The sequence below is a fragment of the Herbaspirillum chlorophenolicum genome (genome assembly GCF_001189955.1).
Lineage (GTDB): Bacteria > Pseudomonadota > Gammaproteobacteria > Burkholderiales > Burkholderiaceae_D > Herbaspirillum > Herbaspirillum chlorophenolicum.
The window spans coordinates 167,226-223,262 of the sequence record NZ_LFLT01000002.1; the positions used below are offsets into that span (position 1 = coordinate 167,226).

The window sequence follows — 56,037 nt, forward strand, 5'->3', positions numbered from 1 at the left end:
ATTGCTGGACATCATGATGGCCCAGGATTTCCAGGATTTGACGGGGCAGGTGATCAAGCGCGTCACCCAATTGGCGCATGACCTGGAGTCGCAATTGGTGCAGCTACTGGTGGATTACTCGCCCGGTGATGCGAAGAAGGAAGATACCGGCCTCTTGAACGGGCCCCAGATCGATCCGGCCGGCAAGGATGTGATTGCCAATCAGGGGCAGGTGGACGATCTGCTGGAAAGTCTCGGCTTCTGAGAAGTGCCGCCAGTCATTGCTGCAACGGCAATGACTGGCTTTATCTGGCTGGAAATGCGAGAGGCTCGCATTTAATGAGGTGACATTCCCGAGGGAAATCCGGCTACTTCGGCCAGAATGTTGTCATTTCAGTCGTTTTTTCTTTCCTTTTCGATACGCCTCGTTCTGTGACAGGCAGAGCCTTGTGCTTTTGCCTAGTCCGAAATGGGGGACCTTTTTGCCCCTATTCCCCTGATGATCCCCGTGCTTGCTCCCCAATAATTCTGGCTATTGTTCTCGAAATCCGTCTATCAATCGGGAACGGAGTTTATGCAGGGGGGATTCGGCAAATGGCCGACGACAGCGACATGGAGCGGACCGAACCCGCCACGAGTAAGCGCATTGAGCGTGCTCGTGAGCAGGGCGATGTGCCGCGTTCGCGCGAAATGGCGACGTGCATGGTGCTGCTGATCGGCGGTTGCTGTGTCTGGATGTTCAGTGGTCCGCTGGTGACCAGCCTGGATCGCATCATGGTCGCCACGTTCACCTTTGAGCGTGCCGCCGCTTACGACCCTGTCGTGCTGTTCAACATGCTCAGCGCGCACTTCATCGATATCGCCATTGCCATCATCCCGATCGCATTCCTGATGACCCTGGCCGCGATCGCTTCGCCGTTGATTCTCGGGGGGTGGCTGTTCAATACCGAGTCGCTGATTCCCAAATTCAGCAAGCTCAATCCGGCCAAGGGCTTCACCAACATGTTTTCCATCAATTCGCTGGCCGAATTGCTCAAGGCGGTGCTGAAGACCTTGTTGGTTGGTACGGTCGCCTGGCTGGCGATCAAGAGCCAGATCGATGCGGTGATGGGGCTGGGTGTCGAGTCGCTCAAGACCAGCAGCCAGCATTCGGCGCACTTGCTGTGGATCAGCTTCGTCATCATCGTGTCGTCGCTGATTTTCATCGCCATACTGGACGTGCCGTACCAGATCTGGAATTACGGCAAGAAGCTGCGCATGACGCGTGAAGAGGTCAAGAAGGAACACAAGGAAGCTGAAGGCGATCCACATATCAAGGGCAAGATCCGCGCGATGCAGCGCGCCATGGCCCGCCGGCGGATGATGGCCGAAGTGCCGACCGCCGATGTGGTGGTGACCAACCCGACCCACTATGCAGTCGCGCTGAAGTACGCCGAAGGCAAGATGGGCGCGCCCAAAGTGGTGGCCAAGGGCGCCGACGACATCGCCGCCAAGATCCGCGAATTGGCGCGCGAGCACAAAGTACCGCTGTTGGAAGCGCCGCCGCTGGCGCGTGCACTGCACACCCACACCGAAATCGGCGACGAAATTCCGGAAGCCCTTTATACCGCCGTGGCCGAAGTGCTGGCCTATGTCTTCCAACTGCGCACCTACGGCCAGTTTGGCGGCCACCGGCCCACTGAGCCAACCGAACTTCAAGTGCCCAAGGAACTCGATCCGGCCACGGCGACCAAGTCGCGGGCGGCGCAGCGTAGAACGATGCAATAACTATGGCGAAACTCAATACGATGAAACTGCCGGCCTGGGTGCCGGTGAAAAGCTCCCGGGCGATGGCCGCGCCGATCCTGATCGTCATGATGCTGGCGATGATGGTGCTGCCGCTGCCGGCCTTCATGCTGGATTTGCTGTTTAGTTTCAACATCTCGCTGTCGATCATTGTGCTGATGACAGCGCTGTATACCGTCAAGCCGCTGGACTTTATCGCCTTCCCGGCCGTGCTGCTGGTCTCCACGATGTTGCGTTTGTCGCTGAACGTCGCCTCGACCCGTGTAGTGCTGACGGAAGGCCATACCGGCCCGGATGCGGCCGGCAAGGTGATCGAAGCCTTCGGCCACTTCCTGATCGGAGGCAATTACACGGTTGGTATCGTCGTGTTCGTCATCCTGACCATCATCAACTTCATGGTGGTGACCAAGGGCGCCGGCCGTATCGCCGAAGTGGGGGCGCGTTTCACTCTGGATGCGATGCCCGGCAAGCAGATGGCGATCGACGCCGACCTCAACGCCGGCCTGATCGGCGAACCGGAAGCCCGCGCCCGCCGCAAGGAAGTGGCGCAGGAGTCCGAGTTCTACGGCGCGATGGACGGCGCCAGTAAATATGTCCGGGGCGATGCCGTGGCCGGCATCATCGTGACGGTGGTCAACATCGTCGGCGGCCTGGTGGTCGGTATGGTGCAGCACGACCTGGCGTTCGATGCCGCGTTGAAGAACTACACCTTGCTGGCCATCGGCGATGGCCTCGTGGCGCAGATTCCTTCCCTGATCATTTCGACCGCGGCCGGTGTGGTGGTTTCGCGCGTGGCCAACGACCAGGACGTGGGCGGGCAGCTGATCAACCAGCTGTTTGCCAAGCCCGAGGTGCTCTACATCACCGCCGTCATCATCGGCGGCATGGGCCTGATCCCAGGGATGCCGCACTTTGCTTTCATTCTGCTCGCCGCCGCCATGGCCGGCAGTGCCTACGTCATCGGCAACCGCAGGGAACTGGCCAAGACCGCAGCTATGCAACCGGAGTCGGTTACCACGGCGCCGGCCCAGGAAATGGAAGAGGCTACCTGGCAAGACGTCATGCCGGTCGATACGCTTGGCCTGGAGGTCGGCTATCGCCTGATTCCCTTGGTCGACAAGGTGCAAGGGGGCGAGCTGCTCAAGCGCATCAAGGGTATTCGCAAGAAATTCGCGCAGGAGGTCGGTTTCCTGTCGCCGCCTATCCATATCCGCGACAATCTGGAATTGAAGCCTTCGGCCTACCGCATTACCCTCAAGGGCGTCGATGTGGGCAAGGGCGAGGCGCATGCCGGGCAGTATCTGGCCATCAATCCCGGCATGGTCACCGGCCCGTTACCGGGTATGATGACCACCGATCCGGCTTTTGGCTTGCCGGCGGTATGGATCGACAACAGCCTGCGCGAACAGGCTTCCACGATGGGGTATACCGTAGTCGATGCCGGTACCGTGGTGGCGACCCACCTGAACCATTTGATTACCACGCATGCGGCCGAGCTGCTGGGGCGCCAGGAAGTGCAAAGCCTGCTGGATCACCTGGCCAAGGAAGCGCCCAAGCTGGTCGAAGACCTGGTGCCGAAGATGCTGCCGCTGGGCACGCTGCAGAAGGTGTTGCAGAACCTGCTGCTGGAAGGCGTGCACATCCGCGACATGCGTACCATCATCGAAACGCTGGCCGAGCATGCGGCGCGCGTCCAGGAGCCCAACGAGCTCACCGCGATCGTGCGTATCGCGCTGGGCCGTGCGATCGTGCAGCAGATTTTCCCGGGCGACAGCGAGCTGTCCGTCATGACCCTGGACGTCAAGCTCGAACGCCTGTTGCTGCAAGCCTTGCAGGCCGGCGGCGACAGTGGCGGCATCGAGCCTGGTTTGGCCGATTCGCTGGTCATGCAAACCGAACAGGCGGCGCAGCGCCAGGAGCAGATGGGGTTGACGCCGGTATTGCTGGTTCCTGCGCCGTTGCGGTCATTGCTGTCGCGCTTCCTGCGACGCGCCATGCCGCAGTTGCGGGTGCTGTCTCACTCTGAAATACCAGATTCAAAAACGATTAAAGTTACCAGCCTAGTTGGAGGGCAAGCATGAACGTCAAGAAATTTATCGCCAATTCGTCTCGCGAAGCATGGCGCCAAGTGCGTGAAGCGCTCGGTCCGGACGCCGTCATTCTCTCCAATCGCAACATTCCCGACGGGGTGGAAATCCTGGCGATGGCCAATGAGGACATGACCACGCTGGTCGCTCCCGGAGCCGCACGTGAAGCGGTCGCGCGCCCCCAGGCAGCGTCGCTGCAGCAGCAGACGAGCTTGCCGCCGGCGCCGCAACCCAAGCGTCCGGCCTTGCTGTCTTCTCCGGTTGCGCAGCAGCCGTCGCGGGCGCCACGCGCTGAATCATCTGGGCCGTTGCTGGATCAGCAGCCGCTGGGCCGGGCCGTATCCAAGGAGGCAGAACAGGCCGATGCACGCGTCTGGCGCAGCCGCAGCAGTCGCGCGGCGCAGGAGAGCGGGCAGGATCAGCCTCCGCGTTCCTCGCTACCTGAATTCGACGGCAAGGATTACGATGAAATCTTGTCGGAAGTGATGAGCGAGATCCGCTCCATGCGTGGTGTGCTGGAAACGCAGCTGGCGGAGATTTCCTGGGGCGGTACGCAAAAGCGCGAGCCGCTGAAGGCCCAGGTCATGAAGGAAATGCTCGCGGCCGGTTTCAGCGCCAGCCTGTCGCGCTTGATTACGGAAAACTTGCCCAGCAACTCCAAGTCGCAAGACATCATGTTCTGGGTCAAGTCGGTGCTGGCGCGCAACCTGAGTACACTGGCCAATGAAAGCGAGCTGCTGGAAAACGGCGGCGTGTTCGCCATGGTCGGGCCGACCGGCGTGGGCAAAACCACCACCACGGCCAAACTGGCGGCGCGCTGCGTGATGCGTCACGGTTCGGGCAAACTGGCGCTGATCACGACCGACGGTTACCGTATCGGCGGCTACGAACAACTGCGCATCTACGGCAAGATCCTGGGTGTGATGGTGCACTCGGTCAAGGACGAAACCGACCTGCGCATCGCGCTGGAAGAACTCAAGGGCAAGCATACCGTGCTGATCGATACCGCAGGCGTGGGCCAGCGCGACCAGATGGTGGCCGAGCAGGATGCGATGCTGGCCGGCGCCGGCGTCGACATCAAGCGCCTGCTGTGCCTGAACGCCACCGCCACCGGTGGTACCCTCAATGAAGTGGTGCACGCTTACTCGAGTTCGGGCCTTGCAGGTTGCATCGTCACCAAGCTGGACGAAGCGGCAACCATCGGCAATGTGCTTGACGTGGTGATCCGCCACAAGCTCAACCTGCACTATGTGGCCAATGGCCAGCGTGTGCCGGAAGACCTGCATGTCGCCAACAAGCTTTACCTGGCCGACCGCGCTTTCAAGCAAAAGCGCGAAACCGCGCCATTTGAATTCCAGGAGGGCGAGTTACCCGGGGTGATTGGACCGACAGCACTTTCCATGAATGACAAAGGCTTGCGCGAGGTGACCTTTGGCTAGTCACGACATTGACCAGGCAGCAGGGCTGCGCCGGATGCTGGAGCGTCCGGTGCCGCGCCTGTTTACCTTTTTGTCGGTACTGGGCGAGGAAGAGAAAAGCGCGATGCTGATCAACCTTGCGACATCGCTGAGCCAGGCTAACCATAACGTGTTGCTCATTGACGGCGGCGTTGCATCGTCGGGCTTGCTGACCCGTATCGGCTTGCGCCACGATGTTGCCACGTTGCAGGAAGTGGCCCATCAGGAGCGGCCGATGCATGAGGCAATGCGCCTGCTTCCGGAAGGTTTCTCGATGGCCCGCATCGCGCGCCGCGCGGTGCCGGCAGCCGGTCATCCGCAAGCAGGCCGGTTGACTGCACTTTTCGATACGCTGATTGAGCAAGCCGAAATTACGCTGGTCAACGGCGTATTGGCGGAGGATCATTCGTTCCCGGTATCGACCATGGAAATGGGCGAGATCGTCATCCAGGTGTCAACGACGGCATCGTCGATCAAGGCCGCCTACGTGCTCTTGAAGGGCCTCACCGACAAAGTCGGACGCCGTCCGTTCAGCCTCATCGTCAACGACGCCGGCGAAGCGGAAGCGCAGACCATCTATGCCAACATGGCGCAGGCGGCCAGCCGCTACCTGGCGGCGCAATTGAACTTCCTCGGATCGATCCCGGCTGACGACCATATCCGGCGAGCCTGCGGGCAAGGCAGGGCGGTGATGGATGTGTTCCCGTTCGCGGGTGCGACGATCGCCTTCCATCGCCTGGCCAAGCAGCTTGCTGGTCAGGATGCAGTTAAAAGCACTTACGGAATGGCAACCGACGGTGCAAGTATGGGAGTGTGACGTGCATGTATAACGTCAAGGGAAAAACAGGCAAGAACGATTTGCTGGAGCTGCATGCGCCGCTGGTCAAGAAGCTGGCGCATCAGCTCAAGGCGAAGTTGCCCCCTAGCGTCGAGGTAGACGACCTGATCCAGGCTGGCATGATAGGCCTGCTGGATGCGGTCAACCGTTATGAAGAAACGCATGGTGCGCAGTTCGAGACCTACGCGGTTCAGCGCATCCGCGGCGCCATGCTGGATGAGCTGCGCAACAGCGACTGGCTGCCGCGCAGCATCCGCCAGAACGCGCGCAAAGTGGAAGACGCGATGCAGTCGCTGCTGCAGCAGTTGGGGCGCCAGCCGCAAGAGGCGGAAGTCGCCCAGCGCATGAAGATCAGCCTGGCCGAATATCAGTCCATGCTGACCGATTGCGGCGGCCATCAACTGATTTACTACGAAGATTTCCATGATGACGACAGCGGCCATGAGCATTTCCTGGACCGCTACCAATCAACTGAAACCGACGATCCGCTGCGCAACCTGATCAATGGCGGTTTTCGTGAGGCCGTGGTCGATTCGATCCGCGCCTTGCCGGAGCGCGAGCAAATCCTGATGGGCCTGTATTACGAGCAGGAAATGAATCTCAAGGAAATTGGCGCGGTGATGGGCGTGTCCGAGTCGCGCGTATGCCAGCTGCATAGCCAGGCGATATCGCGCATGCGTTCCTATCTGCGTGAGCATTCCTGGTCTGGAGTGGCCTGAGCCCTGGGCCGATGCACCATTGGCGCGGCAATAAAAAAGCCCGGTATGTACCGGGCTTTTTGCATGTGGGCGTACTGGTTTCTGCCGAGGAAGCCTCGCCGGTTTCAAACTACGCCAAGGCGGCGGCCGACTGACTTGATGCTGCTTTGGCCATCCGGGCCATAGAAGTTGCCCGCATTGGATTTGCCTTGCAGGATGGTCAAGGCGCTTTGATTGACCGACAGTTTCTTGCCGATCAGGATGCCGTTGACGCGATTCAATTCCTTGGCGTCTTGCGCCAGATCGAACAGGGCAGCCCAGATTTCCTTGTCGTCATCCGAACTGTGTTCATTCATCCACTGTTGCATGCCGCCTTCATCGTCGGCGTAGCCAAGGCTGGCCAGGATCTGATGGCGATGGCCAGCCAGCGTGGTCATCTCGGCAACAATGGAAGCCTTTTCGCTGATCAGGTCGGTCATGCCTTCGGACGCAGTCTCGGAGAGCAGTGCTTGCTCCTGGCGCAGTTTTTCAACCAGCCGGGCCAGCGCCGTTTTTTCCTGTGTCAGACTTTGTGCCGGGTTGTTCATTGTTGGGTGATCCGTACCGATTCGGATTAAGCCTTGCGTGCGTTGATCAGTGTCTGGACAGTATCGAGCAGGCCGCTGGCGACTTTATCCGGGTCGACCTGGAAAGTGCCGTTGGCGATGGCAGCTTTAATTTCGGCGACTTTCTTCGCATCGAAGCTGCCGCTGCTGTTGTTTGCCTTGGTTTCCAGCGACTGATAGGTAGCCGACAGGCGCACGTTGTCCGACGCGGCGGCCGTCGAGGCTGCGCTGCTGCCGGTTTGCACGCCCGACCGCGGCTGGGCCTGGGTCTGCTCGGTGGTGCGTCCGGCGGTGGATTTCAGGGCGTCATTAACGTTCACGGCAGTATTCCTTGTAGGGTGAGGGTGCATTGCACCGCCTGTCGCTTAGATTATCGGCTATTTTTCTGCAAACTTTAACAGTTGGCACTGCAATTTGATTCCTGTCGCTATTTTTCTTTGCGTCCGTCCCAAGTGGGTTCCGACGGGAAATGAGTTGCCGTGTATTAATAGTTGATTTCCAGAATCCCGCCCGCCTTGGCGATGCCGCTGACAACCTGTCCGGCAGTCGTCCGTGCCTGCGCCATTTGCCCTTCGGATGCGTTGGTCAGGGCACGCGCCTCGGTTGAAATCTGGAAGCCGGGGCCGTTGGAAACGACGCGCACCGACTGGCCTTGTTGCACCACACGCTGGTTGCGCACGCTGTCCATGCGCAAAGGGGTGCCGGCGCGTACCGACATTGAGACTACCCGTCCCACAGCCTGGGATTCGTTGGTGATAATGCCGTTGGGCAATGCCGACAAGTCGCCACGCATGCGCGTGACGTCAGAGGCGCTGATGGTTTGCCCCTGGACCAGCGGTACGGCTGCCACCAAGTAGTCGGATATCACCTGGACATTGGCGCGCACATACACTGTCCATGGGGCGGGCGCCACGCACTTGATGCCGATGGTGGTCCGGCCCCACAGGCGTGCTCCGTTGGGCATGAAGGCTTGCGGCTCGATGCAGGCTGTCAGGTTGAGGCGGGCGTCTACCGGGTCGACATCGACCGTGACGCTGCCGGGCAAACCGGAAGTCTGCATCTTGAGGAATTGCTCGGCCACTTGTTGCAAGGCAGGCAAATCCTGGCGCTGGGGGGTATTCGGGTCGGTTTGGGCAAGCGCACCCTGGAGGCCGCATGCCAGCAGGGCGAGGGCGGCCACGGCATGGCGCAATACGCGGAAAGGGTGTTTCATTTTTTGCAACTCGCCCCTTGCGGGGCATTGGCGAATCTTGGCAGCAATGTTACTTCGCGCGCGCGAGGTCAAAAGCAGGAACAAGGGAGGCTTTTCTCTGCTTATCGCCCATTAAACTTTCAGGGGCAACCGTATGATCGAGCTTATGTAATTCCATCATCGGCGTAGTCCGCAATAACTTGAGCGGCGCCGGTATTCCAGGAGGGCCTGATGGTCTCAAAGCTCGACGACTTTTTTCGCTTCAACGAAATGGCGCTGAACCTGCGTGCGCAGCGCCAGCAGGTGCTGGCATCCAATATTGCCAACGCGGATACGCCGAACTACAAGGCGCGCGACGTCAATTTCGCCGATGCGCTCAAGAATGCCCTGGATAACAAATCGACCGCTTTGCCCCCGCTGCAGATGGCGCGTACTGCTGCTGCGCACGTCGCCGGCGAGGCCGCCAGTTCGGGCGAGGGCAGCATTGGCGGCTCGCCGCTGCTGTACCGCACCGCGACCCAGGGCAGCGTCGACGGCAACACCGTCGACATGGACGTCGAGCGCAATGAGTTCGTCGATAACGGGATTCGTTACGAAGCCGGCATCACCGCAGTCAACGGCCAGATCAAGGCCATGATTAACGCCATCCAACCGGGTTGATAAGCCATGTCCCTTTCAAATATCTTCAATGTTGCCGGCTCGGCCATGAGCGCGCAGTCGCAGCGCCTGAACACCGTTGCCAGCAACATCGCCAACGCCGACAGCGCGACCAGCCCGGATGGCACGCCTTACAAAGCCAAGCAAGTGGTGTTTCAGGCGATTCCGGTCGGCGGCGTTAAGGACAGTGGCGTGAAGGTGGCGGCAGTGGTCGAAGACCAGGCGCCGCCCAAGCTGGTCTACGATCCCAAGCATCCGATGGCCGACGCCAACGGTTATGTGGCGATGCCCAATGTCAATCCGGTCGAGGAAATGGTCAATATGATCTCCGCCTCGCGTTCTTACCAGACCAACGTGGAAACGATGAATACCGCCAAGTCCATGCTGGTTAAAACCCTCACCATCGGCCAATAGGAATCTAGCCCATGACCACCGTATCTTCCGATTTGCTGACGTCCATGAACGGTACGAGCAGCACGAGTTCCACCAGTAACTCAAGCAGCCTCAACGACAACAGTCCAGATGCGATTCAGAAGCGCTTTTTGTCGCTCTTGATTGCGCAGATGAAGAACCAAGATCCCAGCAACCCGATGGACAATTCGCAGATGACCACGCAGATGGCGCAACTGTCGACTGTCTCGGGCATTAGCCAGCTCAATAGCACGCTGTCGACCCTGATGGGTAACCTGAATTCCTCGCAAGCGCTGCAATCGGCAAATATGATCGGCCACAGTGTGCTGGCGGCGGGCAACAACATCCAATTGACCTCGGACACAACCAAGGCCGCAGACGGCACCGAAACCACAACGCAAAAGGCGGTGTTCGGCGTACAGCTGGATTCGACGGCATCTTCAGTCACCGTCACCGTCAAGGATTCCACCGGCGCCGTGGTGCGCACGATGGATCTGGGAACGCAGGCTGCCGGCACGCTGCCAGTGATTTGGGATGGCACCAATGACGCCGGCGGCAAAGCTGCGGACGGCAGCTACACCTTTACTGTGAACGCCGCCAATAACGGCGTCGGCGTGAATGCAACTGCGCTGGCATTTGGCACCGTTGCCAGCGTGACTACGGCCTCTGACGGCAGCATCAAGCTCAACGTCTCGAACATCGGCGCCATCAAGCCAACCGATGTCGTGCAAATCCTTTAATCGTTATTACCGATATCTTTTGAGTCAAGGGAGTATCAAATGAGTTTTCAACAAGGGTTGAGCGGACTGAACGGCGCGGCAAAGAGCCTGGATGTCATCGGTAATAACGTCGCTAACGCCAGCACCGTCGGCTTCAAGCAGGCGCAGGCGGAGTTTGCGGATATGTATGCCAATTCGATGAACCGTTCCGGCAATTCGCCGGTGGGCATCGGCGTAATGGTGGCTAACGTGGCTCAGTCGTTCACTCAAGGTAACATCTCCACGACTAACAACCCGCTGGACATCGCTATCAACGGCGACGGATTTTTCCAGATGGCAGCCAGCCCGGACAGCAAAGCGCCGATGTATGGCCGCAATGGCCAGTTTCAGTTGGACAAGAACGGCTACATCATCAATCCAAGCATGAATGGGGCTTACCTGATGGGGTATGCTGCAGGCGTGTCTGGCGGCGACCCGGTAGCGCTGAAGATCGATACCTCGGCGATGCCTGCTACGGCTACCACTAAAATCAGCACCAAGGTGAACCTGGATTCGCGCCAGAGTGTGCCGACCGTGACTCCTTTTGATCCGGCCCAGCCGAATTCGTACAACAACTCGACCGGCGTGACGCTGTACGACAGCCTCGGCAACCCGTACAGCGTGCAGACTTACTACGTGAAGAATGCAACCGCAGGTACCCCGCCGACCACTACCTGGAATATTTACGCGACTGTCGACGGCACTACTGTTGCTGCAGGCGGCCCCCCAGCCGTCCCGACCGTGATCGGCACCATGACCTTCGATTCGACCGGCGCGATGACCGCGACCACCGGCATGACGCTGGACATGACCAACTACACCAAGGCCGGCGGCACCTTCCCGGGAACCATCGCTTTGACGTATACCGGTTCGACCCAGACCGGCTCGGCTTTTGCCAATCTGGCGCAAAGCCAGGACGGCATGATGCCGGGTACGCTCTCGAGCTTCTCGATCGGCAAGGACGGCAGCATCATCGGTTCCTACAGCAATCAGCAGACCAAGACTTTGGGGCAGGTGGTCCTGGTGAATTTCGCCAACCCGAACGGCTTGCAGCCGATCGGCAATAACCTGTACCAAGCGACGGCAGATGCAGGTACGCCGATGGTCGGCGTACCCACGACCGGCAGTCTCGGTACGCTGCAAGCGCGCGCAGTGGAAGACTCCAACGTCGACCTTACTGCCGAACTGGTCAACATGATCGTGGCCCAGCGCGTCTATCAGGCCAACTCGCAAACCATCAAGGTGCAGGATACCGTCCTGCAGACCCTGGTCAGCATGCGTTGATCGGATGATGGATGCGCTCTTCGGGGCGCATATGCTTCAAAGCCGCCGGCATTGCCGGCGGCCGGTTTCAATCAGCGGTGGGGCCAGGCTTCACCGCGCAGAGGGGTTCTATGGATCGTCTGGTCTACACAGCGATGTCGGGCGCCAAGCACACGCTTGAGCAACAGGCCACCGCCAGCAACAACCTGGCCAATGCTACGACGACGGGTTTTCGCGCTCAGCTCAATACGTTCCGTTCGGCGCCGGTGGTGGGCGATGGCTTGCCTACGCGCGCCTTCGTGGTGGACTCCACGGCAGGTAACGATTTCTCGCAGGGGCCGATCCAGGATACCGGCCGGGCGCTTGACGTAGCGGTGCAGGGCAAGGGCTGGATCGCCGTGCAAACGGCGGACGGCGGCGAGGCCTATACCCGCAATGGCAGCTTCAAGACTACTGAGAACGGCGTTCTGCAGACCCAGTCCGGGCAGCCTGTGCTGGGCGATGGTGGTCCGATCACCATTCCACCGGATGTGACTGTGGCGATCGCCTCTGATGGCACCGTGTCCACGATCCCGACCGATGGCATTCCGAATGCGGTCAACATTTTGGGCCGCATCAAGCTCGTCAATCCTGACGATAAGAATTTGAAGCGCGGCGATGATGGCATGTTCCGTACCATCACCGGCGGCGCCGCCCAGCCTGATGCCAATGTGCGCCTGGCCAGCGGTGCGCTGGAAGGCAGCAACGTGAACGTGGTGGAGGCGATGGTCAACATGATCAACCTCTCGCGCCAGTTCGAAATGAACATGAAGATGATCCAGACCGCCGAAAGCGATTCGACCAAGGCGACCCAGATTCTGTCCTTGACCTGATTATTCTGATTGCCTTGGTGTAATCGCCGATTACCGGAGAAATAAATGATTCGTTCCCTTTGGATTTCAAAGACCGGCCTGGATGCGCAGCAGACGCAGCTGGACGTGATTTCGAACAACCTGGCCAACGTCAGCACCAACGGCTTCAAGCGTTCGCGCGCCGTGTTCGAAGACCTGCTGTACCAGACCGTGCGTCAGCCTGGCGCGCAGTCGTCGCAGCAGACCCAACTGCCGTCGGGCTTGCAGATCGGTACCGGCGTGCGTCCGGTGGCAACCGAGCGCATCTTCACGCAGGGCAACGTCAACCAGACCAGCAATGACAAGGACCTGGCGATCCAGGGTGCGGGTTTCTTCCAGATCCTGCTGCCGGATGGCACCACCGCCTACACTCGCGACGGTTCCTTCCAGACCGACAACCAGGGGCAACTGGTGACCTCCAGCGGCTACACATTGCAGCCGCCCATCACTATTCCCCAGAACACCACCAAGCTGTCGGTGGGCCGCGATGGCACCGTCTCCATCATGCAGGCGGGTTCTACTGCGAGCACGCAGATCGGCACCATCCAGGTGGCGACCTTCATCAACCCGGCCGGCCTGGAAAGCCGCGGCGAAAACCTGTATGTGGAAACTTCAGCGTCGGGCACGCCCAACCCCAATACACCGGGTACCAATGGCGCCGGTGCATTGTGGCAAGGTTATGTAGAGACTTCGAACGTCAACGTGGTGGAAGAACTGGTCAACATGATCCAGACCCAGCGCGCCTATGAAATCAACAGCAAGGCGATCACCACCTCGGATCAGATGCTGGCCAAGATTTCGCAGTTGTAATCGTCAAGCAGTTGAATGGGTAGTTAGCAGTTTGAAGAAGGATGAGGCAATTATGAATCGCTTGCTGAAGCTCGCCGCCGTTGTGGGTACGTTTGCCGTCGCCGGCTGCAACACCGTGCCTGAATCCATTGTCAAGGGGCCGATGACGGCGCGCCCCCAGCCAGCGTCGTATGCGCCAGCGACGTCCGGCGCGATCTTCCAGTCGGCGGTGTATCGCCCGTTGCTGGAAGACCGCCGTGCGCGCCTGGTCGGCGATACGCTGACCATTGTGATCAATGAAAAGACCAGCGCAGGCAAGACCGCCGGCAGTTCGGCCAGCAAGACCGGCACGGTCGCATCGCCGGCGCCGACCATTTTCGGTACCACCATCAAAGAGTTGTCGGCCAGCGGAACGTCGTCCAATACGTTTGAAGACAAGGGTGCAATCAGCTCCAGCAATACCTTTACCGGCACCATCGGCGTCACGGTCACTGAGGTTCTTCCCAATGGCAACTTGGTGGTAAGCGGGGAAAAGCAGGTCGCCCTTGACAAGGGGGTGGAATACGTACGTTTCTCGGGCACCGTGAGCCCGGACAACATCCAGACCGGCAATACCGTTTCCTCGACCGTGGTGTCCGATGCCAAGGTCGAATATCGCACCAATACCCGCGTCGACATGGCAGAGTTCATGTCTTCGCTTGGACGTTTCTTCTTTAGCGTGTCTCCTTTCTGATGTGGGGTTTTGTAATGTTTAAGGAAAGGTTTTCCGCTTTGAACCTGGTTCGCAAGGGGCTGCTGGCCGTTGCGGCGGGGCTGTGCGTCGTCGCAGCCATGCCGGCACATGCCGAGCGCCTGAAGGATCTCGCCAGCATCCAGGGCGTGCGGCAAAACCAATTGGTCGGCTACGGTCTCGTGGTCGGCCTTGATGGTAGCGGTGACCAAACCACCCAGACTCCGTTTACCGTGCAAAGCGTGATCAGCATGCTGCAGCAGCTGGGTGTGAACGTGCCGACTGGCACCAGCAGCAACATGCAGTTGAAGAACGTGGCGGCGGCAATGGTGACTGCGACCTTGCCGGCCTTTGCGCAGCCGGGCCAACTGATCGACGTCACGGTGTCTTCCATCGGCAACGCCAAGACCATCCGTGGCGGCACGCTGCTGATGGCGCCCTTGAAGGGTGCCGACGGCCAGATCTATGCAATCGCCCAGGGCAACATCGTGGTAGGCGGCGTTGGCGCTTCGGCGGCAGGCAGCAGCACCACCATCAACCAGCTTTCCGCAGGCCGTATTTCCGGTGGCGCCACCGTGGAACGCGCAGTGCCCAGTACGCTGGGCGGCGGCGAGGTGGTCATGCTGGAATTGAACGATAACGATTTCTCTACCGCCAGCCGCGTGGTGGACGCGCTCAACAAACGGTTTGGGTCGGATACCGCGGTGGCGCAGGACGGCCGCGTGATTCGCGTGCGTGCGCCGATTTCCAGCGGCGACCGCGTGGCCTTCCTGGGTGCGCTGGAGAACGTCGATGTGACGCCGGGCAAGCTGGCCGCCAAGGTGATCCTGAATGCGCGTACCGGCTCGGTGGTGATGAACCAGAGCGTGATGCTGGAGACTTGCGCCGTATCGCACGGCAACCTGTCGGTGGTGATCCAGGCCGACAATGCCGTCAGCCAGCCAAATGCACTGGCCGGCGGGCAGACCGCAGCTGTCCAGAATGCGCAGATCTCGATCAACAAGGAACCCGGCAAGGTCATGCTGCTCAAGGGCGGCGCTTCGCTGGCCGATGTGGTCAAGGCGCTTAACGCCATCGGTGCGACACCGCAGGATCTGCTGGCGATCTTGCAGGCCATGAAGGCGGCGGGTTCGTTGCGTGCCGAGCTTGAAGTGATTTAAACACGGCGTTTATGCAGTAAGAGGCAGTAAGGCTGACGTCGTTATCTGCCTTGCCAACAATAACTGATTGCCAATCAAGGTACTTCATGCTCAACAAGATCAACCCATCCAATCCGACCGAAAATCTGGCCGTCGATGCGAATGGGCTGAACAGCCTGCGCGAGACGGCACGGCAGAATGGTAATTCGCCGGAAGCGGTCAAGGGGGCGGCCAAGCAGTTCGAGGCATTGTTCTTGAACATGATGATGAAAAGCATGCGCGATGCCACGCCGCAGAATGGTCCGTTCGATAACGAGCAAACCAAGATGTTCACCTCCATGCTGGACCAGCAGATGAGCCAGAACCTGGCGCAGCGCGGTATCGGCCTGGCCGATGTGCTCACGCGCCAACTGTCCGCCTCATTGCCGAAGAAATTGCCGGACGCGCAGGACCTGGAGCAGCAGCAACAGCAGTTGGACGACGGTTTGCAGATGAACATCCCCTTGGTCAAGGACATGAGCGAAGCCGACCGCGCCAAGTTCATCCAGAGTTTTGCCAACCAGCAAGCTGCTGATGGCACCGACCAGAATGGACAGGGACGCAACAAGCGCCGCTCCAACAAGCCCGCGCATGTCGAGGCATTCCAGAACCGTTTGCAGGCAGATGCCGAAATAGCAAGCCGCATGACCGGCATTCCGGCCAAGTTCATGCTGGCCCAGGCGGCCCTGGAAACCGGCTGGGGCAAAAAGGAAATCACGTCCCGCGATGGACGTTCGGCGCACAACCTGTTCGGCATCAAGGCTACCGGCAACTGGACAGGTAAGGTTATCGAAGCGACTACGATCGAATATATCAACGGCAAGCCGCAAAAGCGTGTGGAAAAATTCCGTGCATATGATTCGTATGCCGACGCTTTCCGCGACTACGCGAATTTGCTGCGCAGTAATCCGCGTTACGAGAAGGTACTCGCCAGTGCACAAGACGCACACGGATTCGCCTATGGCTTGCAGCGCGCAGGTTACGCGACCGATCCGCACTATGCCGAGAAGCTCTCACGCATCATCCGCCAATCCTTGTCGGCATAAGAACCGGCCCACACGCTCATCGGGAGTCGTTCGATTGTCCGATGGCATCGTGAATCCAGGTTCTCGGCACGCGTACAACGCTGATCGGTGCCGGCCGGAAACAAAAACGGCCGGTCCGATCTAAAGTTTTTGTAAAGCGTGCCGTAGACTTGGTTATTCCGTTAAAGAAGATCCAGCATGGCAACCAATATCTTTAGCATCGGTCAGAGCGCGTTGCAGGCGGCGATGGCAGCCCAAGCCACGACCAGCCACAACATCTCGAATGCGACCACTCCCGGTTACAACCGCCAGGTTGTCGTCCAAAGCACGGCTGGCGGCATCAACTATGGCTATGGCTTTGTTGGGCAGGGGACCCAGGTTGCCGAGATCAAGCGCGTCTATAACGATTTCCTGGTCAAGCAACAACTGGCATCGCAGACAACAGCCAGCTCACTGGATTCCTACTATTCGCAGATCTCCCAGCTCGACAATCTGCTGGCCGATAAGGACGCCGGCTTGTCGCCTGCGCTGCAGGATTTTTTCAAGGCCGTCCAGAACCTGGCCTCCAATCCGAATACCGATGCGTCGCGGCAATCCGTGCTGTCGATGGCTTCCACCCTGGTGGCGCGCTTCCAGAGCCTGAACGATCAGATGGCGCAAAGCCGTACCAGCGTCAATAACCAGATCACCTCGACCGTCAGTACGGTCAACTCGTACGCTGTCCAGTTATCCGAGCTTAACCAGGCGATCGTCAAGGCGCAAGGCGCCAGCGGCGGCCAGGCGCCGAACGACCTGCTGGACCAGCGCGATCAGGTGATTGCCCAGATCAACAAGTACGTCAAGGTCAGCACCGTGCCGCAGGATAACGGTTCGCTTAGCGTGTTCATCGGTTCCGGCCAGCCGCTGGTGGTGGGCGACCTGGTGACTACGCTGGTGGCGACGCCTTCCCCGGATGACGTGTCGCGCCTGCAGATCGGTTATCCGGTGTCCGGCGGTAAAACCGCCATCATTCCCGACAGTTTCTTCTACGACGGCGGCAGCCTGGGCGGTTTGCTGAAATACCGTACGGAGACGCTCGATCCGGCACAGAATTCCCTGGGCCGTATTGCCACGATCCTTGGTTCGACGTTCAACGACCAGCAAAAGCTGGGTTTGGACCAGAATGGCGTGGCCGGCACCAACTTCTTCAACCTCGCCAGCCCGGCGGTGTCGGGCAAGTCGACCAATAGCCCGACTGCCGCGATGACGGCAACCATCACCAATGCTTCGGCGCTGACCACCAGCGACTACACCCTGTCGTATGACGGTACCAACTACACCGTCACCCGCCTGTCCGACAATACCCAGACCGTCATCAACCCGGCCGCCGTGCCGGCGCCGGTGGTGGATGGCGTGTCGTATTCCGGGGTGACGATGGCCGCCGGCGACAGCTTCAAGATCAAGCCTACCGTCGATGGCGCCGCACAGTTGTCGCTGGCGCTGACCAATACGCAGCTGATCGCGGCGGCAGCGCCCATCGTCACGGGCGGCAATGCTGCCAGCAGCGTGGGCCTGAGCACGACAGGCAATACCGGCAGCGGCATCGCATCCAACACGTCGCTGGATACGTCGGTCTTTACGCAAGGTTCGACGCTGGGTTTTGCCGTCAGCACTGGCGGCGGTGGGCAACTGCAGCTTACCGGCACTTGGGCGGGGGTGGCTCCCGCGCCGTCTATCACGGTCACGGCGCCCGATGGTACATCCAGCACAGTGGCGGCAGGTACGGCATTCAATTACGTCCCGGGCTCCACGCTGAGCAGTGGCGGCGTGAGTTTCACGCTGTCCGGCACACCGGTTGCCGGCGACAATTTCAATTTCGCTCCGGTGGCCGGAAATAAGGGAACGGCCTCCATCAGCGCGGGTTCGGTCGACTCGAATTATCTGGCATCGCCGCTGACGGCGCCGATGAAGATGACCTATTCGACGACAGCGCCGGTCGGTTTCGCGATTTCCCCTGCGGTACCGGCGGCTGGCGGCGTCATTACCCACAAGGACGGCACGACGACGGCTATCGCCGGCGGCGCGACTAGCTTGCCGTATGTCGCCGGGGATTCGTACACCTTCGGCGGTATGACGTTCGCCATCAGCGGGCAACCGGCCAATGGCGACCAATTCACCATCTCGCCCAATACCAACGGTACCTCCGACAACCGTAATGCGCTGCTGCTGGCAGGCTTGCAGACCAAGAACACCATTGGCAATACCACCTATCAGGGATCGTATTCGCAACTTGTGGCAACGATTGGCAACAAGACCAACGAAATCAATGTGACCAGCACCGCCGAAAAGGCGCGGTTGGCGGCGATTACAGCGGAACAGCAATCCGAGTCCGGCGTCAACCAGGATGAGGAGCTGGCCAACATGATCAAGAACCAGCAGCAGTACCAGGCTGCGGCCAAGATCATCCAGGCGGCCAGCGACATGCTCAACGTGTTGTTCACGCTGGGCAATTAATCGAAGATTTTGAGGGAAGACTGACATGCGTATTAGCACCCAGATGTTGTATCAGATGAGCAATAACGATCTGACAAACATGCAAGGCCAGCTCCTTAAGCTGAACCAACAGGTTTCGGCCGGCCAGAAGGTGCTGGTGCCATCGGACGACCCGGTGTCTTCCGCTCGTGCGCTGGACCTGAACCAGAGCCAGGCGCTGAACGACCAGTATAAAATCAACCGCCAGAACGCCAACAGTTCACTGGCGCAGGTTGCCAGTACGCTTTCCAGTTTCACCGACATGCTGACCAAGCTGAAGTCGGACGGGATCAAGGCCGGTAACCAGTCGTTCAGCAATGCCGAACGCGCCAACCTGGCTGCCGAGCTGAAGGGCAATTTCCAGGAAGTGCTGGGCTACGCCAATGCAACCGATGGCCAGGGCAATTATCTGTTCTCCGGTTTCAAGAGCACCACCCAGCCATTTACGCTGGATGGCAATGGCAATGCCGTGTACAACGGCGACCAGGGTTCGATGACCTTGCAGGTCGATTCGACCCGCCAGATGGAAATCAGCGCTTCCGGCCAATCCATTTTCCAGGGCAATGGCCAGGATATTTTCCAGACCATGAACAACCTGATCAGCGTGCTGTCGGTGCCGGTGACCGAGGCCGCCAACAATGCCGACGAAACGGCCGCCAACACTTTTGAGTATCCTGCAGGTACAGGCCAGTTCCCGATCCAGGCATATAAGACTGCGCAGGCGACGCTGGATGCAACCGATCCCAATGATCCCACCTATGCAGCCAAGTTTTCCGCGGCCGCGGCTGCCAAACTGAAGTCGGATGCCGCCGATGCGGCGCGTACTCCGGTGGTCGGCAGCCAAGCCGCTCTGACACGCCAATTGGCCCAGTTCGGCACGCAGTTCGATGCCATGATCAATAACGTCGGCACCGCTACCGCATCGGTCGGCGCACGCCAGAATGAGTTGGATAGCCTGGACGCCGCCGGCCTGGTCAAGAATGAGAACTACACTGCAACGATCAACAACCTGCTGGGCCGCAATACTTCCGACGTGTCTGAACTGATCAGCGACCTGACGCTGAAGCAGACTTACCTGGCGGCGGCACAAAAAGTGTTTGTGTCGACCAGCAGCCTGACGTTGCTGAACTACCTGAAGTAATAAGAAGGCCCTGGCGCCCTCTGGGCGTGTATGTAGCAAAAAAGGCGAACCGTGGTTCGCCTTTTTTGTTGGGGGAACGATTTGCTCAGGGTTTGAAGCCAGCGGCAATGGGCGACATGTTGCTCAGCAGGCGCACCATTTCTATGCCGTCGGAGAGGAAGTGCTGCAGCGGCGTCAGCATGTAAGGCAGGCCGAGGCCGATCAGGATGAAGCCGGACAGCATGGTGACTGAAAAGCCGATACCGAACAGGTTCAGTTGCGGCGCCGCGCGCGTCAGGATGCCCAGTGCAAAGTTGGTGATCAGCAGTGCGATCACTAGTGGCAGCGACAATTGAAGTCCCATGCTGAATATGCGCGTCCCCCACAGGGCAAGGCTGTGAAAGCCTTCCGCAGTGATGGGTTGGGCGGAGATGGGCAGGGTATGGAAACTTTCCGCCATGACCGAGAGCAGGATCAGGTGGCCGTTCAGGCTCAGGAACACCATGGTCGCCAACAGCGAGAACACCTGGCTGATTACCGAGGTACGGCCTTGGGTTTGCGGATCGAAGAAGGCTGCGAATGACAGGCCCATGGTGGCGCTGGTAAATTCACCCGCTGCTTCGACGGCAGCGAACACGATGCGCATGGCTAAGCCCATGGACAGGCCGATGATCAGTTGCTGGGCCAGGACCAGCAATCCGGCCATCGACATGGGGTCGAGTGCAGCCGGTATCGGTACGTCAGGTCCGATCACCAGCGCTATCGCGATTCCCAGCATCACCTTGACCAGCATCGGTACGTTGGCACTGCCGAAGGGCGGCGCAGTCGCCAGCAGGCCCAGGATACGGGTAGTCGGCCAGATGAACATGGCGATCCACGTATAGAGTTGCTGGCTGGTGAAGTTGATCATTTGAAGCGATGCCGCGGGCAGGCTGCGACGCCGCCCGCAAAGGAGGATGAACTCGCCGCAGTGGTTTTACTGAACCATGGCGGGGATGCCGGAAAACATGGTGCGCATATAGTCCAGGATGATGGTGAGCATCCACGGGCCGGCGATGATGAGCGCAAGGAATACGCCGACCAGTTTGGGAATGAACGACAGGGTCTGTTCATTGATCTGGGTGGCGGCCTGGAAGATGCTGACCAGCAAGCCGATGATCAGCGCCGTCAACAGCATCGGCGCTGCAATCAGCAGGGTAACCTCCATGGCCTGGCGGCCCATGTTCATGACGCTTTCAGGAGTCATCAGGCTCTCCTAATAAAAACTTTGGGCAAGGGAGCCGATCAACAATTGCCAGCCGTCGACCAGCACGAACAGCATCAGTTTGAACGGCAATGAAACGATGGCCGGCGACATCATCATCATCCCCATGGACATGAGGATACTGGCCACCACCATGTCGATGATGAGGAAGGGGATGAAGATCGCAAAGCCGATCTGGAACGCGGTCTTGAGTTCGCTGGTGACGAAGGCTGGAATCAGGAGGCGCAGCGGCACGTCTTCCGGACCTTGCAGCGCAGGGCCGCGCGAGAGCTTGACGTAAAGCGCCAGGTCGGACTGGCGGGTCTGCTTGAGCATGAACTCCTTGAGCGGCGCGGCGCCCTTGTCCAGGGCCTCCATCATCTGGATCTTGTTTTCCGAGAAGGGCTGGTAAGCCTCGGTGTAGATGCGGTCGAACACCGGCCCCATCACGAAGAAAGTCAGAAACAGCGACAGCCCCACTAGCACCTGGGTGGGTGGCGTCGATTGCGTGCCCAGGGCCTGGCGCAGCAACGACAACACGATCACGATGCGGGTGAAGCATGTCATCATCAGCAGCGCCGCCGGAATGAACGACAGCGATGTCAGCAGGAGCATCGTCTGGATCGGCAGCGTGTAATTCGTGCCGCCGCCAGGCGCTGGCGTGCTGCTCAATGCGGGGATGCCTTGCTGGGCCGATGCCGCCAACGGCAGGCACAGCAGGAGAAGGAGCCAAAAACGGCCGGAGCGCAGCAGCGATGCCGCGCCGGCTGTCCATGGGTGAAGCCGGAAAGCGTGTCCGAATCGCGTCCCTTGCGGGTTAGGTTGTGCTGCCATCATTGCCTGCGCGGCCACCGTTGGTGGCGTCGCTGTTACGTTTATCCATGGTTTGCCGGAGCCAGGACGAGAACGCCGGCCCATTTGTTTTGGCCGCCTGGGCCGCTGCGTGTTCCTGGCGCGGCATCGTGGCCAGCGCATTGACGCGGCCAGGTGCAACGCCGACGACGATCCACTGGTCGCCGACCTCAATCACCATCACACGCTCACGCGTGCCCACGCTGACGCCGCCGATTACCTTGGCAGCGGCATTGCCGGTCAGGTTCTGCGCCAGGCCAAAACGCTTGAACAGCCAGGCGATCCCGGCCATCAGCGCCAATACCGCAGTCAGGCCGAGCAGCATGGTGAGCACGCTGCCGCTGGAGGAGGGCAGCGACGATGCTACGGGCGTAGCTGTGCCGGCGTTGTCTGCCGCCCATGCCTGGTTGAGGTGGAGGATGCAGCCGGCGCCCAGAAGGAGCAGGGCGGACACAGGTTTGGAACCAGATGGCGTCCGCCGGGGGCTGCGTGAAGAGGATGCTGCGAAGAAGCGATTCATTGAGTGGCGGCCGTCGCGCTCAGCGGTTCAGCTTACGGATGCGTTCTGCCGGCGTGATGATGTCAGTCAGGCGGATACCGAATTTGTCGTTGACCACCACCACTTCGCCCTGGGCGATCAGGCAGCCGTTGACCAGCACGTCCATCGGCTCACCAGCCATGCCGTCCAGCTCGACCACCGAACCTTGCGCCAGTTGCAGCAGGTTCTTGATGGCGATCTTGGTACGGCCCAGTTCGACTGTCAGCTGAACCGGGATGTCGAGGATGAAATCGATGTCGTTAGGCGTGTTGGTCTGGATATCGGTCGAGCTCAGGTCTTTGAAGACGGTGGCTGCTGCCGGCTGGGCGGCGATGCCCTGCTCATCTTCCATCTGGCCTTTTTTCTGCTCTTCCTCGGCTTGCGTCTGTTCGGCCATGGCCGCGCCCCACGGATCATCCTCCGCCGCGGTTTGACCTTCTACGTTCTCATCAGCCATTGCTACTCTCCTTGAAAGCTTTCCGGTGGTTCATTTTGGGTGATGGAAAGCAGCTTTTCGACGCGCAGGGCGTATTGGCCATTGAACTGGCCGTAGCTGCATTCCATCACTGGCACGCCATCGACCTGTGCATTGACGGTCTGCGTGGTTTGCAGCGGGATCACATCGCCGACTTTCATGTTGAGCAGGTCGGTAAAGGTAACGCGGGCAGTGCCGAAATTGACGATCAGTTCGACTTCAGCGGTCTGGATCTGCTGCTTCATCAGACGGATCCAGCGCTTGTCGACTTCCAGCGCTTCACCTTGCATGCTGCTGGTGAGGCGGTCACGCACCGGTTCGATCATCGAGTAGGGCGTGCAGATGTGGATTTCTCCGCTGACCGGACCAAGCTCGATGGTGAAGGTGGTGGCCACAACCACTTCGTTGGGCGTGGCGATGTTGGCGAACTGGGTATTCATTTCCGAACGAATGAATTCGAATTCGATCGGATAGATCGGCTCCCAAGACTTGGAATAGGTCTCGAAGGTGATTTCCAGCACGCGCATGATGATGCGCTGCTCGGTGGGCGTGAATTCGCGTCCTTCGATACGGGTATGGAAACGGCCGTCGCCGCCGAACATGTTGTCCACCAGCATGAACACGAACTGCGGGTCGAATACCACCAGGCCGATCCCGCGGAAGGGCTTGATGTGGACCAGGTTCAGGTTGGTCGGCACCACCAGGTTGCGGATGAACTCGCTGTACTTGGACACCTTCACCGGACCGACCGAGATCTCGGCGGTTCGGTGGATGAAGTTGAACAGGCCGATGCGGAACAGGCGGGCGAAACGCTCGTTGATGATTTCGAGCGTGGGCATGCGTCCGCGGACGATGCGTTCCTGCGTTGCCAGGTTGTAGGTACGTACCGTACCAGGAGCTTCTTCGACGACTTTGTCTTCGTCTTCATCTCCCGTCACACCCTTCAATAGGGCATCGACTTCTTCCTGTGATAGAAAGTGCTCGGCCATGGTATTTGACTTCTCTTACGCTCTTACTGCTGTTGGATCACGAAGGACGTATAGAACACGTCGGTGATCGCGGGGCCCTTGCCGCTTCCGGAGAAGGGTTCGCCCAACTGGTCGATGATCTCGTCGGTCAATTTGCGCTTGCCTTCGCTGGTCAGGAGGTCAGATGCTTTCTTGCTCGACAACACCATCAGCAAGCGGCTGCGCACCTGCGGCATGTACAGTTTGAGCGCTTCGGCGGTCGCTGTTGGGCACTTGCAGGGTCATGGCCACTTGCAGGTAGTGGTCGCCGGTTTCCTGCTGCAAGTTGACGACGAATGGTTCGATGACCACAAAGGTCGGCGCTTTGGCTTCGACCTTCTCTTCGGCATGCTCTTCGCTCTTCTTGCTCTTGCCGCCCATCATGAAGAACGCCGCCCCGCCAATCACCAGCACCAGGACGACGCCGACGATGATGAACAACAATTTCTTGCTGGATTTCGCTGGAGCCGCTTCTACTTCCGCACTCTTGGCCGGGGCTTTACCTTTTGTTGCCATCTACTTTCCTTTCTGTTCGTCAGCGCGTGTTGCTTGATATGTGCTTATCGGCAAAGAATTCTTATTGTTGAGTCCGGCGCGGACGATAATTCGATTCCCCGGTACTGCCATATGCTTGCTGCCTGTTTTTCTTATGCTGTGCTTTGCTCAGCTCAGGCGAAGGTGTCGACCAAGCCCAGGCCGCTGCTGGTGACTGCGGCGTTGCCCGTGGCTGCCACCGCGATGTCGCCATCCTCGTCTTTGCCGCCGAAGCTGCCGGAAGAGGACGACTTGCGAGCCTGCTGGCCGCTGGCGCCTTGCTGTTGGTTGGGCATGCCGGTGTTGACCGTGGCCTGGCCCAGCTGGATGCCTGCCTGATCCATCATTTCACGCAGTTTGGGCATGGCGGCTTCCAGCGCCTGCTTGACTTCGGGTTGGGCGGTAATGAAGGTGGCGTCGGCATGCGAGTTGTTCACGCTGAGCACGACCTGCAGCGGACCGAGGTCAGGGGGATTGAGCGTCAGCGAAGCGCTTTGGATGCCACCGTTGACCATCCAGGTGACTTTCTGGCCGACCGCCTGGTCCCAGCCGGCGCTGCCGACGTTGGGCTGGATCTTGTCGGTATAGGCGGCGCCGAACACCGCTTGCGGCTGGTTGGCGGCAATGGTTTGTTGCATGGCCGGCATTGTTACCGGGGCAGGCGCTGCCTGCAGCGCATCCTGCTTCACCGCAGCCAGCTCCGGCGCGGCTTTGGCGGTTTGGGCCCGGGCTGCCAATGTGCTGGTGTCTTCCTTTGGCGCCGCCTTGGCATCGGCGGTCAAATCGATGGCGGGTTTGTCGCCTTTGGTGGGGCGTGCGGCAGCATCGGTATCGGCATTTTGCTGCACGAGTTCGGGTGTGGCTTCCTTCTTGGCGTTGTTGGCGCTGACGCTGCTTTGCAGTGCCGAGAAGTCGATTTTCTTTCCCTTGCCATCGAGTGCCTGCGGCTGTTCATCGCTATCGCTCTGCAGGGACAGCTTCGGCGTGCTGCGCTTGGCTTGCGCCAGCAGATCGGCATCGGTGTCTTCGCCCTTGTCGTTGGTGACCGGCTTGACCACGTTCTGTCCGAGGTTGGCCACCAGAGCCAGCAGTTCGGCAGAAGCTTGGGCGGTGCTGTCGTCGGCCTTGTCATCCTCTTTGCCGTCGTCTTGCTTCTTGTCGGCCGAAGCGGTAGAGGTGGAAGTAGACGGTGTGGTGCTGCTGGCAGCGGCCGAAGATTGTACGGGTTGGCTCGGCTGCGCTGGCGCTTCGGCTGCGCGCGGCTTGTCCTGCGATTTGTTTTCGGCGTTGCGGTTACTGACCTGGCTGTTGAGCACCTGGTTGAATGGGACATCGGCCGTGAAACTGTCGGCCGGATTGGACGAACGCGAACCAGTGGCGGCGCTTTGCGAGCCGGTGATCACATTCAACAGCGGCAGGGATGTATTCATGGGATAGGCCTGTCCAGTAACTTGCTGATCGTTGGTCGGTCGTTGGTTTATCGTTTGTAGAAGGTCATGCGCGACGCATGTTCATCCGTTGTCTTCTGGTCGCGGCGGTTTTCCTTCTGCAATTCCTTTTCCTTGGCGCGTACTGCCAGTGTGTCATAGGACATGCGCTTGCGTTCACAGGCTTGCCATGCCAGCCGCGCATCGGCCACTCTCTGCTGGGTGCTGTACACCACGTCCTGCTGACCGGTGATCGCAGTATCGATCTTTTCGATGAAGAGCTGGAAGTTACGGTAGCTCAATGCCGTCAGTCCGGTCGTCAGGGTTTCCTGGAACCGCGCAGCGTAGTCGTCGCGATATTGTTGCAAGATAACAAGTTTTTGCTGCGCTTCCTCGCTCACGCGGATCGCCCGGCCGAGACGCTTGGTTGCATCGTCGGTTTCTTTGGTCGCCAAGTCGATCAGCGTCTCAAGTGCGGAGGGGGTAGCCATGATAGCTACGATTATATTTTTGGGGGCAGGCGCTCAATCAACCGAATAGAGCGGTAAGTTGCCTCAAGCTCTCTGATACATCGGCACGCTCCTGAATTCCCTGCTGCAAAAACGCCTCAATTCTTGGCAATAATGCAATGGCTTCGTCCAGGACGGGGTCGCTGCCTGCCGCATAAGCGCCCACGCTGATGAGGTCGCGGTTGCGCTGGTAGCGGGAGTACAGTTGCTTCAGGTGGCGCGTGCGGCGCTGGTGATCTTCGTCGGTGATGCTATGCATGGCCCGGCTGATCGATTGTTCAATGTCGATGGCAGGGTAATGCCCGGCTTCGGCCAGTTGCCGGTTGAGCACAATGTGTCCGTCCAGGATCGCGCGCGCAGCGTCGGCAATCGGGTCCTGCTGGTCGTCGCCTTCGGTCAGCACGGTGTAGAAGGCAGTGATGGAGCCGCCGCCTTCTTCGCCGTTGCCGGCGCGCTCGACCAGGGCCGGCAGTTTGGCGAACACCGAAGGAGGGTAGCCCTTGGTGGCAGGCGGTTCACCGATGGCCAAGGCGATTTCGCGCTGGGCCATGGCGTAGCGCGTGAGCGAATCCATGATCAGCAGCACATCCTTGCCCTGGTCGCGGAAATATTCGGCAATCGCGGTGCAATAGGCGGCGCCTTGCAGGCGCATCAGCGGCGGGGTATCGGCCGGCGCGGCCACGACCACCGATCGCGCCAGGCCTTCAGGTCCAAGGATCTGCTCGATGAATTCCTTTACTTCGCGGCCGCGTTCGCCGATCAGCCCGACCACGATCACATCGGCGCTGGTGTAGCGCGCCATCATCCCCAGCAAGACGCTCTTGCCCACGCCCGAGCCTGCAAACAGGCCCATGCGCTGGCCCCGGCCGACAGTGAGCATCGTGTTGATGGCGCGTACGCCGGTATCGAGGATGTCGCGGATGGGGGCGCGGTTGAGCGGGTTGGCGGCGCGCACGGCCAGCGGCGCCGAGCGTTCGGTGTGCAGGGGGCCAAGGTTGTCGAGCGGGCGGCCGGCGCCGTCGAGTACGCGTCCGAGCAATTCGTCGCCGACCGGCAGGCGGCGGCTGTGCTCGTCGACGCGGCGCGGCGTAAAGCTGATGGGGCCGGTGCGCGGCGGCGGCTTGACCGGCTCGACGGGGAACACGCGGGTCCCCGGCACGATGCCTTCGACATCGCTTTGCGGCATCAGGAACAGGCGATCGTCCTGGAAGCCGACCACTTCGGCTTCGATCATGGTGCCGTTGGGCAAGGGGACGTTGCAGGGGCTGCCGACCGGCAGTTTCAGGCCGACCGCTTCCATCACCAGGCCGGCGACGCGCGTGATGCGCCCGGCGGTCTGGGTGGCTTCGGTCATGTCGATCAGGCTGCGGCAGTTATGCAGGTAGGCTTGCCACAGGCTGCTGTGGGAGGGCATCGGGGAGTTCATGTGGCGCTCCCTTGCAGGCGGTCGAATCGGGCCGGGCGGACGGACGGCATGGCGTCAGTCCAGCCAGTCAAGTTGCTTGGAGAGCGATTCTGCGAGGCGTTTCCAGCGCGTCTGCGTGGTGGCGTCGATCTGGTTGCTGCGGGTCTCGACGCGGCAGCCGCCGCGTTCGATCTGTGCATCTTCTTCGATCTTCCAATGGTGCTTGGCAAGCTCATCGCCCATGTGTTCACGCACCAGCGCGGCATCCTCGGGGTTGAGCGTGAGCGTGGCCGGCAATTGCAAAACCGGCAGCGAATGAATGGCTGCGCTGACGGTGGGAAGAACCAGTTCCGGACGCGCGTTGAGCGCGGTTTTCAGCATCGCCTTGGACAAGTCCAGTGCGAGATCGAGCAGCTCCGGCGCCATGGTTTCGCTGCATTGCGCGACTTCGGTGCCGAAGTTGACGGCGATCTGGCGGAAGTGCTGGATGGCTTCGTTGATTTCTTTCTGGCCTTGTTGCAGTCCGGCCATGTAGCCCTCGGCACGGCCCGCTTCCAGGCCGTGCTGGTGGCCTTCGGCGAAGCCCTCCTGGCGGGCAGCTTCGCGGATGGCGTCAAGCTGCTCGGCAGTCAATTGCGGCGGCGGAGGCGGCTCTTCGTCGAGCGGATCCTCGTAGGCCTGCGGCTCGGGCTCCGGCTCAGGTTCCGGCTCGTTGAAAGACGCCAGCTCCCATCGCTGGTAAGGCGTCATTTCTTCTTTGGGAATGATCTTCGCTCGCATGGCTCTACATTAACTCCAACCAGACAGCATCAGATGAAGGCATCTTCGCCCTTGGCGCCCAGCACGATCTGTCCTTCGTCGGCCAGGCGGCGCACGATCTGCAGGATCGCCTTTTGCTGCGCATCGACTTCGGACAGCCGGACCGGTCCCTTGGACTCCAGGTCTTCCCTCATCATTTCAGCAGCGCGCTGCGACATGTTGGCGAAAATCTTGTCGCGCAGGCCCTGCGAGGCGCCCTTGAGCGCGACGATGAGCGATTCGGACTGGACTTCGCGCAGCAGCAGCTGGATGCCGCGGCCGTCGATGTCGATGATGTTCTCGAAGACGAACATCTCGTCCATGATCTTCTGCGCCATGTCCTCGTCGTAGGAACGCAGGTTGTTCATGACCGAGGTTTCATTCTCGCCGGACATGAAGTTCAGGATCTCGGCCGCGGTGCGGATACCGCCCATCTGCTGTTTCTTCAGGCTTTCGTTGCCGGTCAGCAGCTTGGTCAGAACGTCGTTCAACTCCCGCAACGCCGCCGGCTGCACGCCGTCCAGGGTTGCAATACGAAGGATCACGTCGTTGCGCAGACGTTCCGTGAAATTGTTGATGATGCCGCAGGCATGGTCGCGCTCCAGGTGAACCAGGATGGTGGCGATGATCTGCGGGTGTTCGTTGCGGATGAGTTCGGCCACCGACTGCGCGTCCATCCACTTGAGGCTTTCGATGCCGCTGGCATCGCGCCCGCCCAGGATACGGTTGAGCAGGGAGGTTGCCTTGTCGTCGCCCAGCGCCTTGGTAAGCACGCTGCGGATGTATTCGTCCGAATCCAGGCCGAGCGAGGAGGCCTGGCCGGTTTCGGCCACGAACGCTTCCAGCACGACATTGATTTCTTCAAAGCTGACGTTTTTGAGGGCCGACATGGCAGCGCCGAGCTTTTGGACTTCGCGCGGGCCGAGATATTTCATGACCTCGGCGGCCTCGTCCTCGCCCAGTGCCAACATCAGGATGGCACCTTTTTGAACGCCGTCGTTACTCATTATTCACCCATGCCTTAATGATGCTTGCCACCAGTTTGGGATCGTTCTTGGCCCACTGCTTGGCGATTTCGAGGTTGGCCTTGTACTGGGCGCGCTCATCGATTTCGGCGTCGCTGCCGGACAGGCTGACGATGGCGTCCGGATCGTCCGGATCGAAGCCGGCGGCGACTGCGGCGGCCGCCGCAGCGGCTTCGGCCTCGGCCTTTTCCTTGGCCAGGCGTTCGCGCTCTTCGCGGCCGGACAGTTTCCAGATGATCGGGCGCAGCACGCCGAAGTAGAGGTACAGCAGCACGGCGGCCAGCAGCACGTACTTGCCGATCTCCTTGGCCAGCTCGATCATGTTCGGCTGCTTCCACAGCGGCAGCTCCGGCTCGAGATCGGTGCTGAACTGGGTATTGACCACGTTGAGCGAGTCGCCGCGATCCTTGCTGTAGCCCATCGCTTCCTTGACCAGGTCGCTGATCTGGTTGCGTTCGGCTTCGGTCAGCGGACGCATGACGATCTTGCCGGTGTTGTCGATGGTGCGCTTGTAGTTCACCACCACGGCTACCGTCAGGCGGCGTACGCCACCCATGGGCTGCTGCGTATAACGGACGGTCTTGTCGACTTCGTAGTTGACCGTTTCGTCCTTGCGCGAATTGCCGCTTGCCGTGGGGGCTGGGGCTGCGCCGTTAGGCGTTCCGGCTGCACCTGCCTGGCCCGGCGGTACCGGGTTGACGATCTGGGCGGTAGCCGGGGCAGGGGGCTGGTTGGTCAGCGCGCCTGGAACGCCGGAGGTGCCGGTGGACGAGTTGGACGCTTCGCTGCTTTGCTTGCTGCGAACTGCGGCAGTGTCTTGCGTCTGGTTGGGCTTGTAGGTTTCAGCGGCTTGCTCGGTGCGCGAGAAGTCGACATCCGCGGTCGCCTCGGCACGCACGTTGCCATTGCCGACGATAGGAGCGATGATCGATTCGACGCGTTTGACGATGTCTTGCTGCAGGTCCTGGACGTATTTCAGCTGGGTCGGATCCAGGGTATTGGTCTGGGTTTGCTTGGTGGTGTCGGAGAGCAGGTTGCCGTTTTGGTCGACGATGGTGACGGCCTTGGGCGAGAGCTCAGGCACGCTGCTGGCCACCAGGTGGACGATGGCGCTGACTTGCTGGCCATCCAGGAAGCGGCCGGGATAGAGGCTCAGTACGACGGATGCAGTCGGTTTTTGCTGGTCGCGCACGAATACCGAGGCTTTGGGCAGGGCCAGGTGCACACGGGCGGTTTGCACCGACGACAGCGATTGCACCGAGCGCGCCAGTTCGCCCTCAAGCGCGCGCTGGAAGTTGACTTGTTCAAGGAACTGGGAAATGCCGAGCTTCTGGTTTTCCATCAGCTCGAAGCCGACGTTGCCGCCCTTGGGCAAGCCTTGCGCCGCCAGTTTCAGGCGTGCGTCATGCACCATGTTCTCGGGAACGAGGATGGCCGTGCCGCCTTCCGAGTACTTGTAGGGCACGTTCATCTGCTGCAGAGAGGCTACGATGGAGCCGCCATCGCGGTCATTGAAGTTGGAGAACAGAACCCGGTACTCGACCTTTTGGCTCCACATCCAGATACCGATCATCAGGGCGATGGTGGCCGCTGCGGCGACAATCAGCAGCACTCGCCTGCCTTGTTGCGAGCGCGCATAACCCAGCACGCCATTCTGGTTGGCGGTCATCTGATCGGACGCGGCACTTCCCGCAGTACCGTTCTCGTCTGCAGGGGAGTTTGCGTCGTTGGTCATCGTACCATCGGCTGCTACCGCCATGATTTCCCCTCTGGCGCACCCTCGGTTGCCAGGTTGATAATGACTTTGTTCACTGCTTATTTGCCCTTGAATAGGATTTTTGCTTAGTGTGGATTGTCCGTTGAGCGAGGGAATTTGATCGGCCGAACAGAATGGCAAATTCCCCGCTTATTATTGCGAGTTGTAAATGCAATGATGTTAAGGTTCTGGTATAGAGGGCGGCATTGCGGGTAGCGTACCCAAAGCAATGACGAAGACTGAAACCGCGAGGTGGGATATGGCAGTTGAGAGTGTAATTGATACCAGCAGGATTGAGGCAATGGTCGCGCAACTGAAAGCGGCTGCGGCCCGTGCGCAGGGTGCCGTGGCGCCGGTGGAGCCTTCTTCCAAAGCCGAGAAAGCCGCGCCGCGCGTGGATTTCTCCGATGTGCTCAAAGGTGCGATCAATCAGGTTAACGATTCGCAGCAGCAGGCAGCCAAAATGTCTCAGGCGTTTGCGTTGGGGGACGATAACATCAACCTTTCCGATGTCATGATTGCATCGCAGAAGGCCAGTATTTCTTTCCAGACCAGTATCCAGGTTCGCAACAAGCTGGTTTCGGCTTACCGCGACATCATGACGATGCAGGTTTAACAGATTGTTGATATTGCAGCAGATGGTAATGCGCGGTTATTTTCTCGGAAAATGAGATTGTTGCTGTGATTGCAATAAAAAAAGCCCGCAGATGCGGGCTTTTTTTATTCGGCAGCACGTTTTGCTTAGAGCATGCCGGAGGCTTTCGCGTTTTGTTCGCGTTCCAGCTTGGTGATGAAACGTTGGACTGCGGCTTCAACCGCACGCGAGAGATTGATGAATTCACAACCGAAGCGGTTGACCGTCTTGCCGGTAGCCATCTTGAATTCCTTGCAGTCGCGAATCTGCAGTTTGACCGAAACGAGAGTATTGTCGGCCAACTCCAGCTGGCAGTCTTCGTAGATCACGCCAGTGGTGGTCGGCAGGATCTTTTTTTCATCCGTAATGCCTACGCCGCCCCCGCTGATATTGTTGAGCAGGGTGATGATGGTGATGAAGGAGCCATCCGGTTGTGTGATGCGGAAGGTGCAGCGCAGCGGTTTGGCGATCGGCGTGGCGATACGGAAGTATTCGCGGCGCTGCAGGCGCACCAAGCTGGCCGGAATACCGACTTTCAGGGCCGGCCGGTTTTGGTATTCGACCTTATAGGCTTTGTCGGCGGTAAACGTGATGCGGATGTTGTTGTACAGTGCCTCGAAGCCGATGCGGTTGCTGGTAACGATATTTTCGTTGAGCGACGCACTGGGGGCGGCATCGATGATCAGGGCATTGGCGGCTTCGTCGATTTCCAGTATCGAGGTGATGATGGACTCGTCACCACCTTTGATCAGCAGGCTCAGCAGCTGGTTTTTCTCCAGCATGTTGTTGAGGAGAGAAATGATCTCCCTCCGTGAATGAACCCGGTATGGGCTGTCGTCATCGATCTCGTCGTTGTTGGCCATCTGTGCGTCTTGTACGTCCGAATTCAGCGAATAGGATCGCTTTCCCCTGAGGTATTTTTAGTGTGGATTGACCCTGTATCATACATCACCGGTCCGCTTAATTGCATATTTTCAATACGATATAGCCAGGCCAGTAATTCAGCGACGGTACGATATAACGCGGGGGGGATCTGCTGGTCCAGTTCGACTTGCATCAGCAATGAAACCAGTTCTTTCGATTCGTGGACATAGACGCCGCTTTCGCGGGCACGGGCGATGATGGCCTCCGCCACCAATCCGCTGCCTTTGGCGACGACCGTAGGGGCCGCCTGGCTGGCGTTATAGGCGAGCGCAACCGCGTTCTGCAGGGGGATATTAGGCTTCTCCATCTTGCTTGACGATCAGCGAGTCCAGGGACGTACCGGCGGCCGACATGGCATCGGCGAACATGGCGCTGTTGTTGCGCAGCGCGGCGGCGGTTTTTTCATTGTCTGTCTTGACCTGCACGTGGATCTGCTGGCCGATCAACCGGATCGACGCGGATACGCCGCCTAGGTGCTCGAAGTTGAAGCGCACCAGGCTATGCCAGGCAGGAGGCGCGGCTTCATCATCCTGTTGCTGGGCGTTGCCGTCCTGCTGTTCCTGGCTGATTTCCCATTCCATGTGCTGGCCTGGCCAGACTTCGCCATGCCAGACGACACGCTGCTGCTCCAGCGCGTTGAGCTGCAGGTTGATGATTTGGCCCAACTGGCTTTGTGCCGGGTCGTTCTGGTTCAGCAGATTGATGTCGCCGGAATTCTGGCGGGCAACCAAGGCCTGTGGTTCCTTCATCAGTTCTTCTGCCGGCAGCTTCCCTTCAGCCCAGGCCGAGACATGGGATTCGTAAAATACGCCGCTGTAGGAGATGGCATCGTGCAGCGCCGCTGCGAGCTGGCTGGCCGGAGCCCCGGCCTGCGATACCAGTGCGGCAGGGGAAGACACGTGGTTGGCGACGCTGCCTTGCTGGGAGGCCTGCAGCAAGCTGTCGATCAGTTTGCCGGCATTGCTGAGGGTGGTAGTGCTGCTGGCAGGGGCGTTGGATTGCGCTTGCCGGCCGCCTTTGGCACCTGCATCTAGCGGAACCTCTTCATTTTCGGCGACTTGGCCAGCCCCTTCGCGGGTGACTGCCTGAAGCGATCGCAGATCTTTCTGCATGGCGCGTCCGGCAGTGCTAAGCGAAACCGCGGCACTTTCTTCGTCGGCATGCAGGCTGCCTTCCTTGATGGCGAAGGTAGGGCGGGGATCCTTGGAGACAAGCGTCAGTATCAGCGCGTCGCCCGTGCGCGAACTGGGTGGCAGCACCATGCGCGCTGCCGTATTGGCAATGCGAACCAGGTAGGTTCCGTCATTGAAATTGGAAAGGATGCGCCCGGCCATCTGCTGCCCGATGGCGATCTGCGCGAGGCGGCTGAAGGCTTCCTGCTTGGTATCTGCGACCGAAACGATTGCGGTCGTGGCTACGGCGGCGTTGACAGGCTGGACGGCGCTGGCGATATCGGCCCGCGGTAACATGATCAGTTACCTATGCCGTAGGTGTTGAGCAGTTTTTGTTCGGTCTGGTTGCTTTGAATAAGCGCCGACAAACGGCGCAGGCCCGGTTCCGTCAAGTTGCGGATATCTCGGTCATCCTCCAGGATTTTCCGGATGATATCGACTTTGCGGTTACGGTGCTGCTCAGAAAGGGAAACGTTATCCTCAAAGTTCTTGAGGGCCGCAATATGCTTGCCGCACTGGGTTTCCAGCGAGGTCAGCAGTTCCCAGTCGCCGGCATGCGCGGCAGACCGCATCTCGTCGGTCAATTTGGCGACCGACTCATAGATGGCGATGACGTGGTCACCGTTCATATTCACGCTTTCGCATAGCTGTTTTGGGGATGGCCGGCGTCATGCGCGACCGGCATTTTCGGTGCAGCATTTTCAGCCGCATTCGGCCCGATTTGTTCCCAGGCTGAACGGATGTCGTCGAGCAGTCCGTGGATCTCAGTCAGGATGGCCGGGTTGTTGCTTGCATTGGCTTCGAACAGGCGGCGGCTCATGTATTCGTACAACGCATCCAGGTTCAACGCCAGGTCGCCTCCGACATCCTTGTTGAGGCTGGCGCGCAGGCCATTGTCGATGATCAGGATAGCTTTGGTGATGGACTCGCCCTTGTTCTTGATATCGCCTTCTGCCATGTACTTCTTTGCCAGCGCAATGGCCACCAATGCGCCATCGAACAGCATGGTAATGAGCTTGTGCGGGCTGGCGGCAAGTACACCGGTTTCCATGCCGATATTTGCGTAGGCATTTGCTCCGCGTTTCATGCTTCCGAACATCATGTTCTCCTATGTTCGCTGTGTCAGCTTGCCTTGGGCAGGTTTGCCAGTTGCTGGGTCAGGTAACTTTGCGTCGACGCCATGCTGGCCAGGGTAATGTTGAGCTGGTTGAACTGGTTGGTGTAGGAATCCTTCAGGTTCGACAAGCGGGTTTGCACCGCTGTCTGGCGATCCTGATTGATTTTCAAACTGGCTTGCAGACCGTTGGTTTTGCTCGCGATGATACCGCTGTCGCTCAGGATGCCGTCCAAGAGGGATTGCAGCTTGGTGACAATACCATTTTTGGATGAGGTGGTGTTGGTCGTGTCCGGGTCTGTGGCGTTGAAGAGGTTGGCAATTCCGGCAAAATTATTGGTTGCCGCAGTTGACAGCTTTGTTGCGTCAAGAGCAAGTGTGCCGTCTTTTTGGAAGGAAATGCCAATATCGGACAGGGTGCTGATGCCGTTGCCGCCGTCCACCGAACTGAAGAGCGTGCTGCGCAACTGGGTCATGATGTTTTGCACCGACGATTCGCTGGCCAGCGGCGAGGATGTCGTGGATTCCCCCAGGGTGGTCGAAGGGGTTTGCTGGGTCATGCTGGTGATTGCCTTGGCCAGCGTGTTGTACGCAGAAACGAAGCTGTTGGCCGCCGTAGTGACGCCGGAAGTGTCGTTCGAAATATTCAGGGTGAAGTTATCGGCTGAAGTCGTGACCTTGGCCAGATTCAGTGTGACGCCGGAAATAACGTTTTCGACCTGGTTGCTGGCGCTGGTGACGGTCACGCCGTCAATCGACAGCTTGGCGTCTTGTGCTTTGAGCAATTGGCCCATGCCGCTCATGGTGAGGCCGGTGTAGTCGCCGGTGCCGGTCAGCGAGACGGCGCTGGTCGCCGCCGAGCCAGTCGGGGTCAGCACCAGGTGGTCGTTGCTGCCGTCGTTGCTGATGCTGGCCGTGACGTTGGCGCCGGCGGCATTGATCGAGGCCATCACTTCGCTCAGGCTGATCGAACCGTCGTTGTTGGCGTCATTGAGGGTGATGGCAGTGGTCGTGTCGCCGACCTTCAGGCTTAGGGTGCCGTTGGTGAGGCTGTATGGCTGGCCCGGCGTCACATTGGGCGAGGAGAGCGTGCCGCTTGGGTCGAACGAGAAGGCAGCGTAATTGTCGGTGCCGGTGATCTTGATGGTGTTGGCGGCGCCGCTGTTCTTGGCCGTGATGACCAAGTGGTCGTTGGTGCCGTCGCTGACGATGGTGGCACTGACGCCGGCGTCGCTGGCGTTGATGGCATCGCGCACGCCCTGCAGGGTGTTGGTGGTCGGCTTGATGATCGTGGTCGAGCCGGTACCCGTCTTGATCGCCAGCAGGCCCTTATCGAACGTAGTACCGGGAGCGAATCCGGCCGAACTCAGCTTTTGCGTCTGCGCCAGTTGGGAGACGGACACATTGTAGCTGCCCGAGGCTGCCTGGGATGCATCGCGCGGCGCCTGAATCTGGGCCATCGCACTCGGAGTCGAGCTGGACGGGTCGTAGGCAAAACGGGACAGAGTGTTGTTGGACGTGACCTTGATGGTATTGGCTGTGCCGCCGGTGTTTGATTCCAGCACCAAGTGATCGCCGTTGCCGTCGGTAACGATGGACGCGGTCACGCCTGCTTTGGAGGCATTGATTGCATCGCGTACGCCGCTCAGGGTTGCATTGGCCTGGAGCGTGACAAAGGTGGGCGAGTTCGTGCCGACCTTGATGGCGATCGAGTCGCCGGCATTGAATGTTGTACCGCTGGAAACTCCGTCGGATTGGATTTTCTGCGCGAGGATTTTGGTCGACGCGTCGGTATTGATGTCGGCGGTGAATGGATCGGTGGTGAGGCTGGTACCAGTGCCGGCATTGCTGACGCTGCTTTTTTGCGAGCTGAAGCTGGCGGCGGTCAGTGCTTTAATGGCGCTTTGATACGACGACAACGCACTCTTGAGGTTGCCGTAAGCGGAGATAAGAGTGTTGTAGCTGCTGGCTTGGGTCGTCAGCGGTGTCAGTTGGGACTGGCTTTCCGCTGACATCAGCTGGCTGACTAGCGTGGAAACATCAAGAGGACCCGCCGAGGTGGAGATGGTACCGGTGGAAGTCGCCATTGTTCACTCCTGAATCTATGCGTTGCGCACGGCATCATGCAGGCTACGGCGCAGTCAAGAGTGACGATTGTTGGCTCTCAAGTACGGCGTCGGTGCAATAAGTTGACGCTGTGCAAAATAAATACTCGAATCCGTTATGAACTGTGGTGCACGAAACAAACATGCGCAATGCGGACCACATTGGCGCACGGCTCTTTCATGTCACTGCAGTTCGTACCAGACTCAAACCTTGTGGTTGATCAGCAAGCCTTGCATCTTATCAATCGATTTTGCAATCGCAATCGCTTCTTCACTGGGAATCTGGCGAATGACGGTATCGGTAGCCGTATCGACAACCTTGATAATCGTTTTGCCGGTATCCTGATCTTTCGAGAAGTTCAAGGCCGATGCGTTGGCGGCAGCGAAATCATTCAACTTGCTAACAGCATCATTAACGTCGCTTTCAACTGCACGGCGGGCTTCCGGAGTCGCAGCCGGTGCAACGGTCGATACCACTGGATCTGGCTTTGCGGCAGTCTGCGGCAGCGCGTATGCGGTACCGGAGTCACCTGCAGCTGTTATATTAAGTGGGGCAATCGACATGGTGTTACTCCCTTCCTTAAAGGAACGTGCGGAGAATATTGTCTATCCTCCGCACGTCATCCTACCTAGCTCTCAAGCTTATTTCAACAGCGAGAGAACCGACTGTGGCGAGGAGTTCGCTTGCGACAGCATTGCGGTACCAGCTTGTTGCAGGATCTGCGCACGGCTCAAGTTCGACGTTTCCGCAGCGTAGTCGGTATCCATGATACGGCTGCGCGACGCGGTGATGTTCTCGCTCGACACTTGCAAGTTGCTGATGACCGCGGTGAAGCGGTTCTGCACAGCACCGAATTCCGCGCGCTTGGACGAAACCAGGTTGATGGCCTTGTCCAGGTTCTTGATCGCGTTTTGCGCATCGCTTTGCGCGCTCGGGGCGGCAACTGCTGCATCCAGGCTCAGCTTGGCGCTGTCGATGGAAGCTTGCAGGGTCACAGCCGAGGAGGCCAGTGCGTCAGCGGTCAGTGTCGAACCAGTGGCGAACAGGTTGTCCAGAGCAGCCTTGGCCGAGGTATAGGTGGCTTGGGCAGTGCTGACGCCGGTAGTGTCGCCCAGACCGATCAGGCCCTTGGCGCTGGTGCCGATCACGCTGGAGATGGTGCCGTTGTTCGACAGGTCGTCCAGAGTGATGGTGATCTGGTCGTTCAGCTTGTTGTCAACGACGTTGGCGCCGACTTGGAACGACAGGGTCAGCGAAGACGAAACGCTGTTGGAATCGGAACCGACACCAGCCGAAGCACCTTGGCCCACGCCGGTGAACAGGTTCTGGCCGTTGAAGGAGGTGCCGTTCAGTACGCGGAAGACTTCTTGCGACAGTTGCGTGTATTCGTCGTTCAGGGTCTTGCGGTCCTGAGCGCCGTTGGTGCCGTTGGCTGCTTGAACAGCCAGCTCGCGCATACGCTGCAGGTTGTCGGTCACGGTCGACAGAGCACCTTCAGCGGTTTGCGCCATCGAGATACCGTCGTTGGCGTTACGTTGTGCAACTGCCAAGCCCTTGATCTGGGCATTCATGCGGTCGGCAATTGCCAGGCCGGCGGCATCGTCCTTGGCGCTGTTGACGCGCAGGCCGGAGGACAGGCGTTGGATGGAGGTATTCAGCGACGCTTGCGACGCACTCAGATTGCGTTGCGTATTGAGCGACGGAATATTGGTATTGATGATTGATGCCATGCTAATTCTCCTAAGATTTGAGACCGATGATCCGAGTTTCAGTGCTTAACTTTGGTCTTCTACCCATGAGTCCCAGGCGTTTCAACCTCTGTTGTATGCGTTATCGGTTAGCCTTGGAAAAAGTTTAGGGCTATTCGCAAAAAATCTTTTCAGGGCTTTCCGAACCAAAACTGCGTGCTTAAAAAGTAACCAAGCAAATCCCTTTTCGGCGTCTTCGTCCAAAACTTTAGGCTTAATTGCGCAGCGGGAAGATTCGATTGCAAAAAATCTGAGCCAAGAGGAGGGGCGAGTGCTTTTTTGTTGCCTGATTTGCATTTTCAGGGTGTTTTGTGAGCACCCTGAAATGGACCAATCAAGGGGGTAAAGCCTCGTTTTTTAGGGGGGAGAGGGGCAAAAATATTGATCCAACTCTCGTTTTGCACGCCAGTGGTTTTTAGCGATTGCGCATGGAAGTAAGTTCGATTGCCATTTTGTCAATGACGGCTTCCCAGTTGCCTTCTTCCGGTTGGCGGAATAGTCGAGTGTTCGGATACCACACGCAGTCGTCACGATCGAGCAGCCAGCGCCAGTCTGGCGTATGCGGCAGCATTACCCAAGCGGGGCCGCCGAGTGCGCCCGCCAAGTGCACGACCGATGTGTCGACGCTGATGACGACATCGAGATTGGCGATCACCGCCGCCGTATCGGCAAAATCCGTGCATTCGTCGCCCAGGTTGAAGACAGGGAGGCCGGGTTGCAGGTTTTTCAGGTCCTCGGTGGGTTTGCCTTTTTGTAGCGAAAAATAGTCGATGCCAGGAAGATTGAACAGTGGCAGCAGCTTGGCCAGCGGGATGGAGCGGCGGCGGTCGTTGCCGTGCTCCGGGTTGCCGCCCCAGACAAAACCGACACGCAGATTTCCCGGCTTGGACAGTTTTTCGATCTTGTCTTGCCAGATTGCCTTGTTGTCCGTTTCGGCCGACAAATAGGAGGGAAGGACGGGAATGTCGTCAATGGTATCGGTGCCTAATGCATGAGGCAGGCTCATCAGCATGTAGGCGTAATCGCAGCGGGGTATCGGGTCGCTCTCGCGAACCAGCATGATGTCCGGTGAATAGCTCTGGAACAGGCGATACAGGGGATTTTTGACGTGTACAGCAACCTCTGCCCCCAGATCCAGGACCAGCTTGGCATAGCGCAGGAACTGGATGCTGTCGCCAAAGCCTTGTTCGTGCATCAGGAAGATGCGCTTGCCCTTGAGCGGGGAGAGGCCATCCCATTTGGGGATGATCTTGAACAACTTGTGGACCACGCGATAGACCTCAGCCCGTTCGCGTGTGACCAGGCGGCTTTCATGGTTTGCCCAGCCTTCTTTCAGGTTGCCTTGCAGCAGCTGGCTCAGCGCCAGGTTGTGCATGGCGGTCGAGTAATTCGGCTTGAGTTCCAGCGCCTTTCTGAAATAGGGGATGGCTTCTTCGCGGCGGCCATGGTCGTGCATGATGGCGCCGATGTTGTTGTAAGTCAGGGCGTGGCACGGATCGAGTTCGAGCGCCTTGTTGAACAAGGCCAGCGCCTCGTCGACGCGATCCTGTGCGTTTGCCAGGCTGACGGCCAATTTGGCATAACTGTTGGCATCGTTGGGTATCAGTTCGATGACGCGCCGGTAATGCTCATGCGCCTTGTCGATCTCATCGAGCTTCAGGTAGGTGTCAGCGATCTTGTAATGCGCATAGGTGTCCGTTGAGTCCAGCAGCAAGGAGGTCTTGTGCGACTCAATGGCTTCCTTGTACATGTTCATGGCATAGAAGGCCTCACCCAGCGCGGTATGGGCGGGGGCGAAGCTGATCTGCAGCTCGAGCGACTTCATGATCGTCGATACTGCTTCGTTCAAGCGTTTGGCGTCAATCAGGGCCCGTCCCAGGTGGCTTAGCGGGCCCGGCGCGCCGGGCTCGCGCGCTACTGCGTCTTCAAAATAGGCAATCGTCGCCTCGGGATCGTTCTTTTCATGCAGGGCGTTGGCCAGGCCGATGCGGGCATCGCGGTTGTCATGGTCGCAGGCGATGGCGCGTTCGAAAAGCTTGATCGCTTCATCGACGCGATCCTGCCTGAGGACGCAATTTGCCAGGCTGGTGGCGTATTCCGCGTTATTCGGATCTCCGTCCATGGCTTTCCTCAGCCATTTTTCGCCCAGCGCATAATCGTATTCCTGTACGGCAATCAATCCACGGGCATTGTGGGCGAAGATCAGATTGGGGGCGCGCTTGAGCACCGCATCGCACTTTTGCCGGGCTTCGGCAAGCTTGCGCGATTCAAGCAGATCAAGGCTGGCGCGAACGTCAAGCAGATCTTGCAACTGGTATTTCGATGGTGGGGGAGATGCTTTTGATTTGCCCTTGCGCGTAGACATCAAATTTCCTTGCTATATGGATCAGTACCGTTCGCGAAGACGAAGGGGGAATGCGACAGCTAGGCATGATATGTGGCTACGCGGCTGGATGAAAGTGCGAACAGAAAGCGAAACAGGGCGTTTTTGCTCAGACTCAAACTTCGTTTTGCCGCGCCGACGTGGCATGCAAAACGAAGTGGTAGCGCGATGGAGGGGGCGCAGGGGCGAGCAACTTACCAGCTACGCAGCAACCCTACTGCGAGCCCTTCGAGCGCGAAGTCTTGCTCATCCTGGTGAATGACGATGGGTTTGAAGTCTGGATTTTCTGGCAGCAGGGTAATCGTGGCGCCGGATTTCTGGTAGCGCTTGACGGTGACGTCGTCTGCCAGGCGGGCAACAACAATCTGGCCATTGCGCGCCTGATCGGCTTTTTTGACTGCCAACAAATCGCCATCGAGGATGCCTGCGTCGCGCATGGACATGCCGCGTACTTTCAGGAGGTAGTCGGGTTTGCCGGAAAACAGCGCTGGATCTACCTGGTAGGTTTTTTCCACATGCTCTTGCGCGAGAATGGGGGAGCCGGCTGCGACACGGCCGACCAGCGGTAGGCTCAATTGCATCAGGGCGGGGTGGGGGAGTGCCATCTGGCGGCTGCCTGGCAGGCCGGCGACTGCCCCCGATTCCCGCAGCCGGATGCCGCGCGAAGTGCCGGGGGAGATTTCAATGGCGCCCTTGCGGGCCAGTGCCTGCAAATGCTCTTCGGCAGCGTTGGCGGAGCGAAATCCCAGTTCAGAGGCAATCTCGGCGCGCGTCGGGGGGAAGCCGGTATTTTCAATGGCATTCTTGATCAGATTGAGGATCTGTTCCTGGCGCGCGGTAAGCTTGAGCATGTAAGGTGCCTTTCTGTGGGGAAATGCTGTTTTTATCAACAGTCTGTATTTTTATACAGTTACCATCTTTGTGTCAACGGCAACATGTGGCGATGCAACGGATATCGCCCCTTATATATAAACAGAATGAAAATCAGTGGGAGGATCCACCCATTGTCGGGCACCGCAAGCCAACTTGTCGCCGCCAAGCCTCGCCAAATCCTTGCCAGGATTGCTGTTTGGCCAGATATCTTGTATGATTGCCGGCTTTCCTCTTCCCACACTCGTCTTGACGCCGGGGTGGGCGTTTTGTCAATAGTCCAAAAGGAGTCTACATGCGTCATTATGAAATCGTATTTATCGTCCACCCGGACCAAAGCGAGCAAGTGCCTGCGATGATCGAGCGTTACAAGGGCATCGTCACCACCCGCGGCGGCAAGGTTCACCGTGTCGAAGATTGGGGCCGTCGTCAACTGGCCTACCAGATCCAGAAGCTGGCCAAGGCACACTACGTCTGCCTGAACATCGAAGTCGACAGCGAAACGCTGGCCGAAATCGAAACCGGCTTCAAGTTCAACGATGCTGTCCTGCGCCACCTGACCGTCAAGATGAAGAAGGCCGAAACCGGTCCTTCCCCGATCCTGAAGGCAGTGCAAAAGGAAGACGCAGCCAAGAGCCGCACCGAAGCACCGGCAGCCTGATTGCGCAGCGCGATTGCATTGTGATCCATAGCGGAGAGTGAACCAGCTTCAAGTCATCGCCAGCCTGGCCGAACGTGATGTATTGCGTTATACGCCGGCCGGTATTCCGATTGTCACTGCCAGGTTGCAGCACCAGTCGGAGCAGATGGAAGCGGGGATCAAGCGCCTGGTGGAGTTTGACATTGCGGCCATGGCCGTCGGAGAAATCTCCGGTCGACTCAACAAGGCGGCGCTGGGAGCCATGTTCCAATTCACTGGTTTTCTGGCCCGCAGGAATCGCAACAGCAAGAGCGTCGTGTTTCACATCGTTGATTTTGATCCCGTCGGCTAGGCCGACACCGATCTCACCCAATTTATAGATACAGGAGCCTGATCATGGCATTCGGTAAAAAGTTCGATAAAAGCAAACTGAAGCAAAAGCGCCAACAGCAAAACCCGCTGTTCAAGCGTAAGAAATTCTGCCGTTTCACCGCCGCTGGCGTTGAACAGGTCGATTACAAGGACGTGGACACCCTGAAGGACTTCGTTCAGGAAAACGGCAAGATCATGCCGGCACGCCTGACCGGCACCAAGGCCCACTACCAGCGTCAAGTTGACACCGCGATCAAGCGTGCTCGTTACCTGGCCCTGCTGCCGTACACCGATCTGCACAACGCGTAATCGCCGCCGAGAAATAGGAGAAAAACATGCAAGTCATTCTGTTGGAAAAAATCGTTAATCTCGGTGGTCTGGGTGATGTCGTGCGCGTCAAGGACGGTTTCGCACGTAACTTCCTGATCCCGCAACGCAAAGCCCGCCGCGCTACCGATGCAGCCATCGCTGAATTCGAAGCCAAGCGTGCCGACCTGGAAAAGGCCGCCGCTGAAAAGCTGGCAGCTGCGCAAGCCCAAGGCGAAAAGCTGAACGGCACCACCATCGAAATCTCGCAAAAAGCGGGCGTCGACGGCCGTCTGTTCGGTTCGGTCACCAACTTCGACATCGCTGAAGCGCTGGGCAAGCAAGGCTTCGCAGTGGAGAAGTCGCTGGTTCGCCTGCCTAACGGTCCGCTGAAGACCGTTGGCGAGCACCCGGTTGCAGTTGCCCTGCACACTGACGTGGTGGTCGATGTGACCATCGCAGTCAAGGGCGAGCAAGCGTAAGCATTGCATTCGCTGCAATTCAATTTGCAATAAGAAAGCCGGGTTCGCCTGGCTTTTTTATTGCCGTCCGCCATCAAGGTGGACGCATTGCCGGCCGTATCACCAGGTCGGGATGGTCAAGTCCGGCAAACGGAAATGACCATGAAGATGTGGGCCGCGATTTGCCTCCGGCCTGAAACGGCCAACCCCCATAGCAGGTTATAATGCGCGCCATGAAAGAATCATCCCGCGCCAAGAAAGACTCCTTTCCATCGTTCCGCGGCCCCAGAGACTCCTCTGATCCCGAGGTCGATTCGTTACGCGTACCGCCACACTCCATCGAATCCGAGCAATCGGTCCTCGGCGGCTTGCTGCTGGACAACGCGGCATGGGATCGTATCGCCGATTTTGTCAGTCCTGACGACTTCTACCGTTACGACCACCGCATCATCTTCGAACATATCGTCAAGCTGATCAACGGCAGCAAGCCGGCTGACGTCATTACCGTCTACGAAGCTTTGTCCACCAGCGGCAAGGCCGAAGAAGTGGGCGGCCTGGTCTACCTCAACGCATTGGCGCAGAACACGCCGTCGGCTGCCAATATCCGTCGCTACGCCGAAATCGTGCGCGACCGCGGCGTCCTGCGCAAACTCATTACGGTGGCCGACGAGATTTCCGGCGATGCGTTCAATCCGCAAGGCAAGGACGTCAAGCAGATGCTGGACGAGGCCGAATCCAAGATTTTTGCCATCGCTGAAGAGGGTTCGCGTGGTTCGCAAGGCTTCATGGAGATCCAGCCGCTGTTGACACAGGTGGTCGAGCGTATCGATGAGCTGTACAACCGTGACAACACCAGCGACATCACCGGGGTACCTACCGGATTTATCGACCTCGATAAGATGACCTCGGGCCTGCAGCCAGGTGACCTGATCATCGTCGCGGGGCGTCCCTCCATGGGTAAGACGGCATTCTCGATCAACATCGGCGAAAACGTCGCCATCGACAGTGGCCTGCCTGTGGCGGTGTTCTCGATGGAAATGGGCGGAACCCAGCTCGCCATGCGTATGCTGGGCTCGGTCGGCCGTCTGGACCAGCACCGTCTGCGTACCGGCCGCCTGCTGGATGAGGACTGGCCTCGCCTGACGCATGCCATCCAGAAAATGAACGATGCGCAGTTCTACATCGATGAAACACCGGCATTGAGCCCGATCGAATTGCGTGCGCGCTCGCGCCGCCTGGCGCGCCAATGCGGCAAGCTGGGCCTGATCATCATTGACTACCTGCAACTGATGTCCGGCAACGGCGGCAGCTCTTCCGAGAACCGCGCTTCTGAAATCTCGGAAATTTCGCGGAGCCTGAAGGGCTTGGCCAAGGAGCTCAACTGCCCGGTGATCGCGCTTTCGCAGCTGAACCGTTCGCTGGAGCAACGCCCCAACAAGCGCCCCGTGATGTCCGACTTGCGTGAATCCGGCGCTATCGAGCAGGATGCCGACGTGATTTTGTTCATTTACCGGGATGAGGTTTACAATCCGGACTCACCTGACAAGGGGACGGCGGAAATCATCATCGGCAAGCAGCGTAACGGGCCGATCGGCAGTATCCGCCTGTCATTCCTGGGCATGTATACCAAGTACGACAATTACATCGGTAATCTGGCCCAGCCTTACGGCGGCGATTGACGCATCATTTTTCGGCCGCGCGCAATGCCGGCGGCCATGAAGGGAACCACGGGCGGCTTTTTGCCGCTCGTGTCGTGTAAATAAGGCGCGGAGCCAGTCGGTTCGGCGCGCAAGACGGGCAGGGCGGGTTTTCGCGGGATGGGAGCGGAGCCCCGTATCGCCGGTCCGAAACAGCGCTTCATGCAAGCGCGAATCATTGACGAGAGAGTGAAACATGTTTGGACGATTGATGCCGACTGAAGGCAAATTCTTTGACCTTTTCAATCAGCATGCCGAATTGGGGGTTAAAGGCGCAAAGGAAATGGTCGCGCTGATGACCAATTTCGATGACCTCGAAATCCGCGTGCACGCGATTGAAACCGTCGAGAAGCAGGCCGATAAGGTGACCCATACAACCATCGACCTGCTGCACAAAACCTTCATCACACCGCTCGACCGCGACGACATCCACCAACTGATCACCCGCATGGACGACATCCTCGACCTGCTCGAAGATGCGGCCCAGACCATCTCCCTGTACGACATCAAATCCATTACTCCCGAGGCCAAGCGCCTGGCGGAGCTGTGCCTGGCTTGTACCGAGAAGGTGCAGGCCGCCGTGGGCCTGCTGCACAACATGGACAATTCGCGCCAGATCCTGGCGATCTGCCAGGAAATCGACCGCCTCGAATCGGATGCCGACCATGTGATGCGCGCGGCAATGTCCAAGCTGTTCCGCGACGAGCCCGATGTGCGCACGCTGATCAAGCTCAAGGCCATCTACGAAATCCTGGAAACCGTCACCGACCGCTGCGAAGACGTGGCCAACATCATTGAAGGCATCATCGTCGAAAACGCCTGATGCAGGTTGCCCGGCAGTTGCGGCAGCCGCCGCGCCTGCCGGTAACCTGGCCATGGCTGCGGGGCGGCCTCAAACAACGGTTTATCCATGCATACAGTTCAAATCAGCTTACATATCCTCGTACTACTGATCGTCTTGGCCTTACTGTTCGACTTCATGAACGGTTTCCACGATGCAGCCAATGCCATCGCCACCGTGGTGTCCACCGGTGTGCTGCGTCCGCAGACGGCAGTGGCCATGGCGGCGTTCTTCAACCTCGCCGCCGTCTTCGTGTTCCACCAGCTGCATGTGGCGGCCTCGGTGGGCAAGGGGACGATCGAGCCGGCCGTGGTTGACCATTACGTGGTCTTTGGCGCGCTCATCGGCGCCATTTTCTGGAACCTGGTCACGTGGTACTACGGTATCCCATCGTCGTCCTCGCACGCGCTGATCGGCGGCCTGGTCGGTTCGGCCGTGGCCAAGGCCGGCACCGGCGCGCTGATCTCCTCGGGCTTGCTCAAGACGATCCTGTTCATCGTGCTGTCGCCTTTGCTGGGCCTGCTGTTCGGTTCGATCATGATGCTCATGGTGTCATGGATATTCTTCCGCTCCACGCCGCGCAAGATCGATGGCTGGTTCCGTCGCCTGCAGCTATTGTCGGCCTCGATGTATAGCCTGGGCCACGGCGGCAATGACGCGCAGAAGACGATCGGCGTCATCTGGATGTTGCTCATTGCGGCGGGATATTCCAGTGCCGGCGCCGAAGCGCCGCCGATGTGGGTCATCATTTCCTGCTATTGCGCGATCAGCCTGGGGACGCTGTTCGGTGGCTGGCGCATCGTCAAGACCATGGGCCAGAAAATCACCAAGTTGAAGCCGGTGGGCGGTTTTTGCGCTGAAACCGGTGGTGCGATTACGCTGTTCATTGCCACGGCGCTTGGCATTCCGGTGTCGACCACCCATACCATCACCGGTGCCATCGTCGGCGTAGGCGCTTCGCAGAAGATGTCCGCAGTGCGCTGGGGCGTGGCCGGCAATATTGTCTGGGCATGGATTTTCACGATTCCTGCCTCGGCGTTCGTCGCTGCAATCGCATGGTGGGTCGGCGTCCGGATCCTCTGATCCTGCGCATGCCCTGATTCCTGCGATGCCAACAAAAAAGCCACCTTGCGGTGGCTTTTTTGTTGGGCATGAATATCCCGCTTACATCACAGTACATCGCTGGCATGGTCCGCCAGGCGCGAGCGTTCGCCACGCGCCAGGGTTACATGGCCGCTGTGCGACCAGCCCTTGAAGCGGTCGACCACATAGGTCAGGCCGCTGGAGCCTTCGGTCAGGTAGGGCGTATCGATCTGTGCGATGTTGCCAAGGCAGATGATCTTGGTGCCGGGGCCGGCACGGGTGACCAGCGTCTTCATTTGCTTGGGCGTCAGGTTCTGCGCTTCATCGATGATCAGGAACTTGTTGACGAAGGTGCGGCCGCGCATGAAGTTGAGCGACTTGATCTTGATGCGCGAGCGGATCAGGTCCTGGGTTGCGGCACGGCCCCATTCGCCGGCATCGCCATCGGATTTGTTGAGCACTTCGAGGTTGTCGTCGAAGGCGCCCATCCACGGCCCCATTTTTTCTTCTTCAGTGCCTGGCAGGAAACCGATATCTTCGCCCACCGGCACTGTCACGCGGGTGACGATGATCTCGTTGTAGAGCTTGGTTTCCAGCACCTGTGCCAGGCCTGCCGCCAGCGCCAGCAGGGTTTTGCCGGTACCGGCCTGGCCCAGCAGCGTGACGAAATCGCACTCGGGATTCATCAGCAGGTTCAGCGCGAAGTTCTGCTCGCGGTTGCGGGCAGTGATGCCCCACACGCTGTTCTTGACGTGGCCGTAGTCGCGCAGGGTCTGCAGCACGGCGGTCTTGCCGTTGATCTGCGAGACCTGCCCATAGAAGGCCGGTTCGCCGTTCTTCGGCTCGATGAACACGAACTGGTTGACCAGCAGCGACGGCACATACGGACCGGTCACGCGATAGTAGGTGAGGCTGCTGCCATGCTTGTTTTCCTGCCAGGACTCCATGCCCTTGCCATGCTTGGTCCAGAAGTCGTCCGGCAGTTGCTGGATGCCCGAGTACAGAAGGTCGGTGTCTTCCAGCACATGGTCGTTGAAATAGTCTTCGGCGGGCAAGCCGATCGCGCGCGCCTTGAGGCGCATGTTGATGTCCTTGGACACCAGCACCACCGGACGGTCCGGATATTGCTGGTCCAGCGCCCGTACCACGCCCAGGATCTGGTTGTCGGCCTTGCCTTCGGGCAGGCCTTCAGGCAGCGCGGCATTCTGCAGCTTGGTCTGGAAGAACAAGCGGCCCTTGGCATCCTTGTTGCCCAGCTTGGCCAGCGGGATGCCAAGGTCGATCGCATCTTCGGCAATATCGGAAACCAGCGCATCCAGCGAACGTGAGATCTGGCGCGCATTGCGGGCAACTTCCGACATGCCTTTCTTGTGGTTGTCCAGCTCTTCCAGCGTGATCATCGGCAAGTAGATGTCATGCTCTTCGAAGCGGAACAGCGAGGTCGGATCGTGCATCAGCACGTTGGTATCGAGCACGAACAGCTTGGACACGCCCAGCTTGTCGGCCGTGCGGCTGGTGGGGGATTTCGCGCGCGATTCCAGGTTTTTGGGCGCAGTTTTCGGTTTTTCCGCGATCGGACTCTTGCCGCCAATGCGCGCGCGCGGTTCTGTGATCTTTGCTTCAGGAGCGACGAGTGCTGCAACAGCTGGTTTTGGGGCAGGTGCTTCGACGAGAGTGATGTTCGGTTTGACAGTTTTATTGCGTTCAGCCTTGGGGTAGTCCGCGGGAGACAACAACGCAGCTGGCTTGCTCGGCATTTTGGGCAGGGGCATCAGAACCTCGGTAGTAAATGAAGAAAACACCGCTTTGTCAGAGCGAACAGGTATTGCGGTACGGCTAACAGCGAAGGGAACATCGACTGAGCAATGGCACCGCAGGATCTAATGAAGACCTTCTGATGGCCTGCCATGCCGGAAAACGGCATCGTGGCATGGGAAAAACCATGGGATAGGAGGGCTTGATTAGGGGCAGCGGCGATTTGAAAAGTAAAAAAGCCGTTTCGGCAGGCCTTCGGCCTAAACCAGAAACGGCTTTCAAAAAACGTTTTTCTATTTGAATTCAATGGCTTGTATCGATTGACCGCATATTCGTCGAACGCGGCAGCATCGCTTGCCAGGCGATCCTGACACGGCCTGTCGCCATCGTTCGGGCAGATTCGCACTGCACGATTCCGGTAGTGTCGACAGATGGCACTACAAGATTTCCGACGGTTTTTCAGGCAATGGTTTTGATGAAGGCCAGCACTTCATCCACGTGGGCTGGAACCTTGACTCCACGCCATTCTTTCACCACTTTGCCCGATCCGTCAATCACAAACGTGCTGCGTTCGACGCCGCGAACTTGCTTGCCATACATATTTTTCATCTTCATGACATCGAACATGGTGCACAGCGTTTCGTCAGGATCCGAGATCAGTTCAAAGGGCATGTCCAGCTTGCCTTTGAAATTTTCGTGCGACTTCAAGCTGTCGCGGCTGATGCCGAAAATGTCGGTGTTGTGCCGCTGGAATTCCGGGTGCAAATCCCTGAATTGCATCCCTTCGGTCGTACACCCGGGAGTGTTGTCCTTCGGGTAAAAGTAAAGCACCAGGTTGCGGCCCTTGTAATCGGCAAGGTGGAAGTCCTTGCCGCCGGTCATGCTGGCCGAAAAATCAGGCACGGTCTTGTTCAGGATGGTTGGTCTGTTGGTCAAAATGGCGCCCCGTCTATCGGTTATCGTGAGTGTGTCGGTATTGCGTATGCCTGCAATTGCGGAGGTGGCTGGCGTTACATCGCCTGCACGATCATGTCGCCCGAGCGACCTGGCAATTCGCCCCAGCTGATCGGCAGGATGGGCAGCACATCGTCTTTCACGCTTTCGTAATAATCGCCCATGGAAACCAGCTCATAGTCTTGCGCACGCCAGCCTGCCAGCAGTTGCTCGAAAATGGGGGCGAGTTTCTGCCCTTCAAGTTCCGCGTGCAGGGTGAAGACGTGGTCGCGTGGCTGTTTGGTCAGTTCCAGCAGCAGTTCGGCGGCATTGCCGGCGTCGATCAGTTTGCCGCGGATGGTACGGCCGAGGATCTCGTCAAGCGTCGGCAGCGTAGTAGGAAGTTGCACGCAGGACAAAGGTTTTCCAAAGGCCGACAGGCGATGCGGCCCGGCATCGGGATCGGCCAGCCGGCCGTCTTCGCGCAACTGCGAGCGACCGTCGGAAGAATAGGCGATGCCGAACTGGTCGAGCTGTACGAAAGCGTGATCGTTCATCTGCCAGCCGGCCGCGCCGTGGGTGACCGGCGCACGTCCGAAGATGTCGTGGTAGCGGCCGTAGGACTGCTGCATGGTTTCCTGCGTCCATTGCGCATCGGCGGTACGGGCGTTGTCTTGCCAGACGCGGTGGTCCCAGGTATGGATACCGCACTCAAAGCCGGCATCGTAGGCTTCGCGCATGAAGTCGGCGCAGGTCTTGCCGATATCCGGCGCAGGCAGCAGCGTGCCGTACATCAGCGTCTTCAGGCCGTAGTGTTCGACTACCGAGGTACGCGATACCTTGCTGAAGAAGCCGGGGCGGAAAATTTGCTTCAACGCCCAGCCGGTATGATCCGGGCCCAACGAGAACAGGAAGGTGGCGCCAGCGCCATGCCGGCGCAGTTGGGTAATCAGGTTGGGGACGCCCACGCGGGTGCCGCGGTAGGTATCGGCGTCAATCTTGAGTGTAAGTTTGGGCAATGTCTGCGAATCGGAAAGGTGGCGGGGGAGTAAAGGCAATCCCGGAAATTGCTGCAATGCGGCTCAGACTGGGAGACTAGCACCCCATGCCGCCCAGAACAATATACAGACGAAAAATGCTATCGCGAAAAAAGAAAACCGCGCCGTAGCGCGGTTTCTTCTGGCAAATCGAATGCTTGATGGTCAGTCGACCAGTGCACGCGCTTCGGCTACCTGGCTGCGATAAGCGTCGAAGATGTTGCGCAGGGTGTCGGCCATGGTGGTCTGCGGCTTCCAGTTCAGTTCGTCACAGGTATTGGTGATCTTGGGCACGCGGTTCTGTACGTCCTGGTAACCCTTGCCATAGTAGGCGGCGGAGGTTGTTTCGATCAGCTTCACCTGCTTGGCGGTGTCGGCGTACTCGGGGTACTCGGCCGCCAGCTTCAGCATCATGTCGGCCAGTTCCTTGATTGAGTAGTTGTTGACCGGGTTGCCGATGTTGTAGATCTTGCCCGTTGCCACGCCGCCTTCGTTGGCGATGATCTTCATCAGCGCGTCGATGCCGTCGTCGATATAGGTGAAGGCGCGCTTCTGCTGGCCGCCGTCGACCAGCGAGATGTTCTCGCCGCGCACGATGTGGCCGAAGAACTGGGTCACCACGCGCGAGCTGCCTTCCTTCGGGGTATGGATCGAATCCAGGCCGGCGCCGATCCAGTTGAACGGGCGGAACAGCGTGAAGTTGAGGTTGTCTTCCATGCCGTAGCCCCAGATCACGCGGTCCATCAGCTGCTTGGCGCAGGAATAGATCCAGCGCGGCTTGTTGATAGGGCCGCAGATCAGCTCGGACTCTTCCGGATCGAATTCCTCGTCGTGGCACATGCCATAGACTTCCGAGGTCGACGGAAACACCAGGTGCTTACCGTACTTGGCGGCCGAACGCACGATCGGCAGGTTGGCTTCGAAGTCCAGCTCGAACACGCGCAGCGGCTTGTTGACGTAGGTCGACGGCGTGGCGATAGCCACCAGCGGCAGGATTACGTCGCATTTCTTGACGTGGTACTCGACCCATTCCTTGTTGATCGTGATGTCGCCTTCGAAGAAGTGCATGCGCGACTTGTAGGCCTCGTTTTCCAGAATGTCTGTGATGCGGTCGGTCATCATGTCCATGCCGTAGACGTGCCAATCCGTGGTTTCCAGGATGCGCTTGGACAAGTGGTGGCCGATAAAGCCGTTGACGCCGAGAATGAGGACTTTTTTCATATTGAGAGCAGTGTGAATGGCCGGACTTCAGGAGGCCATGTATTTCAGGTAATTGTTGAGCGATGCATCCCGGTCATTGATCTGGATGCCCAGTATCTGGAGGAAGTTGCCGTCGCCGCAGCGCGCGTATAGCTTGCCTCCTTCAAAGAACTTGTCTTGCATGCCATGCGCCTTCTGCAGGGCAGGATGGGCGGATGGCGGAACCAGCCGGGTTTTGGTGACCGTAATTTTATCACCCGCGATTTCTTCGAAGGCGCCGGGATAGGGCGGGGCCACTGCACGCACCAGGTTATGCACCTCGCGCGCGGTGCGGCGCCACTCAATACGGCCATCTTCCGGCTTGCGTCCGCCGAAGTAGCTACCTTTGGTAAGGTCGTTGGGCAGGCGCGGGGTACGGTCCGACAGCATGGCCGGCAGCACGTTCCAGAGCGTTTGCTCGGCCGCCACGACGACCTTGCCGAAGACCTCATAGGCCGTGTCTTCCGGCAGGATCGGCACGGCGGTCTGCGCCACGATGGCGCCGGCGTCGGGCTTGGCCGTCATTTCATGCAGGGTGGCGCCGGTTTCGGTCTCGCCGTGCAACACCGCCCAGTTGATCGGCACGCGGCCGCGGTACTTGGGCAGCAGCGAACCGTGCATGTTGTAGGCGCCGCGCTTGGCCGCGGCCAGCAGCTCCACCGGCAGCATGTGGCGGTAGTAGAAGCTGAAGATGAAGTCCGGTTGCGCGGCCTGCACCTGCGCCAGCAATTGCGGCGACTTGGCGTCGGCCGGTGTGATGAACGGGATCCCATTGTCGCGGCACACGCCGGCCACCGAACCGAACCAGATGTTTTCGGTGGCGCTGTCTTCATGCGTGACCACCAGCGACACCTGCACGCCGCGTGCGAGCAGCACCTTCAGGCAGCGCACACCCACGTCATGGTAAGCGAATACGACGGCGTTCATGATGTCTGCCTGTCCTCTTCTGAGGATTGCTCAAGAATGGCCTGCACCACATAGCGCGGGCGCGCGCGCACCTGCATGTAGATGCGGCCGATGTATTCGCCCAACAGGCCGATGGAAAACAGGATCACGCCCATCAGGAAGAAGGTGATCGCAAACAGGGTAAACACGCCGCCCACTTCAGCGCCGATCAGCAGGCGCCGGACCACGATCAGGATGAACAGCGCCGCCGAGGCGAACGACAGGAAGATGCCCAGCAGCGAGAAGAACTGCAGCGGCACCAGCGAGAAGCCGGTGACCAGGTCGAAGTTCAGGCGGATCAGGCTGTAGAACGAATACTTGGATTCGCCGGCCGAGCGCTCTTCGTGCTCGACCGTAATCTCGGTCGGCTTGCGGGCGAAGGTGTAGGCCAGCGCCGGGACGAAAGTGTTGACTTCGCGGCATTGGTTGACCAGGTCGATCACGTTGCGGCCGTAGGCGCGCAGCATGTTGCCCTGGTCGGTCATCTTGATGCGGGTGATTTTCTCGCGCAGGCGGTTCATGGCCTTGGACGCGACGGTGCGCCAGGCCGAATCCTGGCGCTTGCGGCGGATCGAGCCGACGTAGTCGTAGCCTTCGCGCATCTTGGCGACCAGGTTGCCGATTTCCTCGGGCGGGTTCTGCAAGTCGGCGTCCAGCGTCACCACGATATCGCCGCGGGTGGCTTCAAAGCCGGCCATGATGGCCATATGCTGGCCGTAGTTGCCATTGAACAGCACCACGCGGGTGACATCGGGACGGATGCGGTATTGCTCGGCCAGGATACCGGCCGAGCGGTCGCGGCTGCCATCGTTGACGAAGAGGATTTCATAGCTGTAGCCCAAGGCGTCCAACGCCGGATAGAGGCGTTCGAACAGCTTGGCGAGGCCGGATTCCTCGTTGTAAACCGGGATGACGACGGACAGTTCTGGTTTCATCAATGCCTGATACTGAAATATGTCAAAGGCCCGAAGCCGCGGCGACCGCTCGGTGTCGCGACATTCAGGCCCGCTTGGAACTGAAATTGCTAATAGTGCCGAATTTAAACGGAAAATTGCCGCAAAATCAACGCAATACCGATTTTACCGTCGCGACTGCGCGCTCCACGTCATCTTTACTCATTGCATTGAACATCGGCAAGGAGACGATGCGCTGGCCCACGCGCTCAGCCACCGGGAACATGCCGTCCTTGAAACCGCGCTCGCGGTAAAGCTTCAGCAAGTGAATGGCCGGATAGTGATAGCCGATGCCGACTTGCTTTTCCATCATCTTTTCCATGAAGGCGGCGCGTGTGATGCGCTCGGGCAGCACCAGCTGGAACATGTGCCAGTTGGAATTCTCGAAGTCGGCCACCGGCAGCTGGGCGCCGTATTCGGCTTCGAAATCGGCGCCGAAGGTGGCGAAGTAATGCTTGGCCAGCGCCTTGCGGTGGGCGGTGATGGCATCGATATGGGCGAACTGGCCCAGGCCGATGGCGGCGGCGACGTCGGTCATGTTGAACTTGCCGCCCAGCACATCCACTTCCAGGCCATCGAAGCCGCTGCGGGTTACGCCCTGCAGGCGGTACTTCTCGGCCAGTTTGGCTTCATCGGCATTGTTGAGTACCAGGAAGCCGCCTTCGGAACTCGTGATGTTCTTGTTGGCTTGCAGGCTGAACGAGACGAAATCGCCGAAGGCGCCGATGCGCTTGCCGTTCCAGGTGGAACCCAGCGCCTGGGCGGCGTCTTCCACCACGCGCAGATTGTGTTTCCCGGCGATCGCGTACAGGCGATCCATGTCCACCGGCAGGCCCGACAGGTAGACCGGAATCACCGCCTTGGTGCGCGGGGTGATCGCGGCTTCCAGCTTGTCCAGGTCGATGTTGCGGGTGACCGGATCGATGTCGGCGAACACTGGCGTGGCGCCGGTTTCAATGATCACGTTGGCGGTCGCTACCCACGAGATCGGCGTGGTGATGACTTCGTCGCCCGGACCTACGCCGGCGATGCGCAGCGCGATTTCCATCGTGCAGGTGCCGGAGTTGAAGGTGCGTACGATGCGCCCGCCCAGGTAGTCGGACAGCGCCTTTTCAAAGGCCTGCACCTTGGGGCCGCTGGTGATCCAGCCGGAACGCAGCACGTCGGCGACGGCGGCGATGGTAGGTTCGTCGATGGTGGGTTTGGCGAACGGCAGGAAAGGCAGGCTCATGAGTGTGTTTCTCGGTCAGGCTATAACGTAAATGGGCGTCGGACGTGGCCG

At 59.1% G+C, this 56,037-nt stretch carries 57 protein-coding genes and 1 pseudogene (1 of these 58 cut by a window edge); 25 read left to right on the forward strand and 33 right to left on the reverse strand.

Going from position 1 to position 56,037, the window contains the following annotated elements; all coding sequences use genetic code 11:
* The 6 genes from cheZ to AKL28_RS02410 form a co-directional block, all read left to right on the forward strand.
* On the forward strand, positions 1 to 244 hold the end of the coding sequence (gene cheZ, locus AKL28_RS02385; RefSeq protein ID WP_269432162.1) for a protein phosphatase CheZ. 392 nt of this gene lie to the left of the window's left edge; only the last 244 of its 636 coding nucleotides appear in the window; the start codon falls outside the window, past its left edge; it ends in the stop codon at positions 242 to 244.
* Between the two features lie 329 nt (positions 245 to 573).
* Positions 574 to 1,746, forward strand: a complete 1,173-nt coding sequence (flhB, locus tag AKL28_RS02390) for a flagellar biosynthesis protein FlhB (RefSeq protein ID WP_050466453.1) — start codon at positions 574 to 576, stop codon at positions 1,744 to 1,746.
* 2 nt (positions 1,747 to 1,748) lie between these two features.
* Positions 1,749 to 3,845, forward strand: coding sequence for a flagellar biosynthesis protein FlhA (flhA, locus tag AKL28_RS02395; protein WP_050466454.1), 2,097 nt, complete (start codon positions 1,749 to 1,751; stop codon positions 3,843 to 3,845).
* On the forward strand, positions 3,842 to 5,290 hold the full coding sequence (gene flhF, locus AKL28_RS02400; RefSeq protein ID WP_050466455.1) for a flagellar biosynthesis protein FlhF: 1,449 nt from the start codon (positions 3,842 to 3,844) through the stop codon (positions 5,288 to 5,290). Before flhA ends, flhF begins: the two co-directional genes overlap by 4 nt.
* Before the next feature lie 34 nt (positions 5,291 to 5,324).
* Positions 5,325 to 6,125, forward strand: a complete 801-nt coding sequence (locus tag AKL28_RS02405; RefSeq protein ID WP_050466456.1) for a MinD/ParA family ATP-binding protein — start codon at positions 5,325 to 5,327, stop codon at positions 6,123 to 6,125.
* Between the two features lie 5 nt (positions 6,126 to 6,130).
* Complete coding sequence (locus tag AKL28_RS02410) at positions 6,131 to 6,865, forward strand: RNA polymerase sigma factor FliA (protein ID WP_050466457.1); 735 nt, start codon at positions 6,131 to 6,133, stop codon at positions 6,863 to 6,865.
* A gap of 104 nt (positions 6,866 to 6,969) precedes the next feature.
* Here the strand turns inward: AKL28_RS02410 and AKL28_RS02415 are convergent, their stop codons facing one another.
* From AKL28_RS02415 to flgA, 3 genes are all read right to left on the reverse strand, one after another.
* A complete protein-coding gene (locus tag AKL28_RS02415; RefSeq protein ID WP_050466458.1) occupies positions 6,970 to 7,431 on the reverse strand; it encodes a flagella synthesis protein FlgN in 462 nt (153 codons plus the stop codon).
* A 26-nt stretch (positions 7,432 to 7,457) separates the two neighbouring features.
* Entirely contained in the window at positions 7,458 to 7,769 is a 312-nt protein-coding gene (gene flgM / locus AKL28_RS02420) for a flagellar biosynthesis anti-sigma factor FlgM (RefSeq protein WP_050466459.1), read from the reverse strand.
* 164 nt (positions 7,770 to 7,933) lie between these two features.
* Positions 7,934 to 8,662, reverse strand: a complete 729-nt coding sequence (flgA, locus tag AKL28_RS02425) for a flagellar basal body P-ring formation chaperone FlgA (RefSeq protein WP_174525323.1) — start codon at positions 8,660 to 8,662, stop codon at positions 7,934 to 7,936.
* A gap of 210 nt (positions 8,663 to 8,872) precedes the next feature.
* Between flgA and flgB the strand changes: the two genes are divergently transcribed.
* The 11 genes from flgB to flgL all read left to right on the forward strand — a co-directional run bounded on the left by flgB (position 8,873) and on the right by flgL (position 19,994).
* Positions 8,873 to 9,301 (forward strand): flagellar basal body rod protein FlgB, encoded by a 429-nt coding sequence (gene flgB / locus AKL28_RS02430; protein ID WP_050466460.1) that lies wholly within the window; start codon positions 8,873 to 8,875, stop codon positions 9,299 to 9,301.
* Between the two features lie 6 nt (positions 9,302 to 9,307).
* A complete protein-coding gene (flgC, locus tag AKL28_RS02435; RefSeq protein ID WP_050466461.1) occupies positions 9,308 to 9,712 on the forward strand; it encodes a flagellar basal body rod protein FlgC in 405 nt (134 codons plus the stop codon).
* Between the two features lie 11 nt (positions 9,713 to 9,723).
* Positions 9,724 to 10,449 carry a flagellar hook assembly protein FlgD gene (locus tag AKL28_RS02440; protein WP_050466462.1) on the forward strand — a complete coding sequence of 242 codons (726 nt, stop codon included), beginning with the start codon at positions 9,724 to 9,726 and terminating at the stop codon, positions 10,447 to 10,449.
* A gap of 39 nt (positions 10,450 to 10,488) precedes the next feature.
* Positions 10,489 to 11,751: a flagellar hook protein FlgE gene (flgE, locus tag AKL28_RS02445; RefSeq protein WP_050466463.1), complete on the forward strand. Its 1,263-nt coding sequence runs from the start codon at positions 10,489 to 10,491 to the stop codon at positions 11,749 to 11,751.
* Positions 11,752 to 11,861: 110 nt separating this feature from the next.
* Complete coding sequence (flgF, locus tag AKL28_RS02450; protein WP_050466464.1) at positions 11,862 to 12,602, forward strand: flagellar basal-body rod protein FlgF; 741 nt, start codon at positions 11,862 to 11,864, stop codon at positions 12,600 to 12,602.
* A gap of 45 nt (positions 12,603 to 12,647) precedes the next feature.
* Positions 12,648 to 13,430 (forward strand): flagellar basal-body rod protein FlgG, encoded by a 783-nt coding sequence (flgG, locus tag AKL28_RS02455; protein WP_050466465.1) that lies wholly within the window; start codon positions 12,648 to 12,650, stop codon positions 13,428 to 13,430.
* Between the two features lie 52 nt (positions 13,431 to 13,482).
* Positions 13,483 to 14,142 (forward strand): flagellar basal body L-ring protein FlgH, encoded by a 660-nt coding sequence (locus tag AKL28_RS02460; protein ID WP_050466466.1) that lies wholly within the window; start codon positions 13,483 to 13,485, stop codon positions 14,140 to 14,142.
* A 98-nt stretch (positions 14,143 to 14,240) separates the two neighbouring features.
* A complete protein-coding gene (locus AKL28_RS02465) occupies positions 14,241 to 15,299 on the forward strand; it encodes a flagellar basal body P-ring protein FlgI (RefSeq protein WP_231602322.1) in 1,059 nt (352 codons plus the stop codon).
* Positions 15,300 to 15,385: 86 nt separating this feature from the next.
* Positions 15,386 to 16,363 carry a flagellar assembly peptidoglycan hydrolase FlgJ gene (flgJ, locus tag AKL28_RS02470; protein ID WP_050466468.1) on the forward strand — a complete coding sequence of 326 codons (978 nt, stop codon included), beginning with the start codon at positions 15,386 to 15,388 and terminating at the stop codon, positions 16,361 to 16,363.
* 177 nt (positions 16,364 to 16,540) lie between these two features.
* Entirely contained in the window at positions 16,541 to 18,835 is a 2,295-nt protein-coding gene (gene flgK, locus AKL28_RS02475; protein ID WP_050466469.1) for a flagellar hook-associated protein FlgK, read from the forward strand.
* Between the two features lie 25 nt (positions 18,836 to 18,860).
* Entirely contained in the window at positions 18,861 to 19,994 is a 1,134-nt protein-coding gene (gene flgL, locus AKL28_RS02480; protein WP_050466470.1) for a flagellar hook-associated protein FlgL, read from the forward strand.
* Between the two features lie 85 nt (positions 19,995 to 20,079).
* On the opposite strand, the gene fliR is transcribed toward flgL, so the two are convergent.
* From fliR to fliF, 13 genes and pseudogenes are all read right to left on the reverse strand, one after another.
* Positions 20,080 to 20,883 (reverse strand): flagellar biosynthetic protein FliR, encoded by an 804-nt coding sequence (gene fliR, locus AKL28_RS02485; RefSeq protein ID WP_050466471.1) that lies wholly within the window; start codon positions 20,881 to 20,883, stop codon positions 20,080 to 20,082.
* Between the two features lie 66 nt (positions 20,884 to 20,949).
* A complete protein-coding gene (gene fliQ, locus AKL28_RS02490) occupies positions 20,950 to 21,219 on the reverse strand; it encodes a flagellar biosynthesis protein FliQ (RefSeq protein WP_050466472.1) in 270 nt (89 codons plus the stop codon).
* Positions 21,220 to 21,228: 9 nt separating this feature from the next.
* Positions 21,229 to 22,050, reverse strand: coding sequence for a flagellar type III secretion system pore protein FliP (gene fliP, locus AKL28_RS02495; RefSeq protein WP_414735678.1), 822 nt, complete (start codon positions 22,048 to 22,050; stop codon positions 21,229 to 21,231).
* Entirely contained in the window at positions 22,034 to 22,588 is a 555-nt protein-coding gene (fliO, locus tag AKL28_RS02500) for a flagellar biosynthetic protein FliO (protein ID WP_156226216.1), read from the reverse strand. Before fliO ends, fliP begins: the two co-directional genes overlap by 17 nt.
* 19 nt (positions 22,589 to 22,607) lie before the next feature.
* A complete protein-coding gene (gene fliN, locus AKL28_RS02505) occupies positions 22,608 to 23,063 on the reverse strand; it encodes a flagellar motor switch protein FliN (protein ID WP_050466473.1) in 456 nt (151 codons plus the stop codon).
* Positions 23,064 to 23,065: 2 nt separating this feature from the next.
* Positions 23,066 to 24,070 carry a flagellar motor switch protein FliM gene (fliM, locus tag AKL28_RS02510; protein ID WP_050466474.1) on the reverse strand — a complete coding sequence of 335 codons (1,005 nt, stop codon included), beginning with the start codon at positions 24,068 to 24,070 and terminating at the stop codon, positions 23,066 to 23,068.
* A gap of 23 nt (positions 24,071 to 24,093) precedes the next feature.
* Positions 24,094 to 24,604 (reverse strand): annotated as a pseudogene (gene fliL, locus AKL28_RS02515) (flagellar basal body-associated protein FliL).
* A 152-nt stretch (positions 24,605 to 24,756) separates the two neighbouring features.
* Complete coding sequence (locus AKL28_RS02520) at positions 24,757 to 26,052, reverse strand: flagellar hook-length control protein FliK (RefSeq protein WP_050466475.1); 1,296 nt, start codon at positions 26,050 to 26,052, stop codon at positions 24,757 to 24,759.
* A gap of 47 nt (positions 26,053 to 26,099) precedes the next feature.
* The gene (gene fliJ, locus AKL28_RS02525) at positions 26,100 to 26,540 is read right to left on the reverse strand and encodes a flagellar export protein FliJ (protein WP_050466476.1); all 441 of its coding nucleotides are present in this window, start codon (positions 26,538 to 26,540) and stop codon (positions 26,100 to 26,102) included.
* Between the two features lie 37 nt (positions 26,541 to 26,577).
* Positions 26,578 to 27,984, reverse strand: coding sequence for a flagellar protein export ATPase FliI (gene fliI / locus AKL28_RS02530; RefSeq protein WP_050466477.1), 1,407 nt, complete (start codon positions 27,982 to 27,984; stop codon positions 26,578 to 26,580).
* 54 nt (positions 27,985 to 28,038) lie between these two features.
* Complete coding sequence (fliH, locus tag AKL28_RS02535) at positions 28,039 to 28,743, reverse strand: flagellar assembly protein FliH (RefSeq protein ID WP_050466478.1); 705 nt, start codon at positions 28,741 to 28,743, stop codon at positions 28,039 to 28,041.
* A gap of 29 nt (positions 28,744 to 28,772) precedes the next feature.
* Complete coding sequence (fliG, locus tag AKL28_RS02540; protein WP_050466479.1) at positions 28,773 to 29,768, reverse strand: flagellar motor switch protein FliG; 996 nt, start codon at positions 29,766 to 29,768, stop codon at positions 28,773 to 28,775.
* Complete coding sequence (fliF, locus tag AKL28_RS02545; RefSeq protein WP_414735680.1) at positions 29,761 to 31,455, reverse strand: flagellar basal-body MS-ring/collar protein FliF; 1,695 nt, start codon at positions 31,453 to 31,455, stop codon at positions 29,761 to 29,763. Before fliF ends, fliG begins: the two co-directional genes overlap by 8 nt.
* A 346-nt stretch (positions 31,456 to 31,801) precedes the next feature.
* On the opposite strand from fliF, the gene fliE reads away from it, so the two are divergent.
* Positions 31,802 to 32,158, forward strand: coding sequence for a flagellar hook-basal body complex protein FliE (gene fliE, locus AKL28_RS02550; RefSeq protein WP_050466579.1), 357 nt, complete (start codon positions 31,802 to 31,804; stop codon positions 32,156 to 32,158).
* A 125-nt stretch (positions 32,159 to 32,283) separates the two neighbouring features.
* On the opposite strand, the gene AKL28_RS02555 is transcribed toward fliE, so the two are convergent.
* From AKL28_RS02555 to lexA, 10 genes are all read right to left on the reverse strand, one after another.
* Positions 32,284 to 33,039, reverse strand: coding sequence for a flagellar brake protein (locus AKL28_RS02555; protein ID WP_050466481.1), 756 nt, complete (start codon positions 33,037 to 33,039; stop codon positions 32,284 to 32,286).
* A 23-nt stretch (positions 33,040 to 33,062) separates the two neighbouring features.
* Positions 33,063 to 33,407, reverse strand: coding sequence for an EscU/YscU/HrcU family type III secretion system export apparatus switch protein (locus AKL28_RS02560; RefSeq protein WP_050466482.1), 345 nt, complete (start codon positions 33,405 to 33,407; stop codon positions 33,063 to 33,065).
* The gene (gene fliK, locus AKL28_RS02565) at positions 33,394 to 34,569 is read right to left on the reverse strand and encodes a flagellar hook-length control protein FliK (protein WP_050466483.1); all 1,176 of its coding nucleotides are present in this window, start codon (positions 34,567 to 34,569) and stop codon (positions 33,394 to 33,396) included. Before fliK ends, AKL28_RS02560 begins: the two co-directional genes overlap by 14 nt.
* Before the next feature lie 2 nt (positions 34,570 to 34,571).
* Complete coding sequence (locus AKL28_RS02570; RefSeq protein WP_050466484.1) at positions 34,572 to 34,901, reverse strand: flagellar protein FliT; 330 nt, start codon at positions 34,899 to 34,901, stop codon at positions 34,572 to 34,574.
* Positions 34,902 to 34,903: 2 nt separating this feature from the next.
* A complete protein-coding gene (gene fliS / locus AKL28_RS02575; RefSeq protein ID WP_050466485.1) occupies positions 34,904 to 35,371 on the reverse strand; it encodes a flagellar export chaperone FliS in 468 nt (155 codons plus the stop codon).
* Between the two features lie 23 nt (positions 35,372 to 35,394).
* Complete coding sequence (gene fliD / locus AKL28_RS02580) at positions 35,395 to 37,473, reverse strand: flagellar filament capping protein FliD (RefSeq protein ID WP_050466486.1); 2,079 nt, start codon at positions 37,471 to 37,473, stop codon at positions 35,395 to 35,397.
* 222 nt (positions 37,474 to 37,695) lie between these two features.
* The gene (locus tag AKL28_RS02585; RefSeq protein WP_050466487.1) at positions 37,696 to 38,055 is read right to left on the reverse strand and encodes a flagellar protein FlaG; all 360 of its coding nucleotides are present in this window, start codon (positions 38,053 to 38,055) and stop codon (positions 37,696 to 37,698) included.
* Between the two features lie 78 nt (positions 38,056 to 38,133).
* A complete protein-coding gene (locus AKL28_RS02590) occupies positions 38,134 to 39,222 on the reverse strand; it encodes a flagellin N-terminal helical domain-containing protein (protein WP_050466488.1) in 1,089 nt (362 codons plus the stop codon).
* Positions 39,223 to 39,655: 433 nt separating this feature from the next.
* Positions 39,656 to 41,605, reverse strand: a complete 1,950-nt coding sequence (locus AKL28_RS02595) for a tetratricopeptide repeat protein (protein ID WP_050466489.1) — start codon at positions 41,603 to 41,605, stop codon at positions 39,656 to 39,658.
* A 212-nt stretch (positions 41,606 to 41,817) separates the two neighbouring features.
* Positions 41,818 to 42,474, reverse strand: a complete 657-nt coding sequence (gene lexA, locus AKL28_RS02600) for a transcriptional repressor LexA (RefSeq protein WP_050466490.1) — start codon at positions 42,472 to 42,474, stop codon at positions 41,818 to 41,820.
* Between the two features lie 314 nt (positions 42,475 to 42,788).
* Here lexA and rpsF point away from each other — a divergent pair, with 314 nt between their 5' ends.
* The 7 genes from rpsF (at position 42,789) to AKL28_RS02635 (ending at position 47,893) form a co-directional block, all read left to right on the forward strand.
* Positions 42,789 to 43,154 (forward strand): 30S ribosomal protein S6, encoded by a 366-nt coding sequence (rpsF, locus tag AKL28_RS02605; protein WP_006462645.1) that lies wholly within the window; start codon positions 42,789 to 42,791, stop codon positions 43,152 to 43,154.
* Positions 43,155 to 43,191: 37 nt separating this feature from the next.
* Positions 43,192 to 43,485 carry a primosomal replication protein N gene (gene priB / locus AKL28_RS02610; protein ID WP_050466491.1) on the forward strand — a complete coding sequence of 98 codons (294 nt, stop codon included), beginning with the start codon at positions 43,192 to 43,194 and terminating at the stop codon, positions 43,483 to 43,485.
* A gap of 44 nt (positions 43,486 to 43,529) precedes the next feature.
* Positions 43,530 to 43,814: a 30S ribosomal protein S18 gene (gene rpsR / locus AKL28_RS02615; RefSeq protein ID WP_007882558.1), complete on the forward strand. Its 285-nt coding sequence runs from the start codon at positions 43,530 to 43,532 to the stop codon at positions 43,812 to 43,814.
* Positions 43,815 to 43,840: 26 nt separating this feature from the next.
* Positions 43,841 to 44,293, forward strand: coding sequence for a 50S ribosomal protein L9 (gene rplI, locus AKL28_RS02620; RefSeq protein ID WP_050466492.1), 453 nt, complete (start codon positions 43,841 to 43,843; stop codon positions 44,291 to 44,293).
* Positions 44,294 to 44,496: 203 nt separating this feature from the next.
* Positions 44,497 to 45,951, forward strand: coding sequence for a replicative DNA helicase (locus tag AKL28_RS02625; RefSeq protein WP_050466493.1), 1,455 nt, complete (start codon positions 44,497 to 44,499; stop codon positions 45,949 to 45,951).
* A gap of 214 nt (positions 45,952 to 46,165) precedes the next feature.
* Entirely contained in the window at positions 46,166 to 46,792 is a 627-nt protein-coding gene (locus tag AKL28_RS02630) for a DUF47 domain-containing protein (protein ID WP_050466494.1), read from the forward strand.
* Positions 46,793 to 46,879: 87 nt separating this feature from the next.
* Positions 46,880 to 47,893 carry an inorganic phosphate transporter gene (locus tag AKL28_RS02635; RefSeq protein ID WP_050466495.1) on the forward strand — a complete coding sequence of 338 codons (1,014 nt, stop codon included), beginning with the start codon at positions 46,880 to 46,882 and terminating at the stop codon, positions 47,891 to 47,893.
* 86 nt (positions 47,894 to 47,979) lie between these two features.
* On the opposite strand, the gene AKL28_RS02640 is transcribed toward AKL28_RS02635, so the two are convergent.
* The 7 genes from AKL28_RS02640 to AKL28_RS02670 form a co-directional block, all read right to left on the reverse strand.
* Complete coding sequence (locus tag AKL28_RS02640) at positions 47,980 to 49,665, reverse strand: PhoH family protein (protein ID WP_174525324.1); 1,686 nt, start codon at positions 49,663 to 49,665, stop codon at positions 47,980 to 47,982.
* Between the two features lie 442 nt (positions 49,666 to 50,107).
* Entirely contained in the window at positions 50,108 to 50,584 is a 477-nt protein-coding gene (locus AKL28_RS02645; RefSeq protein ID WP_082221334.1) for a peroxiredoxin, read from the reverse strand.
* 74 nt (positions 50,585 to 50,658) lie between these two features.
* Positions 50,659 to 51,600: a polysaccharide deacetylase family protein gene (locus AKL28_RS02650; RefSeq protein ID WP_050466497.1), complete on the reverse strand. Its 942-nt coding sequence runs from the start codon at positions 51,598 to 51,600 to the stop codon at positions 50,659 to 50,661.
* A 183-nt stretch (positions 51,601 to 51,783) separates the two neighbouring features.
* Entirely contained in the window at positions 51,784 to 52,839 is a 1,056-nt protein-coding gene (locus AKL28_RS02655; protein ID WP_050466498.1) for a bifunctional UDP-4-keto-pentose/UDP-xylose synthase, read from the reverse strand.
* A gap of 27 nt (positions 52,840 to 52,866) precedes the next feature.
* Positions 52,867 to 53,784, reverse strand: coding sequence for a formyltransferase (locus tag AKL28_RS02660; RefSeq protein WP_050466499.1), 918 nt, complete (start codon positions 53,782 to 53,784; stop codon positions 52,867 to 52,869).
* Positions 53,781 to 54,737: a glycosyltransferase gene (locus AKL28_RS02665; protein ID WP_050466500.1), complete on the reverse strand. Its 957-nt coding sequence runs from the start codon at positions 54,735 to 54,737 to the stop codon at positions 53,781 to 53,783. The genes AKL28_RS02660 and AKL28_RS02665 overlap by 4 nt, the downstream gene beginning before the upstream one ends.
* A gap of 127 nt (positions 54,738 to 54,864) precedes the next feature.
* Positions 54,865 to 55,986: a DegT/DnrJ/EryC1/StrS family aminotransferase gene (locus AKL28_RS02670; protein WP_050466501.1), complete on the reverse strand. Its 1,122-nt coding sequence runs from the start codon at positions 55,984 to 55,986 to the stop codon at positions 54,865 to 54,867.
* Between the last annotated feature and the right edge of the window lie 51 nt (positions 55,987 to 56,037).

Coding starts and splice junctions, on each gene's coding strand:
- flgG (WP_050466465.1), top strand. CDS start 12,648: ATGATTCGTTCCCTTTGGATTTCAAAGACCGGCCTGGATGCGCAGCAG.
- fliO (WP_156226216.1), bottom strand. CDS start 22,588: ATGAATCGCTTCTTCGCAGCATCCTCTTCACGCAGCCCCCGGCGGACG.
- lexA (WP_050466490.1), bottom strand. CDS start 42,474: ATGCTCAAGCTTACCGCGCGCCAGGAACAGATCCTCAATCTGATCAAG.
- AKL28_RS02465 (WP_231602322.1), top strand. CDS start 14,241: ATGCCGGCACATGCCGAGCGCCTGAAGGATCTCGCCAGCATCCAGGGC.
- flhA (WP_050466454.1), top strand. CDS start 1,749: ATGGCGAAACTCAATACGATGAAACTGCCGGCCTGGGTGCCGGTGAAA.
- AKL28_RS02630 (WP_050466494.1), top strand. CDS start 46,166: ATGTTTGGACGATTGATGCCGACTGAAGGCAAATTCTTTGACCTTTTC.
- fliP (WP_414735678.1), bottom strand. CDS start 22,050: ATGGCAGCACAACCTAACCCGCAAGGGACGCGATTCGGACACGCTTTC.
- flgA (WP_174525323.1), bottom strand. CDS start 8,662: ATGAAACACCCTTTCCGCGTATTGCGCCATGCCGTGGCCGCCCTCGCC.
- fliH (WP_050466478.1), bottom strand. CDS start 28,743: ATGCGAGCGAAGATCATTCCCAAAGAAGAAATGACGCCTTACCAGCGA.
- flhF (WP_050466455.1), top strand. CDS start 3,842: ATGAACGTCAAGAAATTTATCGCCAATTCGTCTCGCGAAGCATGGCGC.
- flhB (WP_050466453.1), top strand. CDS start 574: ATGGCCGACGACAGCGACATGGAGCGGACCGAACCCGCCACGAGTAAG.
- fliF (WP_414735680.1), bottom strand. CDS start 31,455: ATGACCGCCAACCAGAATGGCGTGCTGGGTTATGCGCGCTCGCAACAA.
- AKL28_RS02410 (WP_050466457.1), top strand. CDS start 6,131: ATGTATAACGTCAAGGGAAAAACAGGCAAGAACGATTTGCTGGAGCTG.
- AKL28_RS02415 (WP_050466458.1), bottom strand. CDS start 7,431: ATGAACAACCCGGCACAAAGTCTGACACAGGAAAAAACGGCGCTGGCC.
- rpsR (WP_007882558.1), top strand. CDS start 43,530: ATGGCATTCGGTAAAAAGTTCGATAAAAGCAAACTGAAGCAAAAGCGC.
- fliJ (WP_050466476.1), bottom strand. CDS start 26,540: ATGGCTACCCCCTCCGCACTTGAGACGCTGATCGACTTGGCGACCAAA.
- fliI (WP_050466477.1), bottom strand. CDS start 27,984: ATGAACTCCCCGATGCCCTCCCACAGCAGCCTGTGGCAAGCCTACCTG.
- fliG (WP_050466479.1), bottom strand. CDS start 29,768: ATGAGTAACGACGGCGTTCAAAAAGGTGCCATCCTGATGTTGGCACTG.
- AKL28_RS02560 (WP_050466482.1), bottom strand. CDS start 33,407: ATGGAGAAGCCTAATATCCCCCTGCAGAACGCGGTTGCGCTCGCCTAT.
- AKL28_RS02555 (WP_050466481.1), bottom strand. CDS start 33,039: ATGGCCAACAACGACGAGATCGATGACGACAGCCCATACCGGGTTCAT.
- AKL28_RS02585 (WP_050466487.1), bottom strand. CDS start 38,055: ATGTCGATTGCCCCACTTAATATAACAGCTGCAGGTGACTCCGGTACC.
- fliE (WP_050466579.1), top strand. CDS start 31,802: ATGGCAGTTGAGAGTGTAATTGATACCAGCAGGATTGAGGCAATGGTC.
- flgB (WP_050466460.1), top strand. CDS start 8,873: ATGGTCTCAAAGCTCGACGACTTTTTTCGCTTCAACGAAATGGCGCTG.
- flgF (WP_050466464.1), top strand. CDS start 11,862: ATGGATCGTCTGGTCTACACAGCGATGTCGGGCGCCAAGCACACGCTT.
- fliM (WP_050466474.1), bottom strand. CDS start 24,070: ATGGCCGAGCACTTTCTATCACAGGAAGAAGTCGATGCCCTATTGAAG.
- AKL28_RS02595 (WP_050466489.1), bottom strand. CDS start 41,605: ATGTCTACGCGCAAGGGCAAATCAAAAGCATCTCCCCCACCATCGAAA.
- fliK (WP_050466483.1), bottom strand. CDS start 34,569: ATGTTACCGCGGGCCGATATCGCCAGCGCCGTCCAGCCTGTCAACGCC.
- AKL28_RS02640 (WP_174525324.1), bottom strand. CDS start 49,665: ATGCCCCTGCCCAAAATGCCGAGCAAGCCAGCTGCGTTGTTGTCTCCC.
- AKL28_RS02665 (WP_050466500.1), bottom strand. CDS start 54,737: ATGAAACCAGAACTGTCCGTCGTCATCCCGGTTTACAACGAGGAATCC.
- AKL28_RS02570 (WP_050466484.1), bottom strand. CDS start 34,901: ATGAACGGTGACCACGTCATCGCCATCTATGAGTCGGTCGCCAAATTG.
- rplI (WP_050466492.1), top strand. CDS start 43,841: ATGCAAGTCATTCTGTTGGAAAAAATCGTTAATCTCGGTGGTCTGGGT.
- AKL28_RS02440 (WP_050466462.1), top strand. CDS start 9,724: ATGACCACCGTATCTTCCGATTTGCTGACGTCCATGAACGGTACGAGC.
- AKL28_RS02460 (WP_050466466.1), top strand. CDS start 13,483: ATGAATCGCTTGCTGAAGCTCGCCGCCGTTGTGGGTACGTTTGCCGTC.
- flgK (WP_050466469.1), top strand. CDS start 16,541: ATGGCAACCAATATCTTTAGCATCGGTCAGAGCGCGTTGCAGGCGGCG.
- AKL28_RS02660 (WP_050466499.1), bottom strand. CDS start 53,784: ATGAACGCCGTCGTATTCGCTTACCATGACGTGGGTGTGCGCTGCCTG.
- fliN (WP_050466473.1), bottom strand. CDS start 23,063: ATGGCTGATGAGAACGTAGAAGGTCAAACCGCGGCGGAGGATGATCCG.
- fliQ (WP_050466472.1), bottom strand. CDS start 21,219: ATGACTCCTGAAAGCGTCATGAACATGGGCCGCCAGGCCATGGAGGTT.
- AKL28_RS02625 (WP_050466493.1), top strand. CDS start 44,497: ATGCGCGCCATGAAAGAATCATCCCGCGCCAAGAAAGACTCCTTTCCA.
- fliD (WP_050466486.1), bottom strand. CDS start 37,473: ATGGCGACTTCCACCGGTACCATCTCCACCTCGGCGGGTCCTCTTGAT.
- AKL28_RS02670 (WP_050466501.1), bottom strand. CDS start 55,986: ATGAGCCTGCCTTTCCTGCCGTTCGCCAAACCCACCATCGACGAACCT.
- flgE (WP_050466463.1), top strand. CDS start 10,489: ATGAGTTTTCAACAAGGGTTGAGCGGACTGAACGGCGCGGCAAAGAGC.
- flgL (WP_050466470.1), top strand. CDS start 18,861: ATGCGTATTAGCACCCAGATGTTGTATCAGATGAGCAATAACGATCTG.
- fliR (WP_050466471.1), bottom strand. CDS start 20,883: ATGATCAACTTCACCAGCCAGCAACTCTATACGTGGATCGCCATGTTC.
- AKL28_RS02405 (WP_050466456.1), top strand. CDS start 5,325: ATGCTGGAGCGTCCGGTGCCGCGCCTGTTTACCTTTTTGTCGGTACTG.
- fliS (WP_050466485.1), bottom strand. CDS start 35,371: ATGTTCGGAAGCATGAAACGCGGAGCAAATGCCTACGCAAATATCGGC.
- AKL28_RS02655 (WP_050466498.1), bottom strand. CDS start 52,839: ATGAAAAAAGTCCTCATTCTCGGCGTCAACGGCTTTATCGGCCACCAC.
- AKL28_RS02635 (WP_050466495.1), top strand. CDS start 46,880: ATGCATACAGTTCAAATCAGCTTACATATCCTCGTACTACTGATCGTC.
- rpsF (WP_006462645.1), top strand. CDS start 42,789: ATGCGTCATTATGAAATCGTATTTATCGTCCACCCGGACCAAAGCGAG.
- flgJ (WP_050466468.1), top strand. CDS start 15,386: ATGCTCAACAAGATCAACCCATCCAATCCGACCGAAAATCTGGCCGTC.
- AKL28_RS02590 (WP_050466488.1), bottom strand. CDS start 39,222: ATGGCATCAATCATCAATACCAATATTCCGTCGCTCAATACGCAACGC.
- flgC (WP_050466461.1), top strand. CDS start 9,308: ATGTCCCTTTCAAATATCTTCAATGTTGCCGGCTCGGCCATGAGCGCG.
- AKL28_RS02520 (WP_050466475.1), bottom strand. CDS start 26,052: ATGAATACATCCCTGCCGCTGTTGAATGTGATCACCGGCTCGCAAAGC.